Genomic DNA, 57,671 nt, shown 5'->3' with positions numbered 1-57,671 from the left:
TCTCACTTGATTGTTGCTCGTCGGTGAGTGGTTGATACACAATTTGATCACCTGCTCCAATTTCACCCAGGTCATGTATCAATAGCATCTTAACAACGCGGCTAATATCAATACGTTCATTGGCGTAGTCTTTGAGCATAAGTGCGATTAAGGAGACATGCCAGCTATGCTCTGCTGAGTTCTCGTAACGATTTATGCCGACTGGCTTTGTTTGCCTCAGGACAGCTTTAAGCCTCTCAATTTCGATAACAAATTCTATGATTTTTTCAATATCACTCATTCTACTTCGCTTCTCACGTAGGGTCTTCTATTGAAACTGAATTATATAAGTCTTTGTTGGAGTATTTTTAGGCTTTGATATAAAGATATTATATGGTACGCCACAGTTTCCCTCTGGCTGATGCTGATTCAATTGTTTACTGCTTCTTCAGCCCACACAGGTGATCTGAAGTGATTTTTATTTATAGTTTTGTTGTGAAAATTTTTTAGAATCACTCCTTCTACATTCACGTTAAGATCTAGGGATACATAGCCTTCAGGCATGTATTTATGTACTGTAAGATGTGTACCACTTGGGATTATCATGCCTTCATTAGTCTGTAGCGATTTTGTTAAAGTCCAGACTTCAGATGTACCGGAATCTCGAAAGCTAAGGAAGGTGGTAGTGGAACCTACCCCAAGGAAAAATCCTACGATTAAAGTTGTTATTGTTTTCATGTATTTCCCTATTGTTGCTGAGATGTATTGAATTGTTCTGCTAACGAATTTTATTGATTTAAGTATATACAGTATCGATAAATTGTCGCTATTTGTATATTTTTACTACTACAGGTTTGCACATGCTAAATAACCCGTATCTCTGTCAGGTTCGATTATTATTTATATCCTCGAATAAATTTTGTGTTAAGATAAGTGCTTGTTGACGCGCCCTTAAACTACAATCAAAATGCTCCTCCAGCAGTAATTAGCCGCAGTTTAGCTTTATGCGACTCAAGTCTTTATTAATAGTGTCCATGCTGACCCTCAGCGGGTGTTATGAAGTAACCCCTCAATCTTATGATCGCAGTGAGTGGTTGCCACGGTGGTCTGATGTCGATGGTGATTGCCAGAATACTCGCCAGGAGCTATTGATCCGTCTCTCTTTGGCTCCTGTTGCCTTCAGCAATGAGAAGAGCTGTACAGTGGTTACAGGCCTGTGGATGGACCCCTATACGGGACAGTTTTTTGAAATAGCCTCGGATCTGGATGTGGAGCATATAGTACCGCTATCTTGGGCTCATAAGTACGGTGGTGCTAGCTGGAGCCAGGAGCAGCGCAGAGCTTTTGCAGAAGACCCTGCAAATTTGTGGCTGGTTGATGATGGCCACAATCGCAGTAAGGGAGATAAAGGGCCCGATCAGTGGCTGCCGCCCTATAAGCCAGCCCAAGCCATTTATATTCGTCAGTTTGAGGTTGTGGCCCGTAAGTATCGGCTTGGCGACTGAATACGACACTCTACCGTTAGAGCTGACATTGAGCTGATTTTTAAGTAAATCGGCTCCTAATGGAAATTACTGATCTCCAGGTTATTTAGATCCTTCACTCCTTGCTCCCCATCCTATTATCTCCTTCGGGTTAGTTAACAATAGTGATATTTAGCTATCCACCTAACCTACAGGTCCTGGTATGAACGCTAGTCAGAAATGACATTAATGTACACTTCAGTTAAAGCACTGTGATTTTCTTCTGTTGCTGAATATTCATTTCTGGGATTACTTGCCGCTTAGATAGGGTGGGGCGTTACGAATTTGGCTTCCTTGGGTTACATAATTAAAGTGATATTTACAGGCATTGAATTGAGTTCAAAGATGATAGGGGAGAGCTATGGATAGAGTTGCTGGTATCTCGGCGTTTGGCATGGGGTTAATTTATATTAGTGCGTTTGTATTCTTTGGTGCTTTTTGGTCTTTTCCATCGGCTGGGAGCCCCATAGAAAAAATGACGTTCTTGGCGGAAAATCAACTGATTTTTAATATTGCCTATACCCTAATGTACTTGGTCTTTGCGATCTTACTGGGCTGTGTGGTAGTTAGCTTATATGAAAAGCTAAAAAGCAAGAGGAGAGAGATTGCTGCATTGGCATCCTTGTTTGGAGCAGTCTGGGTGGGCCTTGTAATAGCGAGCGGTATGATCGCAAATATAGGGCTCGCCTATGCTTTGGGGCTTATGGAGGTCAGTGTTCAGAAGGCTTTCGATACCTGGGGAATAATATACTTGATGGTTGAGAGTCTTGGTGGTGGCAATGAGTTGGTGGGTGGACTTTGGGTTCTGCTAATTAGCACTGCTGCATTGCAAATTGGACTTTTTTCCCGGCCATTAAACTTTATCGGAGTGCTAGTGGGAGTGGCGGGAATTGCGACTATCTATCCGGACGATATCTTTACAGAAATATTCGGAATTTCCCAAATAGTCTGGTTTATTTGGTTAGGTTTCTCTTTGCTAAGGCTGGGTAGGCACAGTCAAAAATGGGAGGCAGCAAACTCTATTCCGAGCGCTAATAGCTAAAGGTGTATATAGGTAAAGCCTGCTTCTTCACTTGGAATGTGTCAGAACAATAAAGTTTGTATGCAAGTGGGTAAGAAAGTGTTTTTGATTTTTCCCAAAAAATGAAAAATGCGTCTATCCTTTCAATGGGCCAAGCATTCGTTGATTCAGTGTCTTGGCTTGCGTTTCCGCTGTCGTAAGGCTGGTGAATCCGGGGCTGTTCCTTGCCTCGCTGTTTGTCGCAGTCATTTTAGTGACTTGCCGGCCAGTCCTCCCCGGCCCGTGGGTAGCGAGCGGATTGCACATTACCTGCAATTGATTCACGGGGTGATAACCCTGGATATTTTGGAGATCTAATTGTGAAAAGTAAGCAGTTCATTCTTCCTTTGGTAATTGCCAGTCTTGCTGCTTCTGCTGCCTTCGCGGATAACCATCCCAAGAAGCCGGCGAAAGACTGGACCTGTGCGGATTTCCTGGCTATCGACGATGAGTTTAAGCCTAAAGCAGTTTATTGGGCTGCCGCCTACGCCAAGAAAGGCACGGAAGAGGGGGATATGCTGGATATTGAAGGCACAGAAAAAGTGACGCCGATGGTGATTACCGCTTGCACCAAAGCGCCAAAAGAATCTTTCTGGGCTAAGTTCAAAGATGAGTGGCACAAGGTGGGGATGCACCACAAGAAGGACAAAGCTGAAAAGCAGATGATGAAAATGCAGAAAAAAATGCAGGATGGCACTCAGATGAACAATAGTAATGGTGGCAATGGCACAAACGGGACTAACCAGTAGGCGCTGTTCGTCAATACTTGCATTGCTATTGTTCTGGGCCCGGCTTGTGCCGGGCTTTGTCTATCCTGAGATGGAGATTCACCAGCGAAATGGTTTCGGTTAGTATTTATGGTGAATGGACGAAAAGTAGGCAAATGGATTTGTGATATGGGAAAGACTGTAAGAAACGAAGCCAGGCGCGGGAGAACAATTAGCCGTTCTACCAGGCTCTTCTGGGGTGGGGTGCTATTGGCTGGGTTATTCCTGGCGTTGTTTATGCATTCGGCAAAGGCAGTCGTTTGCTAATTTGCCTTGATATGTATGGCGCCCCCGGGTGGACTCGAACCACCAGTCCGGACTTAGGAGGTCCGTGGTTTATCCTGTTAACCGACGGGGGCGGGTGTCAGCACTGCTGAAGAGCGGCGCTATTCTAGCCTGTGGAAAGCCCTGTGTCATGTCATGCTTTTCACCATTAAATCACCTTCCATCAAATCGTACCAATTTGCTGTGTCACTGAGGGTAACATTGGCGCCACTCGGTTACTGCTATTCCCGTCGTTCCCTTTTCTTAAAATTTTCGAAAAACCTTCATAAATCTGTCTTTTTTCTTCGCTACTTTGACTTCGAAATGGCGGTTTTTGCGGATAGCTTTGTTCGGGGATCAGCTGGAAAGTTTTGACGTAAAAGCCGCATTTCCACTTGATAAATTATTGCTTGACCACGATTGATTGAGCTGGATAACCTGCAATTGCACCCTTGGTGCGATAAGGATATTTCTGCTTTCTCTAATCAAGATTATGGAGTTTCGTATGAGCGGCCACGTTAACGAAAGACGCCTAGATTTTGATAATGTGGGTATTCCACAAATTGCAACTGAAGTGCTGAAGGAAGCTACCTCTCAGCCACCACGCGACGCACGTCGAATGGTAGAAGACAAATTGGAGGAAAAGCGTTTAAGGCGTGAATTAATGGACTATGACTTCGACTAACGAAATATGCTGAAACTTTAACGGCTACAGCCAGCTATGCAGGGTGCAGATAATAAATAAAAGTAATCTAAAAATAGGGTTGCTTAAACTGTACTCTGCGTAGTTAATAGATTTTATTGAAAATTTGCCTTTCCTGCCCAAGTCACCTCTATTTTTCCCTAACTCTTCTCTGTGCTTTTAAATCGTTGGGCTCTGTTTCCCCGTATTGTATTTTCCACTAATTAAAGTTGTTAGGTTTATTATTTTTGCAATGGGTGCTATGGAGATAGGGAAGAAGGTGTGTATGTACAGAGCCCGTAAGGGATGCGGGCTCTATCGTAGGTATTGAATTGGCTGTAGCTACATATTTTGTGTGGCTGCAAAGTTGCCTCCAAACCAGCCCAGCAGACGCTTGAGTTTTGAAGCTAATTTGCCGCGCTTGGCCTTTCTGTTTTTGTCAGCATCGCTGACTAACCAGGCTACCTGGATAACCAATCTTTTACCTTCGAAAGGCAAGTGTCCGTGGAACGAGTTATCGGCTCGCTTAAATGCGGCCAGGGTACCGTACGAAGGTTTTACCTCTGGGGCTGCGGTATCTTCAAAGTTATCGCCGCTTTTTAAGAAGCGCAGGCAGCCTGTGCCGTCCAAGGACCACTCCGGGTTCAGGTAGAGCAGGGCGGTAGCAATTTTTGACTGTCCGTCGGTATGGATGCGGCCGTGGCGTTTCTTGAGTGTACGGCTAATGGAAACATAGGTTGGGTATTGAGAAAGATTCTCAATACCCAGGTTGTTGCCAATAGCATCGGCAAATTCTGGAGCCCTAAACTGTTCAATCAGTTCATTTATTGTGGTGCCACAACTGCTTCTATCGTAGGGAAGGTAACCGGCCCCTTTAAGCTTTGGGAAGTCTTTGATAAAGGATGCCATCAGGTTCTCGGCCAGCAAGTTCTTGGCCACGAAGAAAGGAAATGGCTGTTGGTGAATCTGGCTTTCTTGGCCAATTAAAGTAGTAGCGTCGAGCCAGGGATCGATATGGGTGGCGAGATTGTTCATAGACACGCATCCTTACGAGCAGAAGAATTGGCCCTTTTGGGGGTCCAGCTTTATGTCGACTTCTGAGATTACCCACTTCCTTGAGGGTACAGCGAGAAACAGGTACTGAATCTCACGACGGTGTGAAAATACCAAAACTACAATTCAGTGCCAATTTAAATAGCGCTTTTCAGTGTGAATCAGTGGGCATTCTTGCGAAAGATCAAGGGTTGCTAAAATGTTGCTCGCTGAGACAATGCAATTAGCGCTGGTGCCGGTATAATGCCGTTCAGATTTGTCAGAGCGGTTTTATCCTGGAATGTCTGTGACCCCTAAGTCCCAAGTTGTGCTGCAAGTGAGAGATCTCGCCTGTGAAAGGGATGGTCGGCGCTTGTTTGAGGGCCTTCAGTTTTCTCTTCAAGCCGGCGCTGCAATTCAAATCAAAGGCAGTAATGGCGCGGGTAAAACGACCTTGCTGCGCACTTTGATTGGCAGTAGCAGTGATTTCACTGGGGAGATCCTTTGGTGTGATACCGCCTACCCGCAATCGCTCTCGGTGATGCGTGAGTCCTTACTATATATCGGGCACAGGGGCGGAGTGCGCAGTGGCCTGACTCCGCTGGAAAACCTCACCTGGTATGGTGCTGACCATGAGGACGCGCTCAATGCGCTCGATAAAGTCGACCTGACCGGCTTTGAGGACAGCTTGTGCCACTCCCTTTCCGCCGGCCAGAATCGCCGGGTTGCCCTAGCGCGATTATTTCTACCTGATTCCCCTCGATTGTGGATACTCGATGAGCCACTGACCGCCCTCGACGTTGTGGGTGTTGCTGCATTGGAAGAGCAAATGGCGGTCCATCTTTATAGCGGTGGTTCAATTCTGCTGACCTCACACCAACCTCTGTCATTAGCCGGACTCAGTGAGGTTAATTTGTCTGACTATTCAGTCTCTGAGCCTTTTGAGGATTTTGGGGGAGAGCATGTCGACAGTTGATGTCCAAACACCGGTGAGCGAAGTGCGCAGTGGCCCTGGTTTTATGGCGCTGTTCCGGATTGAAATGCTCTTGGCGTTGAGAAAACGAGCAGATATTGCCAACCCCTTATTATTTTTTGTGACGGTTTTAGCACTTTTGCCGTTAGGGGTAGGACCTGAGCCCGAACTTCTGGCAAAGATGGCTCCGGGCATGATCTGGGTAATGGCCCTACTGTCCACCATGCTATCCCAGGAAAGCCTTTTTAAAGGTGATTTCGAAGATGGCACCCTGGAGCAGCTCACCCTGTTACCACAACCGCTTTACTTTGCGGTTCTTGCAAAATCCCTGGTGCACTGGATTGCCACAGGCTTGCCGCTGGCATTGCTGTCGCCGCTGCTCGCCTTAATGCTGAATCTGCCCGTGGATGGTTATGTTTGTTTGCTGGCTTCCCTATTGCTGGGAACTGCAAGTTTGAGTTTGATCGGGGCCATTGGTGCTGCACTCACTGTTGCCTTGCGCCGCCCCGGTTTGCTCTTGGCACTAATTGTTATGCCGCTGTATGTGCCCGTGCTAATCTTCGGCACCGGCGCAGTACAGGCGGCAATTGATGGCTATGCCTACAGCGCCCAACTGGCGATATTGGCAGCACTCCTAGCGGCTGCTGCGGCACTGGCGCCACTCGCTGCTGCGGGTGCAATACGTATTAGCCTGGATAATTGATTTGGAGGTCTTTCTTGGCTTGGCAATGGTTTCACCGCCTGGGTTCGCCCCGCTGGTTCTATCAAAAAACTGAAGCCTGGCTGCCATGGCTGGCGCTGGCTAGTGTTGTATTGCTCGCTGTAGGCAGTGTTTGGGGCCTGGGTTTTGCCCCAGAAGATGCCAAGCAGGGCAATAGTTACCGCATTATCTTTATCCATGTACCCGCCGCCTTCCTGGCCCTGGCCGGTTACTACATTATGGCGATCAGCGGTGCTATCGGCTTGATCTGGAAGATGAAGCTCTCCTTTGCCGTGATGCGCGCTGCCGCGCCGATCGGTGCGGTATTGACCTTTGTTTCGCTATTTACCGGTGCTGTGTGGGGTAAACCTACCTGGAATGCTTACTGGGTATGGGATGCCCGCATTACTTCAATGCTGATACTCCTGTTTCTCTATGTCGGCGTTATGGCACTTACCCACGCAGTGAACCGGGAGCAAGTCGCCGACAAAGCTTCTGCGTTGCTGGCCCTGGTGGGCACCGTGAATATCCCGATTATTTACAAGTCCGTAGACTGGTGGTTTACCTTGCACCAGCCCGCGACCATTCGCCTGACCGAATCCAGCAGTATTGATCCGAGTATGTTCTACCCTCTGCTGACCATGATTATCGGTTTCTACTGTATGTATGCCTGGACCCTGCTGACTCACACCCGCACTCTGCTGCTCAAGCGCGAGATGCGCACCAAGTGGGTACAGGAAGAACTGGCGGGAGGTCGATAAAGTGGAGTTTCAATTTGCCAACCTGGCTGATTTCCTAACGATGGACGGCCACGGTGTATTTGTGTGGGTGTCCTACGCGGTGACTTTCCTGAGTCTCGCGGGGATGGCTCTCTACCCTTACATTGCCCGCCGTGGCCTGAAGGCAGAGCTGGTGCGACAGCAGAAAATTGCCCAGCGCCGCCGCCAGGCAGTGAGTGAGCGCACAGTAACCACAAAGAAAGAAACAGTAGAGGAACCGGCTTAATTTCAATTTGCTGGGTTCCAGCGGATAGGGCGATGGAGAACCTATCGGCGCAACAGAATTAAATAGTTATGGAGTAGGACTTAGACAATGCACCCTGTACGCAAGCAACGCCTGATACTCGTACTTGTCCTGGTGGTATTGTCCAGTGCAGCAGTAGGTTTTGTAGCCTATGCGATGCGCGGCAATATCGATTATTTCTATGCCCCCAAGGCCTTTGCAGCGGGTGAAGTCCCGATGGAAAAGCGGATTCGCGCGGGAGGCTGTGTTGTCCCGGGCAGTGTGCAGCGAGCTACTGATAGCCTGGAAGTCCAGTTTGTGATTACTGATGGCGAGGCTCAGCTCTCCGTAGTCTTCGACAAAATCCTGCCGGACCTATTTGCCGAAGGCGAAGCAGCAGTGATTACCGGCCAGTTGATGCCAAGCGGTGTTCTGCGTGCGGACCAGGTGCTGGCCAAGCACGATGAAACTTATACGCCACCTGAGGTAGCCGACACCATGGTTTCCCATGAAGGTTGTTCCGATGGAGCGAAAATATGATCCCTGAGCTGGGCCATTTTGCGTTAATTGTCGGCTTGCTGCTTTCGGTTGCTCTTGCAACAGTGCCGATGGCCGGTAGCTATTCATCGCGCCCTGTGTGGATGGATGCGGGGCGTCCGCTGGCTCTGGGTATTTTTGCGTTCGTTCTGATCGCTTTTGCCTGCCTGACCACTTCTTTTGTGCAGAGTGATTTCACGGTTAATTACGTAGCACAGAACTCCAACAGTATCCTGCCGGTTTATTACAAAGTTACCGCTGTATGGGGTGGGCATGAGGGCTCCATTCTGTTGTGGCTTTTGATTCAGGCTGGTTGGGCTGCGGCAGTAGCGCTGTTTGGTAAGCAGCTGCCCCCAGAGCTTTCCGCGCGGGTTTTATCCGTACTCGGTTTTGTACTGATCGGGTTTTTCCTGTTTATTCTGTTTACCTCCAACCCATTTGATCGCACCCTGCCATTCCCGCCGATGGAAGGTTCTGACCTGAACCCGCTGTTGCAGGACCCCGGTATGATTTTCCATCCGCCCTTGCTTTATATGGGGTATGTGGGTTTCTCGGTAGCCTTTGCTTTTGCTATTGCGGCATTGCTCGGTGGCCAGCTGGATGCGGTGTGGGCCCGTTGGGCAAGACCCTGGACTGCTGTGGCTTGGGGCTTCCTGACCTTGGGTATTGCCCTGGGTAGCTGGTGGGCTTATTACGAGCTGGGCTGGGGTGGCTGGTGGTTCTGGGACCCGGTTGAGAATGCATCCCTGATGCCTTGGTTGGTAGGGACTGCCTTGATGCACTCTTTGGCGGTAACTGAGAAGCGTGGCCTGTTTAAGAGCTGGACTATCCTGCTGGCGATTTTCGCTTTCAGTCTCAGCCTGCTCGGCACCTTCCTGGTGCGCTCAGGGGTGATTACCTCGGTGCATGCATTTGCTACTGACCCACTGCGAGGCAGCTTTATTCTTGGCTTCCTGGCTGTAATTGTCGGCACTTCGCTGCTGTTGTTTGCCCTGCGCGCACCGACGGTCAGCGCACGCAGTGTTTTCTCTTTCCGCTCTTTGGAAACCTTCCTGCTTGGCAATAACATCCTGTTGATGCTGATTATGGGCATGGTTTTGACCGGTACTCTTTACCCGCTTCTGGCAGACGCCATGAACTGGGGCAAGGTGAGTGTGGGTCCGCCCTTCTTTAATCTTTTCTTCGTGCCACTGATGGTTGTTCTCTGCCTGCTGGTGGGGATGGGCGTGCGCGCCAACTGGAAAGACAGCCGCTGGGACAAACTGCTGAGCGCATGGCGTTTGCCATTTGTCGCTTCGTTGGTAGTTGCGTTGCTATGGACCCTGGCCCTGGGAGACTTCCACTGGGGAGCGGCGCTGGGAATCTTTATTGGTATCTGGGTCTTTGCTTCCAGCATCGCTGATATCGTGGCTAAAACCCGCAACTCCAGCTCATTCTTTGCCGGCCTTAAGCGTCAGAGAGCCAGTTACTACGGTATGCATATCGCACATATCGGCCTGGCAGTTTCGGTGTTGGGGGTAGTACTGACCACCGTTTACAGCATTGAGGAAGATGTGCGTATGGGGGCTGGGGACAGTTTCCAGGTTTCCGGTTACGACTTCAAATTTGACGGTGTTCGTATGGTTCAGGGGCCTAATTACCGAGCCTTTGAAGGTGTATTGCATGTCAGCAAGGACGGGAAGCCGGTTGCAGAGCTGCATCCCCAGAAACGCAATTACCTCTCTGGTGGCAACACCATGACAGAGGCCGCGATCGATACCGGACTCTTCCGCGATATTTATGTGGCCCTCGGTGAGCCGATGGACAGGTCTAACCCAAGCGGTGATTGGGCTGTGCGACTTCAGTACAAAGCCTTTGTGGTATGGATTTGGCTGGGCTCGCTTTTGATGGCGATCGGTGGAGCTATTGCTGTAGCGGATAAGCGCTATCGCAAAGCGAAAGCCGCTAAACCTGTAGATGTAGAAGTTACAGGCAATGTTGCTACGGCGTAATAGTTGGAAAGGATAATGTCTAGACTCAAACTCTTTTTGCCCCTGGTAATATTTGTCGTGTTGGCCCTGTTATTTTGGAGGGGCCTCTACCTGAATCCACAGGAAATGCCATCGGCCCTGCTGAATAAACCTGTGCCGGAATTCTCTTTGCAAAAAGTGGCGGATAACAGCCAAATTGTAGAGAAGAAAGATCTTCCCAATGGCCCGCATTTGATGAATGTGTGGGCCACTTGGTGTGTAGCTTGCCGGGTAGAGCACCCCTATTTGAATGCTCTGGCTGAGCAGGGTGTGCCGATCGTTGGCGTTAACCTCAAAGATGAGGATGAGGCAGCAATCAAGTGGTTGGAGAAATTCCACAATCCCTACTTGTATAGCCTCGCCGATAGAGATGGCCGTTTGGCTCTGGACCTCGGTGTTTTCGGTGCGCCGGAAACTTTCCTGGTGGATTCCGAGGGGACTATTCGCTGCAAGCACGTTGGCGTTGTCGACAATAAAGTCTGGCAGACCAAGCTCCAGCCTTTGTACGAAAAATTAAAAAACCAGCGCTGGGACGATATTGTCGGTGAGTTATCAGATTCCCTCATCTCCCGTTGTCAGTGAGACAGAAGAAAAGAAGAGCCGTTTTATTTGTTGGCTGGGGCCAGTAGAGAATAAAGCGGCTTTTCAGCAACAGCTGGATACTGTCCGCGCTCAATATCCCGATGCAAGCCACCACTGTACCGCGTTGGTGATCGGCAATCCTTCCAACCCGGAAGTAATGCAAGCAGATGACGACGGCGAGCCCGGGGGGAGCGCTGGGCGGCCAATGCTGGAATTGCTGCTGAAGCAGGGTGTCGGTAATGTGGGTGCAATAGTGACCCGCTATTTTGGTGGTACCAAGCTTGGTGTGGGCGGCTTGATGCGTGCCTATCGTGGTGCGGTAGGTGCCGCGCTGCAAGATATTCCGTTGCAGCCTTTTGTTCCCCTAATGCATGTTTTGGTTCGCTGTGATTTTGCCCAGGAAGCCCGCCTGCGCTTTTTAGTGGGGCGTCACCAGGGGAGTTGTGGCCAGGCGGAATATGCCAGTGATGTCACCGTGCCAGTTTCACTCTCCCAGGATCAGTGGTCGCAATTGCAGGCGCAACTATTGGCAGAGGGCTTTCAGCTTCTCGATGATCAATAGTTCTTTCAAATGATGCCGTACTTGGCGAGCTTGGCTATCTCAGCCCCGGAATAGCCAAGCTCAGCCAGGATATCCTTGGTGTCTTCTCCCAGGGTAGGTGCCCGCTTGAAATTAACCATCTCTCCATCACAGCGAATTGACGGCGCCAATATTTTAATATCCTTGCCGTGATCACTGGGCATTGTTTGGATGCGGTCAGTATCGGAAACAAAGGGATTTGTCAGCGCCTGCTCAACATCATATACCGGGGCTGCCGGCACCTGACCAGCTAAGATTTTCAGCCACTCTGCAGTATCTTTTTTTGACAGTATCTCATCCAGTATTTCGGTTAACTCCGATTGATTTTTCCTGCGCTCCCTGAAATTTACAAACTTGGGTGCGTCAGCTAATTCTGGATGTTCAATACATTGACACAGGGCTTCCCAGAATTTTTCCTTATTGCACATCAGGTAAATCCAGTCGTCCTTCGTCTTATAAAGTTGACAAGGGCTTAGGGAAAAATGTGCTGATCGTGGCACCCGCTTTTGGTTGTGCCCTGCATTTAATTGCCACATGGCCACATAACTTAAATTGTATAAAGCGTTATCAAAAAGGCTGACATCGATATCTCGCCCCTTGCCAGTTTCCCTGGCATTGAGTACACCAGAAACAACGGCCAGTGCCAGAGCTACCCCAGTGGATAAATCCACCAGGGACAGGCCGCATCGGGTGGGTGGACTGTCAGGCTCACCAGTTAGCTTGAAATAGCCTGCCTCTGCCTGCACGGGGTAATCATATCCCGGCCACTTGGCCCTATCGCCGCTGCGGCCGTAGGCAGTCAAGTGGGCGCAAACAATTTTTGGGTTCAGCTTTCCCAGTTGTTTGTACGTAATACCCAACTTGTCTGGAACGTCTCCGCGCAGGTTGTCGGTCAGGGCATCTGCACCAAGAATTAGCTTGTGCAAGATTTGCTGGCCTTGGGGAGAGGAAAGATTGAGGGATAAACTGCGTTTGTTGTGGTTGAAAGTCTGGAAAAAAAGGCTGCTATTGTCCCCGGGTTCACCTTCCAGGAAGTAGGGGCCAACCGTACGGCCTACATCTCCTCCACGAGAGATATCTTCGACCTTAATGATTTCCGCTCCCAGATTTGCCAGATATAAGGTGCCAAAAGGGCCTGCACCATATTGTTCCACCGCCACAATCCGCAAGCCTGAGAGAGGTAACATGTCGGAATAATCCACTAAATATAGATACGCCGTATTCCTCAGAATAGAGCAAGAGTCGTAAATTAGATGGGATTGGCTGGTAGATATTGGGAATAGTCGGTCACCCGTATTTTAGTGACTCTCTGACAGGCAGGGCTCACTGAAGGTGAGTGTCGCGATTTAATACAGAGTTGCTAGTCTTTTGGGTGAACTACTGGATTGGCTTTGAATCCGGTTGTAGAGAAGGGCACCGGGAACGGATATCCGGATATCTGTCATTTTGTTGAGAGGGTGCCGCTAGATGGGTAGTGTCATTAACAGAAGCAAGTATTTTCGCAGCGTCCTGTTTGTCCCTGCGACCCGGCCGGATCGCTATGAAAAAGCAATGGCCAGCGGAGCCGATATTGCCTGTGTAGATTTGGAAAATGCCGTTTCCCTGGAAGATAAAGATACTGCAAGGGAGCAGGTGGTCAATTTCTTTACAGGAAAGGATATTGTTCCCACTCAGCGCGCGTTGAGAATCAACCAGCTCGACAGCGATTGCGGCATCAAGGATATGTTGATGCTGCTAGATCTGCCGCAACTGCCAGATGTTGTGATTCTTCCCAAGGTTCAATCAGCAGAAGAAGTGATTGGTTTTTGCCAGGTTATGGCCCCCTCCCATAAAACGATTCGAATAATAGCCCTGATTGAATCCCCAAAAGGTTTGGAGAATGCGTTGAGTATTGCCCAGGTAGAGGAGGTGGTTTGCTTGGCCTTTGGCGCGGCTGATTACAGTGCAACAGTGGGGTCAGATATGAGCTGGGATGCTCTTTTATATGGCAGGGGGCGGCTGGTTCAGGCTGCCGCATTTGCAGGCATTGATGCTGTAGATGGCCCCTATTTGGAGCTGGATGATGAAAGAAGCCTAATTGAGGAAACACAGAGGGTCTCCGCCCTGGGGTTTTCTGGAAAAATAGCCATCCATCCAAAGCAAATTAAACCGATTCACCAAGGGTTGGCACCATCTAGTGAGGCGCTCTCTCATGCTCAGCGAGTACTGAAAGCTTATAAAGAGAATCATGGTGGAGTTCTTGTAGTTGATGGACAGATGGTGGATATGCCCGTGGTTGAGCGGGCACTGAAAACTGTGGCGGCCTCGAAGGGATTGTGACCGTACTGTAGCAGAGCCAAACTCACCGGAGCCTTACGGTAAGGCAAGAGGTTTCTATGCCCCGCTATCATTTTCCTGCGTATATAAAAACCGGTAAAAATCGCTATCGAGAGCGTTACGGTCTCGATTTTGAAGACTTTAAGGTAGGGCAGGTTTTTCACCATAGGCCTGGCGTTACCATTAGCCAGCACGATAATAAGGAAGAGTGCATCAAGACCTTAAATCAAGCCATGCTGCATTTTGATGAGTGTTACACCGCCCAAACTGAATTCGGTAAGCCGTTAATCGATACTACTTTAGCGGTTCAACAGCTAATGGGTTTGATCTGGAAGACCTACAATCGAAGGAAAAAAATTGTTGGTTGGAGAAAAATTTCCATGGTGGCACCCGCTTATGGCGGTGATACCTTGTATTCTGAGAGTAAGGTTCTCGAAGTCCAGGCAGGTAGTGAGTATGACGACGCGGGGCTGGTAGAAATTGTTATATTTGGAAAGAATCAAGACAAGAAGACTATTTGCGAAATACAGTGTGACATGTTGATCTTCAAACGCAATCACCTGCCTTTCTCTGCGAACGGCTACTAAGTTTCCATTTTCCATATTTAGGTGACCTCAATGAAAGAGTCATTTAATTTTTTGCGGGAAGTAGAAGATAACGTTTATATAGAAACGGTCGGAATAGACTTTGAAGATTTTGAAGTGGGGCAAATATTCGAGCATCGTCCAGGTCGAACCTTCACTGAAGCTAGCTGTGTCGACTATGCACTTCGCTCATTCGATCTCAGCCCGTTTATCACTGATAAGGTATATGCGCGTCGAGTTTATGGTGATAGGCAACGAGTATTGGAGACATTTGTTTTAAGCGCAATGGCGCATACAACTAGGACGTTTGGAAAGGTTGTAGCCAACTTGGAGATGAGTGACTGTGAGTTGCAGCCAGTTTATGTGGGAGATACTTTATACTTCGAATCTGAGATACTTTCCAAAAGGGAGTCAAAATCAAGGCCTGAACAGGGGTTGCTTAGCATATATTCCCGCGCTCAAAATCAACATGGTGAATGGGTTTGCGCCTACAAGCGAACGTTACTTGTTTATCGTAAGAACTTTGGTCCCTATAAGGCTGCTGGATACTGATTTCGCAGCCTAGCCAGGCGCTTTTTTCCTACTCTGGATTGTCGAGAGTGGTATAGCGCAAGTAGTAAAATTCAAGAAGCTTTCTAGTATAGCGATGGATCGAAAAGAGTATCCTAGTATATCCCTGCTTACACTATTTTAAATAGTGGCTGTACCGTCCCCGCCTGTTGCTAATACTTCAAGGGAATAGTTACATCAATTGTAAAATCTGTGTAAACGGATTGATTTATGCAGATTTACGTATGTCGTCAAAACGAGGAAAATGTTGGTATATTGTGCGGCTGTAAGATGTCTTTAGGGGTACCTTTGTACAAAGTGACAAATAGCTTCTTTGTATACCCTTAAAGATAAATATCTTAACTCAGTAGGTAGGAACAGACAAAGGGAGTTGTGCAGTGACTCAGAGATGCTGCGAATGTCAGTTGACACATTTGTCATGATTAGTGATGGGTGCTTACCGTCTGTAGATAGTGAAAGCAAGAAAGCCACGTGTAAGATTTTCAAATTGATAAAAGAGCACAGGGTAGTTTACCCTGATATTTATTCAAATGAAGATGAATTAGATAAATATACATATGAAGTACTACAGATCAGAAGTGCCTGTTAAGAAGAATGCATCTGGTAAGTACTAAGGCTATCATGCTTTCTGGGGGCAGCGCTTCGAGCCTCTCCATGAGTGATTGGCATTAAGTGACTATGGTTGATAGATCGACATTATTGAAAGAACTTAGAATTTCCTGTGATCCAGATTTTGGCATGTGTTTAGAGTTTTTCAGTTGGGATCATCTCGATTATATCGAGGATATTTTAGCTGAGCACTTCGATATTGAGTACGAGTTCAAAATACAAGATTCGGAGAACTCTAGGTACGCGCTCTTATTTGGCAATAGTGTTGAAGAGAGTATCCTGGAAAATGCCTTATTGGCTATAAATCGCTGTCATGCGTATTCTCGGCAACTTTACGTCACAATGTAGGGTGTTACTTGATAAGCTGATGCCGTGTTTTTCGATCACATGAGCCTGCATTGGGCAGTCAGGTAGCGCTGGCTTGTCTGAGATGTGGATGTTAATTTTTCTACAAGATGGAGTGAGTTTTGGGTAATCGGGATTTGATATTCATTAGGCAGGCAATGCTGATACCTGTGTTTGCACTGTATAATATTTTCTTGGGGTTGTTTTTGCCAGGCTATAGTATTGTGACTCAGCATATTAGTGAGCTAGCTCTGGAGTCACCTTTCTTTTCATATTCACATAGGCTTACAGATATATTGATTGGTCTTTCTATGTGTATATTTTCACTGGCTTGTTTGTCTCTCGCAAAGGCTAAATTTACTTTTTTAACGATGTTTGCATTTGGTGTGACATGGATTTTTGCGGGGCTCTTTATTATGAATAGTCCATTACATGATGTATATGGGCTAACAAGCATTTTAATGGTTGTTCCTGTTATATTTGCTTTAGAGATGCGCAATTATTATATCTCAAAGAAATTCCAAGATTTATGTGTACTTGTAACCTTGATTCACGTTGTTTTCTTTTGGTTCTTTAGTTATGGATATATGCCTGTTGAATACAAAGGAGTGACACAAAGGATTTGGGTGGCAGTTACTTTGATATGGTATGGCCTGGCAGCTTGTCAGCTTTCATCGTCGGCCAAAAAGAAGGTGCATGAACAAGTTGCGTCATATTCTATGCCTGTTACGTAATGCGTTAAGGTATCAAATCAGATGAATCAAGAATCGTAGGAATTTACTCAAAAAGTAATCTACTTGTGGGAGACAGAAAGAGTGTCAATTTAAAGAAAAAATTTCAATATAACAAAGCTGGGAAAATAGTTTAAAAAATTTAGAGAGAGCAAAATTTGGATATTCAGATACGCAAAGAGAGTAAAAGAGATATTGAGCCAATCCACAGAGTCACTACCTTGGCTTTTCGGGACGCTCCGTATACTGATCACTCTGAGCAGTTTATCGTGAAGGCCCTGCGCCAAGCTGACGCATTATTTATATCAAAGGTGGCTGAAGTGGATGAAGATATTATAGGCCACATTGCCATTTCTCCAGTTGTTATTTCTGATGGCTCAGCCAACTGGTTCGGGCTCGGGCCGATTTCAGTACTACCTGAGTATCAAGGAAGAGGAGTTGGCTCAAAGCTTGTTCGGAGCGTCCTGGTTGACCTCAAAGAACAAGGTGCGGCAGGCTGCGTTGTACTGGGGGAGCCCGCTTATTACAGGCGTTTTGGCTTCAAAGTTATTGAAGGGCTGGTTTTACCTGATGTACCCGTAGAGTACTTCCAGGCACTGTCGTTTGATGACGATTTTCCAAGCGGAGAGGTTGTATATCACAAAGCATTCTCGGCTCGAGCTTAACTGCCAGCTGTACTGCGAAGGACCTTCCACCGTTTTACAGATAGAAATGGGCGGACGAGTAAGATTGTATGTTCTATAGGCATGACAATGAATATACGAGCAAATGCGTATCCAGCTTTTGAGAGACGCTAAATTTATTCAGGTGGGGCGTGGTTGTGGATATGCGTCAGAATAGGAAAGTTATCTCTACCGAAATTAATAAGCAGGTAGAATTTATATTAAGTGATACGAGAGTGGGTCCATGAGTATAGAAATTAGACATAGTAGAAAAGAAGATATTCCTGAAATTAAAGATATATATGCTCAGTCTTCCTGCTATGCGGGAACACTTCAAGTCCCATACCCTTCAATAGATAAATGGGAAAAGTTTCTGGGGAATATCCCCGATAACTTTTATAGCATCGTAGCTGTCCTGGATGGGATGATCGTCGGTCAAATTGGAATGGAGGTATTCTCGAATCCAAGGCGAAAGCATGTCTCAAATATAGGTATGGCAGTAAGTGAAGAGCATCAAAAGAGTGGGGTTGGCTCAAAGCTTTTAGAGGCAATGCTCAACTTATCTATTAACTGGCTTGCCGTTCGCCGTATAGAGTTAGAGGTTTATACTGATAATGAACAGGCTATAGGTCTATATAAGAAGTATGGATTTGAGGTCGAAGGCACTGCAAAAAATTATGCATTTCGAAATGGTGAGTATGCTGATGTCTATCTTATGGCTAAGGTAGTTTAGTTCAATATAACCTAGTGGTTGAAGGCTATATACTACGAAAGATAAGGTTGATATAACTGTTGATACGTATGCCCTCTGGTACCTTTGAGAGGAGGGATACCTTTATTTTGGTTTATGAACATGGAGTTTTGCTCAAGGATGTCTGAAATTAATATTCGCTCTGCGAATGAGAGGGATCTAGCTAGGTGCTTTGAGATTGAATCTATATCTTACGCTGGTAACGAGGCAGCAACAAAAGAAAAGATTTTAAAGCGAATTTTGACTTACCCTGAAGGTTTCCTTGTTATAGAGAATAATAAGGAAGTTATAGGTTTTATTAATTCAGGAGCAACTCATAACGTAGAGTTGCCTAATGAAGAGTTTAAAGAGTTGGTAGGCCATGATTCGAGTGGAGAAAATATTGTTATTATGTCCCTGGTGGTTCACCCCAAATATCAAGGTAAGGGTATGGCAAATAAGCTATTGAACAGCTTTATTAGCTCTATGAGTGAGCTAGGGAAAAAGAGAATTTATTTGATATGTCAGGATGAACTTGTTGGTATGTATTCTAAATATGGATTTATTCATCAAGGTAAATCTGATTCTACTCATGGTGGCTTGAGTTGGCATGAGATGTTTCTTACGCTCTAAAGTAAATAAATTTAACATCACTGTGTTTTCTTATTTTCTTTCTGGGATCGTTGTAAATTCAGACCATATCTATTGGAATGAATTGATTGCAAATAGAATCTGCGCCAAAAACTGAAAAAGTTGGCACTGTTTTGCCAGTGCCGCTATAACTTCAGGGGATCGGCAACTTAAATATGTCCGAAGTACTATTACATAGCACTTTGATTTAATTCAATTCCCATATTGTGGGAGGTGGTAAATAGATGACGGCGTCTGACAACGGCTTCAGAAAGCATCTCTAGCGCCTGATAAGTATCCTTCCAGCCGATACAAGCATCAGTAACCGATTGTCCGTAGGTCATCTTGCCCCAGGGGAGAATTTTTTGGCTTCCTTCTTCGAGGAAGCTCTCAATCATTACAGCTGAAATATTTCTTTGCCCTGTGCTGATTTGATCGCAGAGAGATTCCGCAACAACTATTTGATTACTGTGTATTTTCTGGCTGTTGCCATGACTGCAATCAACCATAATGCCGGCCGGTAGCGATACAGAGTCAAGTTGGGATATCGCTAGTTCGATGTCTTCGGGGTAGTAATTGGGTATTGTTCCTCCGCGAAGAATTAAGTGGCAATTAGAGTTGCCTGTAGACTGAACTGCTTCAAACTTTCCATTGCGAATCGTGGTGCAGAATATCTGTTGTGATTGGGCAGCTTGAATCGCATTCATTGCAATTTTGATATTTCCGTCGGTACTATTTTTAAATCCGATAGGGCAAGGAAGTGCTGAAGCTAATTCCCGGTGTGTTTGTGATTCTGTGGTGCGGGCACCAATGGCTCCCCAGGAAATCAGGTCTGCGATGTATAGTGCGTTCAAAGGACAAAGAAATTCGGTGGCTGCTCCCAAGCCCAGAGCATTGATATTAAGCAATAATTCCCGAGCCATAGTGAGCCCAGTATGCATATCGGCACTGCCATCTAAATTGGGGTCGTAAATAAAGCCTTTCCAGCCGATGGTGGTACGTGGCTTTTCAAAATAGGTCCGTATTACCAGGCAGAGGTTACTTTCAAACTGGGGCTTAATCTCGGACAGCTTTTGCGCATAATCTAGTGCGGCGATGGGGTCATGAATTGAACACGGACCTACCACAACCAAAAGTCGATCATCCTCCCCTCGCAATATTCGGGAAATCTCATTACGGGTTCGTTCAATAGTTAAAGCGGAAGTAGATGGGCACGGCATTTTTCGGATTAGCTCATCATTACCCGGAAGTTGCATATGAGTCCGTGCGCTCAAAATAGCAGGAACGTCAGACATAGAATGGTCCTTTTCTTTTAACTGATATAGCGCTGTTATTGTCGAGATTGACTAATACTCAACGATGCTCAATATGCCGTCTTGATGTGGTTGATATGTACCAGTGTAGGTATTTCCACTGGGAACTCTGGATGAGAGATCTCGCAAAATTTTCAGTTCTAATTTTTGCTGCAGGGGCGACAGTGTTGTAATTTCAGCATCCAGAAAGTCAAAGTATTTTCCAACTAGAGGATATAGTGCCTTGAAAAGGCTTTCTTTAATGGAGAAAGCCATAGTCAACCACTGTTCCTGAGGGAAACCGCTCTCTGAAAGTAGGGATTCTTCTGAATCACTGACTATATTGCGTTTGATTTCTTCAGCAGTTTTAGCGGCAATAGTTGTTTCATAATCAATCCCAAGCCCTTGAGAAGTAGTGCTGGCTGCACAGATTGCTCGGCTGCCTGCATGGGTAATAGAGGCTTGTACTCCCTCCGGCCATACTGGACAGCGGTTTATACCTATAGGGATTTCTCTCACTGGCACACCTAGCTCTCTGAGTGCAAGGTGAGCACAGCTTCGTCCAGCAAGAAATTCAGCTCGTCGTGATGGGACGGCTTTTACTAATGAACTTGGAAAAGGAATATTCAAGTGAGAGAAAAACTGATCGTCATACCTTTCTGGGCAAAAAGTAGTCTCTACCATATGGCCCGTAAAGTACTTGGACTTCATCACCTTGTATCCACCTAAAAAGCTGGGTATCGGGTTGTCAATTTTATAAGAGGATTCCCAATTCATAATGCTGTGGCTTCAGTTTCCATTTTTTCTTTTTTCGGGACGGGGCTTTGAGGAGGGGTTTGCGCTTTATTTTTAATAAATACAGCGTCCTTCAAACTTCTGAATCCCAAGGACATAGCAACAGTAATGCCAATTGCTGTAGCAGCAAAGTAGAGAGTACCGGCCATTGGGGCAAACAGCTTGCCTAAGATGCCGAATCCCATTGCGCCAAAAGTATCGCCGGTTACATTTTGGGCTGCCCAGAGACTGTTAACTCTTCCTTGTAATTGGTTAGGAGTATGACTCTGAACCAAAGTAATCTGAATTAGTGAACTAATAGCCCCTAAATAGCCATAAGCGACTAGTGCAACTAAAGCGATATAGAGATGGTTAGCGAGAGTGAGACCGCTCAAGGCAACAAAAGAGAGGGTGCAAGTGAGTAGTAAAACAGCACCGGGACGTTTTAATTGGGGCGCCCAGCCACTGGTTAGGGCACCCAACATAGCCCCTAAGGGCACAGCAGAATACATCAGGCCGATTTCGAATGCACTTCCACCAAAAATAACGGTAACCATTGCGGGGAATAGAACGCGGATGCCTTTGCCCAGGGAATCCAATGTCCCTACTGCAATCGCACTGCCAACAATTTTATGACGGAATAAAAATGAAAAACCCTCAGCTAGTGCTTTTAGAGGTTGCTTTTTCGGCTGCTTTCCTGGCGCCATGGAGGGCAATCGGGTCAGCGGGATCAGCGTGGCAAAAGTACCTAAGGAGGCCGCAGTATAGTTCCAGCTGATATCAGTGGCGGCAATAATCAATCCGCCAATTGCCGGCGAGATAACGGTACCGATACGTACGGTGAGCATGCCCAAAGCATTGGCAGAGGCAAGATTCTCTTTGCCTACAATTGAGGGAATTGAGGCCATTAATGCAGTGATACCAATTGCACCAAAGAAACCACTCCAAATGGAAAGAGCATACAGGGCTATTAGTGAGGGTGATGTAAAGAAGCAATTTATAGCTAATGCAGCAAAACCCAAGCCGCAACCGGAGCGTCCGATCAAAATCAGTGTGCGGCGGTTATGGCGGTCGGCGAGCACACCTCCCCACAGCAAGCCAATAAACATGGCTATACCTTCCAGAGCCATAATGACTCCTACCTGGATAGTAGAGCCTGTCATTGCATGGACTTGTACCGGCACCGCGACTGTTAACATCCCCAGAGAGATAATCGAAATCATCCTGGCAATAAAGATCATGCGGAAGTTTGCATTGCTCTTGAGCAAGTCAAATCTCATAAATAGTGAACGGTTCATAGGGATGTTACAGCCTCTTGGGGATCTGCTTTTTCTGTCTGTTTAGTTAAGGAGTCTCTGTATAACTCCATAATGTCTCTGCGGGTCTTGAAGGCTGCAGATGTTAGGCGCAGCTCGCCGCTAATGGCCGTAGCCCTTTGCAAGAGTTGCAACGCAGCAACTGTGGCCTTTAAGACCCGCCCTTCGGGGCTTGCAGAGCGATCCACACTCCGCGTTGCGACTTCTTGAAATGTCTAGACATTCCTGCGAAGCCACGCCTTGATTGTGAACCGCTCTGCATGCCAGAGGCATCATGGAGTTATTCATAGGCTCCTTAAAGTTGGAACCTTTGCCAATATACCGTTGAGTAGGGGCCCGAGCACTTCAAGAGATGTCGGCGATAGAATATCGTCATGGGCAAAAGGCAATCGGTGTTGTTGCATGTCATTTAGGAATGGAGACCAGCACTTATCTACGTCCCAACCTTCAGGCAGTGTCTTTTCCGCAACAAATAATTGCACATTACCAGAATAGGGTTGGGTGTCTGCATCCGATAGCAGGCGTACAGTATCATCGTAATTCGCTACGATATCGTTAAACATTTTGGTCTGCTCTGCCAGTGTTGCTTCATCGGCAAATTCGCCTTCAGCTGCGCTGAGGAATTGCCGTTTCTCGCGCTCTACTTCTTCCCTGGCTTCATCTTCTGTGGGTCGTTTCCATTCCTGGCCTTCAGGTGGATAAGTATCGAATAATCCGACAAAAGCTACCTGGTGGCCGAGTGCCGTCAGCTTGGATGCCAGGGCTACGGCAACAGTACCGCCAAACGAGTAACCCATTAAGTGATAGGGGCCTTTGGGCTGTGCACTTAAGAGAGTTTGTAAGTAGCGCTCAACGGCTTCGTCCATCGATTCACTGATAGCTACAGGGCCGTTAGGTCGCGGTGATTGAAGGCCAATAATCGGCCAGTTTCCTTCAAGGTATTTGGGGAATCCGGTGTACTGCCATGAAAAACCTGAACCGGGGTTAATACAGAACAGCGGCGTACCAGTTCCAGCCCTAATCGGAAGAATATTGCCAAAGCCCGCTTTTTCAGGATCTTTGCGCAAATTCTCATCGGTCAATACCGCCGCAAGTCCCTCAACAGTAGGAGATACCATAATTTGTCCTACTGTTACTGGAAGGGACAGGCATTGGCGTAGTTCTGCAGCCAGCCGCATAGCAAGTAGTGAATGACCACCAAGCTCAAAAAAGCTCGCTTCTGCTGTTACGGATTCCAAGTCCAGCATCTTGCAGAAGGCATTGGCAATAATTTGCTCAGCCCCTTCACTGGGTGGACGGCCGGAATCAGTTTTATCGCTTTCTGGGTCTGGCAGTGCTTTTCTATCGAGCTTGCCATTGGCACTGAGTGGGAACGTTTCCACAGCAACCAATGCTGACGGCACCATATGTGCCGGTAAGGATTGGGCCAGCTGGTCCGAAAGTGGGCTAAGAGTCTCTGGGAACTTTTCTGGGTTATCCAGTATTACGTAGCCGACCAATTGACGGTTATCACCTGTCGCTTTGCTTTGGCTCAATACGCGCGCGTGAACGGCAGCCTGCTTCACTCCCTCCAAGGAAGATAGTGCTTTTTCAATCTCACCAATCTCAATTCGCAGTCCACGAATTTTAACCTGATCATCACTGCGCCCCAGATATTCAACGTTACCATCAGGCATCCAGCGAACGACATCACCGGTGCGATACATTCTCTCGCCTACTGCATAGGGGTCGGATACAAACCGCTCGGCAGTCAGGCCGTGCCTGTTGAGATAACCGAGTGCGAGCTGCATACCGCTTAGGTAGAGTTCTCCGGGAACACCGATACCTACCGGGCGTAAAAATTGATCGAGAATCCGCAGTTGGGTATTCCAAACCGGTTTGCCGATAGGTATGCCCGTACCTTCTCCAAGATTTAACCCTAAATCAGCGGGGCAGTATGTAACGTCAACAGCGGCCTCAGTAGGGCCGTATAAATTGTGCAAAGGCGCTTTAAAGTAACTTGCATAGGCAGAGGCAAGTTCTTTCGAAAGTGCTTCGCCACTACAAAATACCCGGCGCAGCGACTTGGTAAGAGGTACTGAAGATGGCTGGCTATCCAGGTAGTCCACCATAGCTGCGAGCATTGAGGGTACAAAGTGCATGGTTGTTACCTGGTATTTGGAGATAATCTGCAGTAGATGCTCCGGATCTTTGTGGGCTTCCGGTGGGGCCATGACCAGCTCTGCCCCCCGGATCAGTGGCCAGAAGAACTCCCATACTGAGACATCAAAGCTTGATGGTGTTTTCTGCAGCACTACATCATTTTCTGTGAGGTTGTATTCCGCTTGCATCCAAAGCAGCCGGTTCACTATGGCTTCATGGGAAACCAGAACACCTTTGGGGCGACCTGTCGACCCTGACGTGTAAATCAGGTAAGCGGGATCTTCCGGCCGAATTTCCACAGCAATTAATTCATTGGGTGACGACTGCTGGAGAAGATTTTCAATAGCTAGTACAGGTGCGGTGCAGGGCACCGCAGAATTTTCACCAAATCGGTGAACCTGATTTTCTCCAGCAATTATCAGTTTGGGGTTAGCATCCTCCAGCATGAGCGCCAAGCGTTCATCCGGGTAGCTAATGTCCAATGGTAAGTAAGCGGCTCCGGCTTCTATTACAGCTTGTAGGGAGAGGCTGAGCTCAACACTACGCTCAACAGCCACGGCGACAATATCGCCGCGACCTACGTGGTGGGCGTTGAGTTGTGCAGCAATACTGCGAACACTTTGACGCATACTTTGATAGTCAAAGGAGCTGCTTTCGTCTGTGAGCGCTCTACCATCTGGGCTAACTTGAGCTTGCCTAATTAATAAATCGCGTAAAGTGACAGGATCAAATGTCTGTTTGGTGTCATTGATACTTTCAAGAAGCTTGCGCTCAGTGTCCGTCTGCAGGGACATGGCAGCCAACGGTTGTTCTGGATTTTCGGCAACCTGTGTAAGCAGGTCGATAAATCGATGAACAAGGTTTACAGCATTGACAACCGCATCCCGATATTCAAAAAGTATTCTAGGTTTTTCTCCAGGCAATACTAATAGTGTCAGTGGATAGTGAGTAAACCCGCGATTTTGAACTGCATTTAAATGAATCCCGGCGTGATTCTGCTGTATCAGAGCTTCATCGGCCGGGTAATTTTCCACAACCAGAAGTGTATCGAATAGGGTATCTGTGCCGGCAATACGTTGGATTTCACCCAGGCCAATCCCGTCATGATCAAACAGTGCGATTTGTTGCTCCTGCAATGATTGCAGCTGCTTGATCAGGGGTTGTTGAGGTTGCAACTGGACACGAACGGGTAGGGTGTTACTGAATAAACCAATCACCTCATCAATCCCATCTACCGCACTGGATCGTCCAGAAACTGGGCTGCCGAATACTACGTCATTGCGCCCGGTTAATGATCCCAACATTGCGCCCCAAACACCTTGGATCACTGTATTGAACGTGAGTCCTTCCTGTAGGCAGAGCTTATTCAGCTGTTTGTGTAAGTGCTCACAAAGGGGGACTTCTATTTCATGAACTGTTTCTTTATCGCGACTCTCTGCGAACGCGATAGTGGGGGTGACACCTTTGAGAAGATCTCCCCAATGCTTGATGGTATTTTGTTTTTCCTTATTAGACAGTTCCATTACAACAGGATTGTAACGGTTAGGTTCTGATGTGACTTTCCCGGTATCCTCCCGATAAGCTTCAAGCAGGTCCTGTAATAGAATTGGAGTCGACCAGCCATCGATAACCAGATGATGTGCAGTGATTAGCAGAGCGTAATTTTCTACTGATGTTTTTACAACATGAGCATGTAGCAGAGGTGTACGGGTTTCGGCATGCATACGAATATCAAAATGCAGCCCGGCCTGCTGCAGCTCCAGATTAAGTAGCATCTCCTGTTGCTGTGGTTCTGGAAGCTGGCTCAAGTCAATTTCTGTCAAAGGCCATTTTCCAGCAGTATCGGCATCGCTACTGATTTGGGGAATAAGCTGCAGCGGAGCATCCCAGGATTCGCAGTCGAATAGGGCTCCTAGTTGAGGGTGCTTAGCTAAAGTGGAGTTTAGGGCTCGACCCAACCGGGAGATATCCAGTTCACCTTCGAGAGTTAATTTTGTCGTAAAGCTATAGGAGTTTTCCTCGCTACCCAATTCGGTCTGGAACAGTAGACCTTCCTGTAGGGGAAGCACAGGGAGTACAGCGGTCAGAGGGCCATATTTGGTCTCTGCTTCAACCAGGGGTAATCCCAATGTCGCCGGTGAAATTTCTTTGGATTGCTTCTCTAAAGGTGTGAGATTGAGGGCGATCTGCTCAGCAGAGCGCAACTTGAAAATTTCTTTTGGGCGCAGATCGTAGCCAGCTTTGCGCATTGCCGTGCAAAGGCGCATCGCTGAAATACTGTCTCCTCCCAATTGGAAGAAATCATCTTCTGCTCCAATATTGTCGATCTCCAAAGTGCTCGCAATAGCGCTACACACAAGTCTCTCAGCGGTTCCTATTGCCGCTCTTGAACTTTTCTGAGGCGTGGCAGAAGGCATTGGCAAGGCCTTTTTATCGAGCTTGCCACTCACAGTTAGAGGAAACTCTTCGAGAATAATTAAGCTAGCAGGCACCATATAATCTGGTAGCTGCTCGTTCAGTTGTTGTATAAGTCGGCTCAGAATCTCCTGCTTATTGCCGTTAGACGGTGTCTTCAGCGTACAGTAAGCAAGCAATTGATTTCCTGTAGCAATTGGTTTGGCAATTACAGCCACTTCTTTGGTTTCGTCGAGAGATGAAAACGCAGCTTCTACATCGCCGAGCTCAACCCTGAATCCACGTACTTTTACCTGGTTGTCACAGCGCCCGATAAACTCCAATTCTCCATGGGTGCCCCAGCGAACCAAGTCCCCAGTTAAGTACATAACTTTACCGGGGCGGTAGGGGTTTGCTACAAAGCGGCTGGCAGTGGTTTCTGGGCGGCGCAGATATCCAATGGTCATATTGTCCCCTGCGAGATAGAGCTCGCCGGGAACACCAATGGGAACTGGACGCAGTCGTTTATCCAATACATAAACTTCGGTGTTGGCTAGCGGACTACCAATAACCGGCTCAGCCAGATCTGTGGATACCTGTGCACTGGTCGCATAGACGGTGAATTCTGTGGGGCCGTAAATATTATGCGCTTGCAGTTTGGAGAATTGTTGTAAATGAGACCATAAGGCTGGAGATACAGCCTCCCCGCAAATATCCATCAAGGTCGGGTGATGGTGGCCTTTATCCATCAGTCCGGCTTCCATTAGTTGAGTAGCCAATGATGGAGCGACGGCAAGAGTATCTATTTTTAATGTGCGGATAGAATCGATTAACCCATAAACATCTCGTTTGGCATCGTCACCAAACAAGTGCAGCTCATGGCCGAGCATCATAAGAAGAATTGGGTCCCAGGATGTATCAAATGAAAATGAGCCAGTCAGTGCTACCTTTAGGCGGGTGTTGACACAGTGTTCAATGGCATTTTCAAAAATTTCCTTTTGTAGGGCCAGCGCCAGGTTAAGGAGCGCCCCGTGAGGTACCATTACACCTTTAGGCTTTCCGGTAGAACCTGAGGTATAAAATATATAGGCCCTCTGCTCCCCAGAATTAATCAATGCTTGGTCGCTATACGTTTTGGGGATGGCAAGCGCCGCTGTATCCAGATGCAGTTGGTCAACAAAGGATGGTAGCCTGTGGGCATGATTGGATAATGTAATAACCTGTGCCGGCTGCGCATCGTCACACATAATGGCAATACGCTCATCCGGGTGCGTAAGGTCGAGCGGTAGGTATGTGGCACCAGAGTAGAACACTGCCAGGATGGCGGCAATAGAGTCAACGGTTCTTGGCAGAGCCACGGCAACAATGTTCTGTGGTGTTATTCCCTTGTTCTGTAAGGAAGCACAAATCTCTAGCGCGCGCAGTGAAAGTTCACTGAATGAAATTTCCTGTCCCTCGAAAACCAGGGCAGTTTCATTGCTGCGAGTGTGTACTTGTTGTAAAAAAATATCCAAGGCACTGATATGATTTTCAGTGTTGGTGATTTCTATGCCTTTAGCCCAGCTGTCGATAAGACCTTTTTCACCGATAGGTATTAGAGAGAATTCACTGGATAAACAGTGGCTATTATGATGAGCCTGAACAAAGAGATCGCTGATTCTATGTCTGTGGAGTTCTAGCTCCTTTTCACTGTATCGATGAGCGTTGGCCGCGAGTTCAATAGTTATTGTTTCTTTGCCGAAGTAAATTGAAAACTCTATATCTTCAATGGGGCCTGTTGCTATTTGATAGGTTTTACCGGGGACCCCATCAAAATTGAGTGTGTAGTCAAAGATTTTGCAATTTATAGTGGGACCATACAGACGCCTGTGTGAGCCGACCAGCCCAAGATCTCTTTGTAGCTGCTCGGATTCGTATCGTTGATGTTTACGGATTTTGCGTAACTCCCGGGATAGAGAGCGGGCAATGTCAAAAATATTTTGCTCGGCACTGATTTCAAGTTGTAATGGCAGTATATTAGCAACGGGGCCTGTAGAGTTAAGCGCGGAGGAGCCCATTCGCCGCATAAATGGGTAGCCTACGGCAACTTTATTGCTATCACATATCCGGGATAAATAAATAAAGATCATTGCTGTGGCAAGGTCGACCACCGACAGTTTCTTTGCCTCCGTCAGCTGGGTTAGATCTTCAATTAAACTTCGAGTCATCGAAATACTTTGTCGATGCACAAGGCTGTTGGCGTTGTCGAGCGAGCTGGTAGTCTTATTCGACAATGTCAGTGGTGCTGCCAAGCTCTTGGCGTATTCTGCCCAAAAGGCTCGATCCTGTTTGAATTTTTCCGATTCGGCATACTCTAGGTACTCATCAACGACCGCGGGAAATCCCGTAAATGGAGAGATGGCTATGGGTGCACCGTTAATAAGTGCATTATAAATTTTCTCGATTCTTTTAGTGAGGGCGGTAAAGCTGAAGCCATCTACCATTAAATGGTGATAGCGCTGGTACCAGAGAAAGTGTTTCCCATTTGAACTATCGGGTAACTGAAAAATAATATGATGGTAGAGGCAGGTTTCGCTATCTGCTCTTAATTCACCTTGAATATCATTGAGCATCAAAGATTTTGCAGCAGCTACCGGATCAAGCGGATCTTCAATTTTTATGAAGTCTACAGCGTTTAAGGATTCAGTTTCTGGCGTTGACTGGAGCTGTTGGACCGGAACGTTATCTTCCTGGTGATATTTTGCATGAATCGTGTCAGCTTCACTTAATCCAATATGAATAGCTTTTGTCAGCAGTTTTACATTAATTGCGCCGTGTATCTCCACATATTGAGCCACGGCGAAGGCATTGCTGCTTTCCGAAAGCTGATCGGCCAGCCAGATCCCCACTTGAGGTCCCACCAAAGGGTAAGTGTTATCGCTAAGTTTACTTGCAGAAATGGTCGCGCTTTCTTCTTGCACAGTAACAATCCTTTTTCAACATATTGAGTTGGCACAATGCCTTGGTGGGAAAAAAGTGGCCAAATAGTCCTTCCTGATCTATTTGGCCACGGCCCACTGGAATCTGAAAATAGTGTGGCACAGACCTTAGCCATATTTTCAAGTGGGTGTTGCTGGTGCTTTCCAGCTGCAGTTAGTCCCTTAACCGCCTGTAAATAGAGTCTTAGATCTCTCAAGTTTCATTGGTTGTATTTACTCTTTACGAGGGATAGTAAAATCGCAGAAACTGACAACTATCAGTGATTGAGGCTTTTCCAATTCTCTTCTATATATTCAACACATTGTCGACGATCCTGAGGTCCAAAGACTGTCTTCCAGCCCTCGGGAACTCCCGCAAATTCTGGCCATAAACTATGTTGGCCAAGATCATTAGTTAACACAAAAAATTGGTGGCTCTCATCATCAAATGGATTTTGATATTCTGATTGCATAACAACTTTAATCCTGATAACTGAAATTTTGTAATAAATACGAAAGACCAGTGATTAGTCCCTCGCGCCAACACAGGGTGTCGTGCCCACCGACAAATTTTTGGTACTTAACGTCAAAGCTCTTATTGTTAAGGGCTTTATTCAGCTGGTCATTTACCCTGGTTAAAGAATATTCCCGAGTGCCCACCTGCTGAAAAATTTTCAGCCTGCCCGGCTGGTAAGTTTCTGACAAAACCTGATCTGTGAGCCAGCCCTTGTCATCGCTGTTGTTACCTTTCCTCATGAGTTTATTGTTTGGCCACCAGAAGGAGCCTGATTGGCTCAATACGCACCCAAATCTTGCAGGCCACTTTAATCCAGCAAACATCGCAGCTAGACCACCATAGCTTTGCCCAGCAACAATCGTATGAGCAGGATTTTCAGTGTGAGGTAGCTCTTCTTTAATCTGGGGGATAAGTTCTTTCTGAATAGCTAGCCAAAAGTCCTCACTACAAGTCAGATCTTGCTCTCGCTGTTTCCCATTGACTGAATCAACCAATAAATAGAGTGCCGCAGGTAAATGTCCGGATTGTGTCTGTTCTCTCAAAACTGAGAAAACAGGCATTTCTTTTGCCCATCGATCACCATCCAACAGAATTACAAGTGGGCGCTGTTCAGGATCAGACGCTTTGCCGCACGCGTAAGTCCAGACTCTGCGTCTAATCCCCAGAATGGAACTTTGCCAGTACACTTCTCCCACATCAGAAAAGCTTTTGTTTTCCAACTCTGAAAATTCAGGTTTCAGATCGAATTCTTGCCATAGACTTTGTTCCATAAGTCCTGGCAAATGAATTGCAGAAAACTTTTTGCTCCACGAACCGGCACTCGGTGCTTGTCGATTCAGCGGGTCTGGTATAGCGTCTTTAATCAGGTTGCGCCACCAATGTCTTTGCATTTTCCGAGCATCATCGTTGGAGTGAAGTGCTTTTTCCCAGTTGGAACCAATCCATTTTTCTGTAGCTGGAATTAAGCGATAGCTACCTCTCCAGGATTTTTCGATCTCTAATTGCCAATACCACACATCTGTTTTTGGCAGCCGTACTAGGGAGGGCGGTGAAAATGTATGGTGGTTCGTTACACAATTTATATCGATATAAACTTGTTTGATCGGTGAGTGAGATTCGCTACCATCTGGGTCTCTCCACAAAAATGTCAGAATTAAACTCTCTTTATTCGAGGGGTTTTCATTAACAAGCGGTAGTCCCTGCCTTTCCATCTCCGACCACCAAAGCGCGCTGCCAATCTCAGAGACACTGGATTGAGTAATACGCAACAAATTTGAGTGCATGACAGCGGTCATGGCATTCCCGTGTTTAATGGTTGGACTTTCCATGAATTTTATAAAGAGCCATGTGCTTAATTCTTCTTTTCAAGAAGTAGTAATAACTTGCCAACAGGCTACCGCAAGAGGATAGTTGGTGTAAATAGAAATTATTATCATTCGCGCTTATGTGGGACAATTCAAAAACTCAGCAAGGAAAATTTTATTTAGTTGCATGGTTTGACGGCAATTAAACGTGACGGCAATTGCAAGTGGTTACTGAAAAACAGAGAAAATCTGCCTGGGAGGTTGCGACTGAAATAAATAAAAATATATTTTTTAGGTCGCTCTTGTTGTTTTGTCTCGCATATTTAAACGTTTACCTAGCTTGTATGGTTGTTCTTGATCAATTCTGATGTTGAAAATCCTTTTCGCTAACGGGTAAATTGAGACCCACCTTCGGCGGCCACCGAAGGCCTTGTTTATCACAGTTCGCTGCCTGGCCGGTTCGTAAAAGACCGATAACAAGTATGAACGCGATAAGCACTCACTAGGCATAACTCGGATAGTCATGTGGGCCTCGAGCCCGAATAGCAAGGCGGAGATAGCTTATCTTATGGAACCTCAAGAGATCAATGTCGGTATCGATACCAGCAGTAAACAACTCGATATTTATGTGAGACCTACTGGCCAATTCTTTAGTGTTGCCAATGATAAAAATGGCATTAAGGATGCCATTAAACAATTACAACCTCTTAAACCTCAAAGAGTATTAATAGAGTCTACAGGAAGACTTGAATTAGAGTTTGTTTGCGCCGCTGATAAAGCAGGATTACCTGTTGTTGTTTGCAATCCTTCACAGATAAGAAGCTTCGCTAAATCCACAGGGCGCCTCGCCAAAACTGACAAGCTAGATGCAATAGATATTGCACATTTTGGTGAGGCCATGAAGCCAAGGCTGTCGGTGCTAAAGCCAGAAAAGCTTAGAGAGATCAGTGACTTACTGGCGGTAAGAAGTCAGTGTTTAGAGATGAGTACAATGCAAAAGAATCGGCTTCAGAGAATGCCGAAATCAGTACACAAACCCATACGGACCATTCTAAACACCATCAAGAAAGAGCTACAAGGTATCGACAAGCAACTAGATAAACTGGTTAACAGTGTGTCTGAGTGGCGGCAAAGGCGCGACTTATTGTTGAGTGCTAAAGGGGTCGGAAATGTATTGGCTTATACGTTGATAAGTGAACTTCCCGAGCTAGGAAAATTGAACCGTAAAGAAATCGCTGCACTTGTCGGTATCGCCCCGATGAACCGTGATAGCGGCAGCTTCCAGGGAAAGAGATATATTCGGGGTGGAAGGCATCGTGTACGAACAGTTTTGTTTGTTTCCATCATGTCGGCCATACAGCATCATCCCAAACTAAAACCGATGTACAAGCGATTAGTCGACGCTGGCAAACCTAAAAAGGTCGCTCTGATTGCCTGCATGAGAAAGCAGATTACGATACTGAATACGATGGTGAAAAATAACACCTACTGGGATGAAAGTATGGCTTAATAACTTGACGAACAACCATAGTCACTTATTAGTTTGTATGACGCCTCCCTCGCTGCTTTTCGCGCAAATACTTCTCAAATATTGAGTACACCAATTGACAAATGCTTTTAGATGTGAATTATAATGATAGTCATTCTCATTTGCATATTCAATGGAGTGCCCGTTTATGCTCTTCCCGACTCAGGACATGGAATCTGGACGATTGCCCATTCCCGATTCCGCTGATTTTTTGTTCACTTCCTCTTATAGAAGCTTGCGTGGCAAGGGGGTTTTTACGGAGATCAACCAGCCGGTGATACCGGAGCCCAGTGGAGGCAGTCAGCTGTTCTATGAGTCAGTGCAGGAGGCTTTTGTCAAAGCGAAAGGGGCCGGAATCCGCAACCCTGTTATAGTTGGTGCAGTTCCTTTTGATCTCAGTCAGCAGTCCCGCTTGTTTGTTCCTGCCAAATGCGAATTTTTTGATCGCAGTGAAATGATTACGACCCTTAAAGGAAGGAGCGCATCTGTTCCCCGAGTAGAAAAGATCCAAAGTATTCCCGGTGAATGGCGCTTTAAGCAGTCGGTAGAGCAGGCGATTGCTAATTTTCAGCATAGTGATTTACGTAAAGCGGTTTTGTCCAGAGTGCTAAACGTAGAGTTATCCGAGAAAATCTCCGTTGACGAAATTCTATCTAGGTTAATTGTACAGAACCCTTCCGGTTATCATTTCCGTATCCCCATTGAGGGAGATCAGGAGTTGATCGGTTCAAGTCCTGAGTTGTTAGTACGAAAAGTAAGAAGCGAACTGATTTCAAACCCCTTGGCCGGTTCAGCTAAGCGACAAAACGATCTGGAGAAAGATAAAGCCGTAAGTGAATCGTTACTTACTTCATCAAAGGACAGCTACGAACATAAATTGGTCATTGATGAAATTCGTCAAGTGCTCACACCGTTTTGTAGCTCACTGGATATCCCGGCTGCCCCTGCACTTATCAGCACCCCAGCTATGTGGCATTTGTCGACCCTCATCCATGGCCAGCTAAAAAAACCTGAAATTTCTGCTTTGGAGCTTGCTTGTCAGCTGCATCCAACACCTGCCGTATGTGGCTTCCCAACAAAAGATGCCCGTAATTTAATCCGCTTGGTGGAGTCTTTCGAAAGGGGCGTCTTCACTGGAATGGTGGGGTGGTGTGACGCTGAAGGTAATGGTGAGTGGGTAGTTACTATTCGTTGCGGCACGGTTAATGGCAATCATATTCAATTATTTGCTGGGGCCGGCATTGTGGAGGACTCTTGTCCTGAATCGGAATGGCAGGAAACCGGCGCGAAGTTGGGCACAATGCTCAATGCTCTGGGAATTAAACAGCAGGAAGCGCTTTAATGAGTATTGAATTTACGCCCTGGCCAGAATCGGAGGCCCGCCGTTATCGGGATCTTGGATATTGGGAGGACAAGCCGCTAACGGATATCTTAAGAGTGTCTTGTGAAAGGGATGCTAAAGCCACAGCAATTATTTGTGGTGGTCGACATTTCTCATATGCCCAATTAGATCAGCTTTCCAATAACCTGGCCCACTCCCTGAAATCAAAAGGGGTTAAACCTTACGATACTGCCTTGGTCCAGCTACCGAATATTGCTGAATTTTATATTGTATTCTTTGGGCTGTTAAAAGCAGGTGTCGTTCCGGTCAATGCGCTGTACAGTCATCAGCGCTTGGAACTGTTGGCTTATGCTGATCAGCTTCACCCTTCTCTTATTATCGCCTCGGCTTCTCATGCGTTATTTTCTGATGTTGCTTTTATAGATGAGCTAAAGCAGCAAACTCCCTCCGTAAATCATATATTGTTGTGGGGAAAGGATAGCTCTGCCGATTCACTTGATGCCAGTATAAATACAACGGAACCTAATGGGGAATTAGAGCCAACTCCTCCTGGAGAAGTTGCTTTTTTTCAGCTTTCGGGCGGCAGTACCGGTACACCGAAGCTTATTCCCCGCACCCATAATGACTATTTATACAGCGTGCGTAGAAGTGCAGAGATATGCGATCTGAGCCCTCAGACCCGGTTTTTATGCGCACTTCCCGCTGGACATAACTTTTCATTAAGCTCACCAGGTGCTCTTGGGGTATTTGATAGCGGCGGCACCGTAATAACAACTTCTGATCCAGAGCCACTAAATTGTTTTGCCCTGATAGCAAAGCACGGAGTTAATATGGTGGCACTGGTACCTCCGGCGGTTTCACTTTGGCTTAAAGCTGCCCCGCAGCACAGTGAAAAGTTGACCACGCTTTCTTTAATACAGGTGGGTGGAGCAAATTTTGCTGAAAGTGTCGCTCGCAGAGTGCCGGAAGAGCTAGGATGCCAACTGCAACAAGTATTTGGTATGGCTGAGGGTTTGGTTAACTATACCCGCTTGGATGATGATGATGCTTTGGCTTTTTGCACCCAGGGATGCCCCATGTGTCCTGATGATGAAGTCCGGGTCATTGACGAGAACGGAGATGCGGTGCCTGCCGGAGAGACCGGTATGCTGGTTACTCGAGGTCCTTACACAATACGCGGTTACTACAACAGCCCGGAGCATAACAAAAATACTTTCGATAGTGAGGGTTTTTATCGTACCGGGGATTTGGTGCAGCGCGATGACTGTGGATATTTAAAAGTAGTGGGTCGGCAAAAGGATCAAATCAATCGCGGTGGAGAAAAGATAGCGGCTGAAGAGATAGAAAGTCTTTTGTTACGTCACGCATCCATTGCTCAGGCGGCCTTGGTAGCAATGCCGGATGATTTACTGGGTGAGAAAAGTTGTGCTTTTTTAGTGTCAAGTGATGATAGCTTGGGCCCTGTAACTCTGAGAAAGTACTTGCGAGAGCTCGGGGTAGCTCAATTCAAGCTGCCAGATAAATTTAAATTTGTGCAGACTTTGCCGCTTACTCCGGTAGGAAAAATAGACAAGAAAATTTTGCGCAAAGAACTGCTTGAAAGTATAGCCGCTCCAAAGATTTAAGGTCTTAATATTTATGTCAATTCCATCACTGGATAACTATAGTCTACCCACGATTGATTCTCTCCCCCAAAATAAGGTGGGCTGGAAGATTGCCCCCTCCAGAAGTGCTTTGCTTATTCATGATATGCAGGAGTATTTCGTCCGCTTTTTTGGTGAAGGAAGCGAGTTGGTCCGCAATATAGAAAACAATATTGTTGCGTTGCGGGTTTGGGCTAAAAAGCATCAGGTACCGGTAATTTATACGGCTCAACCCACTGAGCAAAGCGATAAAGATCGCGCATTGCTAAACGATATGTGGGGGCCAGGACTTACCAAAGCTGACCCCAGCTTACAAAAAGTAGTGCCTGTTTTGGCGCCAGATGAAGATGATATTGTATTGGTTAAGTGGCGATATAGTGCTTTTTACCGAGCTGAGCTTCAGGAAATTCTTGCGGAGAAAGGAAGGGATCAACTCCTGATATGCGGTATATATGCGCATATCGGCTGTTTAACCACAGCATTGGATGCTTTTATGCGAGATGTTCAGCCATTCATGGTGGCTGATGCTGTTGGTGATTTCTCTGAAGAAGAGCATCTTATGGCACTTAAATATGTAGCTAATCGTTGCGGAAGTGTTATTGCAACAGATGATGTCGTATCTCTCGGGGTTTCATCAAAGGATAAGTTAACCTGGTCTTTTCTGAAGGAGCAATTGCTGGAGCTAATTGATGAAGAGCCTGACCAATTTGATGCAGATGAAAATCTTATTGATTATGGGCTGGACTCGGCCCAGTTAATGGGCTTGATTACTGATTGGCAAAAGCTCGGAGTGCAAATGACCTTCGAAGAGCTGGCTGTTGCCCCCTCACTCAATGGGTGGTGGAAGCTGATACAGGGTAAATATCCTGAATTAAAAAAGTAGTGGGCATATGAATTTTTCAGGGAAAAGGGTTTGGGTTACTGGTGCCGGACGAGGAATTGGGGCAACCATAGCGGATTTGTTTTGTGAACATGGTGCTGCTGTATTTGGTTTCGATATTAGATTTCCAGAGGCTGAGTATGGATATGAGACTGTCCCTTTGGATCTTTCAAATTCGGATCAGATTGCTCAGGTTTGTAAGGGGTTACTTACTGACAACCTGGGCCCGGATATTCTAGTTAATGCAGCGGGTATCCTACGGATTGGAGGTATATCCGAACTGACACTTTCCGATTGGCGTGATTGCTTATCAGTAAATGTGACAGGCCCCTTTAGTTTGATAAGAGAGCTGGCGCTCCATTTCAAAAATCAGGGTAAAGGGGCTATTGTAAATGTAGCCTCTAATGCAGCCCATGTTCCAAGACTGGGGATGACGGCATACTGCGCATCAAAATCCGCCCTGGTTGGGCTGAGCCATTGCGTAGCTCTTGAGCTAGCAGAATATGGCGTCCGTTGTAATTTAGTTTCACCAGGATCTACAGATACTGAGATGTTGCGTGAACTGTGGGGAAGTGAAGGCAATGAAGCTGCTATTGTTGCCGGTAATCCAGAAGGGTATAAGCTGGGTATCCCCTTAAAAAAAATCGCGAGCACTTCTGATATAGCAAATACTGTCATGTTTTTGGCCTCGGATATGGCTGCGCATATCACCATGCAAGATATTGTTGTTGATGGTGGGGCAACTTTAGGAGGCTAAATTTGCCTTTTTCTCTCCTGCAAATTTTGATTTGCGTTGATAAGAGGGGTAGTACACAAAAAATCACCCCCTCAATCGCTTTTTGTGTGTACATTAAAGTATCTGTTGTGGGTAGAAAGGTGGGCTTACTTTTAAGTCTCTATTTAATTTTCTTTGGTTGTTTACTTACTTTTTTGATGTGTCTTTTTTTGCTGCATTTTTGCCTTAATTTAATGTTATGATGATGTAGAATTCAGAGGTGTATTTTGCGTAAAAAATAGTGCTTTAAAGTTGGTGCGGTATTAATGTCTGCAACCATTGCCTTGTTTTTTTAATCCCCTTCGACCCTCACTTTATCCTGTTTCTGGTTTTTCTTTTCCCTTAAGCTTGGTAGAGTTGCGCACGATTCAAGTCATACTCTTTGGGGAAGGATGTTGTGAAATTTAAAAGCAGTTCAGTAGTCGTTGCATGTGGTGTGATCTTGAGCGCTTGTGGGGGCGGCTCATCTGGTGGGGGTAGTGGCGGAGGTTCCTTGATCTCAGAAGCGGCGAATCCCTATCTATATTTCAATTCAGCAAAAGTGTTCACTTTTGAATGGTCGGATGTTGAAGGGGCCACCTATTATCAACTTCTTGAGAACAAAGATGGGCAATCTGGCTATGAAGTGGTTAGTGATAAAATTTCTGCAGGTTCTGAAGTCGTAGAAATTAAGGTGCCTCTATTCGAGCGATTAAACGCTCGCTATATACTGCAAAGCTGTGATGATACAACTTGCCTGGATTCAAATGAAATATCGATTGATGAGGAAGTTGTCGATAGTATTGGTTATTTCAAGGCTGGTAATGCCGAAGCCGGTGACCAGTTTGGTTGGTCCGTTGCGATAAGTGATGACGGCTCTACCATAGCTGTTGGTGCGACTGGCGAAGATAGTAATGAGTTAAATGAATTTAATAATGCAGCTAGCGGGTCAGGGGCTGTATATATTTTTGATTATGGTGAAGATGGTTGGGTTTACCGAGCCGTTTTAAAAGCCTTAGAAGTTGAAAGTGGAGCTGCATTTGGATCTGCAGTGAGCCTTAGTGGCGATGGGAATACTTTGGCTGTTGGTGCCTATAAAGAAAATGGTGAGGATGATAACTTTTCGGCTGGCGCAGTTCATATATTCACCCGTGAGGATTTAGAGTGGACTCACAGCGCTAAACTAAGAGCAGATAATCATGGCCACTATGATTTTTTTGGGCGGGCGTTGAGTCTAAGTGGTAATGGAGCAACCTTGGCAGTAGCAGCCCCATCTGAAGATAGTAATGCTACCGGTATCAATAGTGGCCCAGATAATGACGAAGCTCTGGATTCTGGTGCAGTTTATATCTTCCAGTACTCTGGGGTTGAGTGGGGGCAAGAAGCTTACTTGAAGGCAAGTGATAGTAATTCAAATCTGGACTTCGGTTCATCCCTTAGCTTGAGTGATGATGGTTCCATTCTGGCGGTTGGTGCTATTGGTGGACATGGTGGCAGGGGAGCAACTTATATCTTCTCCAATAATGGAGGCTGGGCTCAGCAACAGCTACTTACTGCAGATAGCGCAAGAGTGGGCGATCGTTTTGGTTGGGATGTTAGTTTTAGTAGCGACGGCAACCTGCTCGCTGTGGGCGCCCCACTTCAAGCAGGTGCTTCAGAGGACCCTGATGATCGCGATGGCTTCAATAATGGCGCTGTCTATCTATTTTCATACGAAAAAGATTCTTGGTACCAAAGTGCCTACCTTAAAGCGAGTAACACCGATGAAGATGATGCTTTTGGTACGTCTATTAGCCTGAACAATGATGGCTCACTACTTGCGGTAGGTGCTCAGGAGAGTAGTGCTGGTATAGGTTTCTATGCTGATAGCAATGACAACTCGGCATCTAGGGCGGGTGCGGCCTATATGTATTCGATGGTTGATGGGCAGTGGATTGAGAGCACTTACCTGAAAGCTAATAACACCGATGAGCGTGACTACTTTGGAACTTCAATCGCGTTAAGTGGCGATGGTGATACCCTGGTAGTGGGCGCTCCAGAAGAGCAGGGCTCGGGTACTGGGATTATGGCTGATCCAGATTTAAATGATGCGGATGCTGCGGGAGCTATTTATATCTACTAGTTAGACGATATCTTTCTCAATCTCTAGGAATATTTCTATATCAGTTGGACCCATATTCGTGGGTCCAACCATGCTTTACCAACCTGTCTTCTGTAAGGTGAGACCTCAATTTCTTTCCTTTATTTCTCTCTCTGAATTTTACTGTTGGTACGATCGAGAGATTAGGGCTAAATTTTTTTAGCCCTATACTTTGAATATTCTATTTACTTTGCATATCTAGCAAGCAATGGTAGGTGATTGGATTTTCTTTTTGCTAGTTAATGATTAACTTCTTTCTTGGTTGTCCAAGGTTAGGGTTTTTCGTTTTGGTGTTGGGTATCTTGATTTCAAGTATTATTAAACTAGGGTGAATTTGAAATAGATGATTTTAGCTACCCCCAATTGATTGCGAGCATATCCAATCATTATCGCTCACACGGTTATAAATTAGAGTGCCTGCACGATCACTAGCCCAAAACACACTATGTGCTGTTTGTGAAGCTGGTTTAATGGGAATTTGAACTCAATTCAGAAAACTCTTCCCTGCTACGGTAATGAGAGCTTATTTCTTCAAGCTTTTAAAAAGTCAGAGGGAGGATCCCAGTCTAAATAGCAGCTGCTGATTGTAATCTGAGGTTTTCCAGTCTAGAAATATAGGCACAAAAATGATCTTATTGGAATTTATTAAGTTTGTTTTAATGTCAAAGCTGCGTAGAATCGGTAGATATTTTTAGTGTTTTGATCGTAATTGAGTGAGCCGGTTAAAGAGGCTTTACAGGCTTGAAAGCCCAGAGAGAATCGAGAACTTTCTAAAAGACCCATTCCCTTATAGGAGAACGGTAGCGTGACATAAGAGTAAGTAAAAGGCGCTAACCCAAGGTGCTACCAACACCTGGGGTCAGCTAACCAAGTTGATAATCTGACTATCAAAATGGCTATATGGATAATACGCTAGAAACCCGCTCGTATTCAATAAAGTGGAGTACATTCAGCAGTTTGGGACCAATTCCCAAGCTCTGGAAGTCTAGCGCCCGCCTTTTCCTCTTCTGTGTCTACTGTCCTCGCGCACCACCCCATATTTCCTCCAAACGTTGAATCACAAGTTCCCCATCCCGGAAGTGCCCAAATTTTGATTATTGAAGGAAATGAGTATGTTGATTTTAAAGCGACGGACAGGTGAATATCTAAGAATTGGAGCAAATGTCTCAGTCACAGTGCTGGAGGTAAAAGGTAATCAAGTTAAGATAGGCATAAGCGCACCAAGGTCACTGCCTATCCTTCGTGAAGAAGTCTATGTGAGGATCAAAAAGAAGCAGAAATTGGAGGCTTGAATATGTCGTAAGGGGGACAATTCTGGGGGGGCAGGCGATTAAGAAGCTAGACTCCAAGCATATAGTTTTAGCCTTTGGCTTGCAGGCGATATACGCACTCCTCTTTGCTGCCAAAGGGCTCTTTTGAATATCAAAGCTAGTTAGGTGGCGGAAGGGCTAATTGTTTTTTGCCTGGTGAGTTTTAGAATTCTCCATCTGTTTTATATTACAAGTTGAACTTGCAATCCTTGCTAAAAAGCCAGTTTTTATTTATGCCCCTTTGAAGATACCTTCCATCTTATATCCGTACAGTGATATTTCCGAGCTTCTTTCGAAATTGCACTCAATAGGGCTTGGGTAATCTCTTCTTTTCGGTTTGTATCACAATCCCCGATATATAGCTCACTGATAATAGCCCAGGCTGCTGAGCTTTCATTTTCTGGAATAATATTAAAGCTGATATACCCCTCAAGGTTGTGGTCTTGTTCCACAACCAGCACTTGATGCTCTTTCCTCTGAAACAACCTATTTTGCAATTCAAGTTGGGTAATATGGAAAGAGTCAGTTGAATTATTATGCCTGGCTAAGCAGCGCATCATATTGTAGAGATAAAAACAGTCGGTGGGATGGGCGTGGCGAACAAACATGTCAGTACCATTTAATCAGTGTTTCTTTGAATCGGCGTTTGATAGCTTGGCACATCCTTATGCCAAGCTATGTCATCCTGTAAGAGGCTAACAATAGGAATTAAATCGATTTTGTTGTTTCTTGGGTGAGGGTAAATCCTTCATCTAGCCATCCGGTGATGCCGCCGATCATTTTCTTGACCGGCCTGTTAAGTGTGGCCAGCCTGATAGCTGCTTTTTCTGTCGCATTACAGTGTGGGCCTGCACAATAGACGACAAATAAAGTATCTGAAGGGTATTCGCTCAGCCTGTCTTTATTGATACGGCTGTATGGTAGGGATTCGGCTGTTTGTATATGTCCATTTTTATAAGCCTCTTCACCTCGCACATCTAGAAGTACGAAATCCTTGCGATTTTGGCTGACTGCGTGGTGTACATCCCAGCAGTCTGTTTCAAAAGATAGGAGGTTTTGGAAGTGGTTTAGCGCATCTTGACTGTTGGCAGCGGGTACTCTACTTACGGCTGAACTCATAAATTACTCCCGGTGATTTTTCGGTGGTTCGTCAGGTTTTCAAGTGGTGATAGTGTCCCTTTTTGGTTGCTCCCGGGCGATCTACCTCTGAGCCAGATAGCATTAATTTTGCGCCAATTCTGCGTGCAAACTTGTGGGTCGGTTTTGGCTAGTGGGGTGCGGCTTTACTTATTTGAGGATGATGGTGATTTACCGATTAAATTATGCTTCAAAGGTTGAGGGTTTTATTCCCAGCATTGCTTTCAATAACTGCTCAACTGGGTATGCTGGGTTGGATTTATTCGTTAACCTAATTTAATTAACTGCTGAGGGTTAGGGGTACCTATGTCGACGTTGGCACAAAAGCCTAATAAGAGCCAGAAAGTGGCTGTTCTCGCCCACCGGCAGGTCTCACTCTTCGAACTCGGTTGCGCTACCGAACTCTTTTGCTTACCCCGACCTGAACTTAGCGAGCTCTACACCGGTGAAATTGTGACTTTCGCTGAGGAAAACCCTCTTGCGACCGGCGGTCTGGCTCTGGCTTGTCGGCGGGTAGAGAGTTTGATGGATTATGATTTGCTGGTGATTCCCTGTTGGTCGACCAATGCACAATCACAAGATGCTTACTTGGAGCGGGTACATAGGGCAGTGGCTGAGTTTGCCGCTGCCGGCCGCCAGATTCTTACTTTTTGCTCCGGTGCTTTTCTGCCTGCGGAATTGGGGCTGTTTGATGGTCGGCAGGCAACTACCCACTGGTTGTTTGCGGATCGTTTTCGTGAGCGCTTTCCTGCGGTGGAGTATGTGGGAGATGTTCTCTACGTGTGGGAGGACGCGCTGGCTTGCGCTGCGGGTAGTAGTGCGGCCATCGATCTGGGCATTGAGTTTTTGCGGCGCAACCACGGTTATGAATTGGCCAATTCGGTGGCTCGGCGGTTGGTGATGGCACCCCATAGGCAGGGTGGTCAGGCTCAATATGTGGAGATGCCCGTTGCCAAACGGCCGGATCACTTCTCCGCCGCGCTGGATTGGGCGATAGGCAACTTGGATGGCGCAATTAAAATTGATGATTTGGCGCAGCGCGCCCATTTATCCCGCCGTAGCTTTGACCGAAAGTTTCGCCAGTCGATGGGAATTGCTCCCAAGGAGTGGCTGATCCAGCAGCGCTTGCGGGCGGCGCAGAAGGCGCTGGAGTCCGGTAAGGAGTCTGTAGACAGAGCAGCCCAACTGGCTGGCTTTGAGAGTAGCGCGACCTTGCGTCACCATTTCCGTCGGGCGTTTGGGATTTCGCCCAGTGAATATCAGCGCCAATTCCAGGGTTCCGCCAAAGTGGCGATTGAGGCTTAACGTTGGCCGCGTGTTGGTACAGCTATGGGGAGTCGGTACCTTTGGTTGATACACCCCTGGGCACTAAAGGGGTATGATTCGGTCTCTATTGCCTGATGACAGTACAGACTACGAAGGAATTATGACGAAACAGCGCGTATTAACCGGTATTACAACAACCGGTACTCCACACCTGGGGAACTATGTGGGTGCAATCCGCCCGGCGATTGCCGCGAGTCAGGATGAAAACAACCAATCGTTCTACTTTCTGGCCGATTACCACGCACTGATTAAGTGCCAGGACCCGGCACAGGTCCATCAGTCCACCCTGGAGATTGCTGCAACCTGGCTGGCCTTGGGCCTGAATACCGACAATGTGGTGTTCTACCGTCAGTCCGACGTCCATGAGATTCCTGAACTAACCTGGCTGCTCACCTGCATGACAGGCAAGGGCCTGATGAACCGTGCCCACGCTTATAAAGCAGCGGTAGATGCCAACCGCGCCGATGGCGAAGATTCCGATTTTGGCGTCACCATGGGGCTGTATAGCTACCCGATCCTGATGGCCGCGGACATCCTGATGTTCAACGCCAATAAGGTGCCGGTGGGTAAAGACCAGGTACAGCATATTGAAATGGCGCGGGATATTGCCCAGCGCTTCAACCACCACTACGGTGAGCACTTCGCTTTACCAGAAGCGGTAGTTGATGACCACGTAGCTGTATTGCAGGGCCTAGATGGCCGCAAAATGAGTAAGAGTTACGGCAATACTATTCCGCTGTTCCTTCCTGAGAAGAAGCTGAAAAAGCACATTAATAAGATCAAAACTAACCTGCTGGAGCCGGGTGAGCCAAAAGACCCGGATACTTCCACTGTGTTCCAGGTTTGGCAGGCATTTGCCAGCGAAGAACAGGCAGCAGAAATGCGCAAAGCTTTTGAAGAGGGCATCGCCTGGGGTGAGGCCAAGAAGCAGTTGTTTGAGCTTGTGAACGGCCAGATTGGTGAAGCTCGCGAGCGCTACAATGAGCTGCTGGCCAACCCGGAACAAATTGAAACGGAGCTGGAAAAGGGGGCTATTAAGGCTCGCGCTTACTCTGCGCCCTTTATCGAGAAGTTGCGTCACGCGGTTGGTATTCGCAAGATAGGTTAGAGCTTTTCCTGAAAAAGCAGGAGGCCATGGAGTATCGGCCTCCTTTTTAATAAAAAATAATAAATGTACAGGGTGCAAACATGGAAAACGTTCAGGCAAATCCTGATGCCGGCAATAGTGCCGATAATAAAAATGGCTGGATTAATCGAGCGCTCAATTTTATTGAGGTTGTCGGTAATAAATTACCCGATCCCGCTGTTCTGTTTTTGATCTTGATGGTGGGAATCTGGGTACTCTCCTGGCTTCTCTCCGGTGTTAACTTCGAAGCCTTACACCCCGCTACCGGCGAGGCGATACAGGTAACCAACCTGCTTTCCAGTAGTGAAATGGCCCGCTTCCTATCTGGTATGGTAACTACCTTTACCAGTTTTGCGCCCCTGGGGGTGGTGTTGGTAGCCATGCTGGGGGTCGGTGTGGCTGAGCAGAGTGGCTTTATCAATGCGGTATTGAAAAAGCTGCTGGCGGTAACGCCGCAGATGCTGCTGACACCTATGTTGATTTTGGTGGCCATCGTCAGCCATACAGCCGTAGATGCAGGTTATGTATTGGTAATTCCTCTTGGAGGGGTGATCTTCTATGCGGCAGGGCGCCACCCTTTAGCGGGTATCGCTGCGGCATTTGCCGGAGTTTCAGGCGGCTTCTCTGCCAACTTTGTTCCTTCAGCGATTGATCCCTTACTGCAAGGCTTTACCCAGACAGCGGCACAAATCGCCAACCCGGAAATGCAGGTGAACCCCCTTAATAACTGGTTCTTCACTTCGGCATCTTGCCTGCTGGTGACCCTGTTGGGGTGGTGGTTGACGGATAAGGTCATCGAGCCCCGCCTCAAGAATGTAGAGGTGGATGGCGATGACGCGGATATGCCAGTAATGCAGGAACTGGGCGCCCGCGAGAAAAAAGCCATGTACCTGGCGGTAACTGTGATGGTGGCGGGTATCGTCGGGCTTGTGGCCTGGATGCTGCCAGAGACCTCAGCCTTGCGCGATGCAGAAGGGGAATTAGCCTCCTTCACCGCGCCAATTATGAAGTCGATTGTACCGCTGATCTTCCTGCTGTTTGTGATTCCCGGTGTGGTATTTGGCTATGCGGCCGGGACCTTCCGCCAGAGTAAGGATGTTATTGATGCGATGTCCAAAACCATGGGCTCCATGGCTTATTACATCGTGATGGCTTTTTTCTGTGCGTTGTTTATCTCTGAGTTTGCCCGCTCCGGTTTGGGCACGCTGCTTTCGGTAGAGGGTGGGAGCTTGCTCGCAGCGATGGAGCTGCCGGGCCCGATTACCCTGATGGGCATTATTGTACTGGTAGCCTTTATCAACTTATTTGTGGGATCTGCCTCTGCCAAGTGGGCGTTGCTGTCCCCGATCTTTGTGCCTATGTTGATGCAGATCGGATTCTCCCCTGATCTCACCCAGGCGGCTTACCGGGTAGGTGATTCCTCCACCAATATTATTACCCCGCTGATGCCTTACTTCCCCTTGGTGGTTGTGTACTGCCAGCGCTACGTGAAGGGAACGGGTATTGGGACACTTGTATCTATTATGTTGCCGTATTCCATTGTGTTCCTGATTTGCTGGTCACTGTTCCTGGTGGCTTACTGGACACTGGGAATGCCTTTGGGAGTGCAGGCTAGTTATACCTACCCCTAAGGGTGCAAGGTGCTTTAAGGTCAATTGATCGAATGACACCCTAAATGGATGGGTGGTGGCTTGCGAGCTGCCACCCAACCCCCTCTCTGCCCAAGCCTTTCAGTCCTTCCCGATAGCTTAAATAACTTGGTACGACCGTACGCTTTTGGCGTGGCTAAACCGCCTTTTCATGCTGTTTTTTTGTCATTAACTGCCGCTAGGACATTTTTAATAAAAAAATGTTCCAATAATGTTGTAGATGATAACGATTCCTATTAGGATTCGCGACCAGTTACTTGTATCACAGTCTAAGTGTGATTCACATAAATTCAGTTGGCATTGAGGGACCTTCATGAGTACCGCTCGAACAAAAAGTATGCAAAAAGCTTCTCCTGTAATTTCTGGAATCAGTCGCTCTGTATTGGCGTTGGCTATTGCTGCGGGCGGTTCTTCTGTGGCGTTTGCTGCAGAAGATAAAAATGAAGGAATTGAAGAGGTTAGTGTTATCGGAGATCTGAACCTGGATCGTCAGACCTCCATTGGTAAACTGGATATTCCGGTCGATGAGACCCCCTTTTCTATCTCCTTACGTGATAAAGAATTCTTCGACACAACTGGCTCTAAGTCGATTCAAGATACTCTCCAGTACACCGCAGGTGTAAATGGCGGTACTTACGGAGTTGACTCCCGTGGGGATTGGTCAACCATTCGTGCAGTTGAGCCGGTTATGTTTGTTGACGGCTTGCAATCTATCTTTGGTAGTTACACCAGCTCCCGGGCTAATCTCTATGCATATGAAAGGGTAGAAATCCTTAAAGGTCCGTCTTCAGTTCTTTACGGTCAGGGCTCTACGGGTGGCATCGTTAACTTGGTTTCAAAGCGTCCCAAGAGTGAATTTGGTGGCGAATTGATGGTCCAGGGTGGTGACTATAATCGGAAAGTAATTGCGGGGGACGTTACTGGTGCTTTCGATGCTGATGGAGAATGGCTGTATCGCGTAGTTGGCTATGCGCGTGATGCCGACGCGCAAGTGGATCATGTGGAGGATAATAGCACCCTATTTATGCCTTCAGTTTCTTGGCGTCCAAGTGCCGACACAGAAGTTACCTTTTTGGCAAGTTATCAAAAAGATGAAACCGGCACTACAGCTGCATTCTTGCCCTGGGGCGGTACGCGTATTGATAACGTAAATGGTGATATACCTACTGATACCTTCCTGAGTGAGCCAGGTTGGGATAAGTATGATACTGAGCAAACAGCTTATAGCATTTGGGTCGATCACCGGTTTGACGAGAGCTGGGGTATTAATGCTGGTCTTCGCTATTCTGAGGGCGAAGTTGATTACAATTCAATGTATGCGGATTTCGATCTTACACAACGCTTAAATAAAGATATAAGTGATATTTCTCGTACTGCTTATATGAAGGATGCAACTAGTGACTTGCTAATTTTTGATTTGCGAGTTTCTGGAGAGGTTTCTACTGGTTTACTCGAGCACAATCTCTCGTTTGGCTTAGATAGCCAAGATGCGGAGATCAATGAGGATAAAATTTATGCAGTTGGCGCTGGTGGGAGCATCAATATCTTCGACCCCGTATACGGTTACGTTCCGGAAGGGATTGAGCCTTACGATTATCCAAAAACTAGCACTGAGCAGCTAGGGTTCTATATTCAGGATCAAGTTTCCCTGGGTAACTTCATTGTCAATGCTGGCCTTCGTAAGGACATTACCAAGTCTCGGACAGAAGGAGAAAATGCAGATAGTGAAGACGCTACTACCATGAGGCTCGGTGTGATGTACGCCTTTGATAGTGGCATTTCTCCTTATGTTAGCTATTCGGAGTCCTTTGAACCTGTGGCTGGTACGGATTCGTCAGGTCGTGCATTCCGCCCAGTTGAAGGCGAGCAGATTGAAGCTGGGATTAAATTTCAGCCCGAAGGAACTAACTTGCTAGTTACGGCTTCCGCATATGAAATTAAGCAGAAAAATTTCCTAACTTATGACCTGAGCTCTGCTGGCTCAGGTGAAGCCACTCAGCTCGGTGGAGTTGAAATTGATGGATTAGAGCTTGAAGCTAGTGGAAAGTGGGGTAACTTAACCCTGATTGCAAACTACAGTACTACGAACTCTGAAATAACAGAAAGTACAGCTTACTATGAGGTTGGTACTGAACTTGAGGCTGTGCCAGAAGAGCAGTTTTCTTTCTGGGGGAACTATGACTTTGGTGATTGGGTTCCCGGCTTGAGTGTTGGTTTGGGTGCACGATATGTTGGGGAGAGTTATGCGGGAATGGATAAAACACGGGAGATCGTGTTATCACAGTTCACTGGTGTTCCCGCTTACTACGCGTACTATGATGCGCTGCTGGCAGAGTTCCCGACCGATAATCCTTCATATACTCTGTATGATGCGACTATTGGCTACACGCTGGATAGCTGGAAGTTTCAGGTCAATGTGAAGAACTTGACTGATGAAGTGCACACGACCTCATGCCTGAGTCGCGGTGACTGTTTCTACGGTGAGCGTCGTTACGTCACTGCAGAAGCACGCTACATTTTTTAAGTTAGTGTAGACTGGGAGCCTGTCCGCAGGGGGAGTCTGTGGGCGGGCTCCCTTTTTTACGTTTAAGCAACCAGACGAGAGGCGAGTCTCTCGCTGTTATGGTTATGCCAATGTCTTTTTATATGATTGCAGGAATCTCCAGTGCCTTTGCTCTGGCCGGGATTCTGCTCCTTTATTCCGCCTGGTCCCGCAGAGGGGCAGAGCCCGTGCGCCGTTGGGGTGGTTGGGGAGCCATGGTGTTGTCGGCTTTTGGGTGGAGTTCAATTGTTGGGGTGGAATATGGAATCAGTATTGCCACTTTAATTGTGATGCTCGGAGTCTTTGCTTTATTGGCTCTTAAGGGTGACTGGCCCAGTGGCCCTAGGCCCGTTGAAAAACAGCGCTCGGGAACACCCGAAACGCAAGCCCTGCTTCCATTGTGGTTGCGGGGCTTCTTGCGTTTTATGGCTGCCTTTCTTTTGCCCGCGGCCAGCGGTTTGATCGCCGGTTTGCTTTTCTTTGGTTTTACCGGGTTTTCTGAAACTGTCCGCTTGGTCGGCGGAGCCTTCCTGTCGGTGATAATCTGGACCCTGGCGATGGTTTGGTGCTGTGCCGATAAAAAGCTTCTGCGCCCTTCGGCTGCCATGTTGGCTTTCTCGGTGGTCAGCGGCTTGTTACTGACCTTTGCGCTTCCCGCTTCGGCAGCATAGATCAACGGACTTGAGTAGGAATTTAACGTGAAATTTTCCTTTAAACCGACCCCTGGCTTTGTCCGTGATATGACCGATGGACACTCAGTTCTCGGCCTGGCGGTATCCACTCTTTTATATATTGTTTGCGTCAGCGGAACACTGGCGGTTTTTTACAATGAGTTCGAACGCTGGGAGCAGGCCTCCGAGTTGGAGAACCTCAATGTTGAAGCCTCTGTGTATCGGACTGCTACCGAAAATGCTATTGCGTTAGCTAAGCAGGAAAAAGAGGATCTCGATTCAATTACCTTCACCATACCCAATCAGGATAAGCCCAGATTGATGGTTGAAGTTGGCGATATGGAGCGATATGTCGCTGAAGATGGTTCCCTGTTGGGCAAGGTGGAGCATGAGTGGACCCACTTCCTGGCTTACTTGCACTACGCGCTCAACCTTCCCGTTGGTTATGGGGTCATCCTGGTTGGTTTGATCGGGATGGTGATGTCCGCTCTGATCGTCTCCGGTTTGCTGGCCCACCCCAAAATTATTAAAGACGCTTTCTCTTTCCGTCTTTCTGGCTCTAAGCGTCTTCAACAAGTGGATTTGCACAATCGCCTGGGGGTTTGGGCCTCTCCCTTTCATCTTGCCATAGCCATTACTGGGGCTTTTATCGGATTGTCCCAGGTAGCCGCTTTTGCAATTGCCGGCGTATTCTTTGAGGGTGATACGGAAAAGGTAGAGCACATGCTTTACGCGGATCATCCGGTGATGGAGGAAAACGCCCCTGAAGTTGATTATCCGGATTATGCTGCAATTCTGGCAACAATGGATCGTATTGCACCGGAAGAAGAGCGCACTCGTTTAGAAGTGGCATTTCCTGGACGTGAAGGCCAGGTTGTTGAGGTGTGGACCCGAGTTCCAGAGCGGTTGGTCTGGGGTGAGCGTTACCACTTTAATCCCGATGGCAGCCTGATTGAAAAAGAAGGTTGGTCTGAGGGAGATGCGGCTAAGCAGGTTTACCTTTCTACGTACCGTTTACACTTTGGCCACTTTTCCGGTTTCCCAGTGAAAATTGCTTACTTCCTGCTGGGGGTGGGGATGTGTTTGCTGGTGGTATCCGGCATCAATATCTGGTTTGTTCGCAAGCGTCAGCGCGGCAATCCCGCCGTACGTTTGGAGCGAGTCTGGATGGCTCAGGTATGGGGTGTACCATTTGCGATTGCTCTGAGTGCGGTGACTTATCTGGCGTTTAAGCTAAATGCTGCGCAGGTGTTCTGGCTGGTGACCTTGGCGTTAAGCGTTGCGGCTGCCTTCATGGGGACAGTGGCCAAGTGGTCTATGTCTCTGCGTATTGCCACAATTATCGCCTGCGTCGGGGCAGTTGTAGTGCACGTTGCTCAGTTTGGTGAGGATTCCTTTGTGAGAGCATCACTGGTCGTTAATGTTGTGTGGTTGCTAATTGCTGCTGGAATCGCGGCCTCTTGCCTATATAGCAGGGCGCGTCAGTCGGATAGTGAGACTGTATCTGCCGGTGCCAATCCACTGGGTAGCAACTAGATTTTTTTGGGGGGGCTCGCAGTGCCTCTGCAGGGCCCCAAAACTTCCATCGGACCTATAAGATCCCTTTCAATTACTTGGCAGGGCGTAACATCTCGATATGCGGGATGCCGTCTTCCTGGTACGGCTCAGACACCTGCTCAAAACCAAACTCCCCGTAAAATCTATCCAAATGTTGTTGAGCTGAAATGCGAATACCAGTGTTGGGGTATTCTTCGCATGTGTGCATTACGGCTCGGCGAATCAGCTCCTTGCCCAGGCCTGTTCCGCGACTGGCTTCTGCGGTTAACACTCTTCCTATCGAGGGTTCCCGGTATTTAAGGCCTGGGAAAACAACTCTCAGGTAGGCCATAACCTGCGGGTTATTTTCGTCTCCCTCCCAGCAGATCAGGTGCCAGGAGTGTTGGTCTTTGCCATCGGCATCCTGATAGGGGCAATCTTGTTCTACCGTAAAAACTTCCTGCCTTACTCGCAAAACTTCGTAAAGTTGACTGAGCGTAAGCTCTTTAAAGCTGCACCATTGCCACTGCATAAAGGTAAATTCCAAATTATTGTCACTAATTTTGTAATGTGATTGGAGTTAAAAGGTATAGATTATTTATAAGATCGATTAATTTTAATTGGATGCCTGATTGCCGGCTCTATGAAAGAATCCATGCTTGAGATAATGGATAACTTGAGAGATAACTTTTTTATCTTTCATCATAAACACATGGGTCACTGGCATTTGCAGATGATCATTCATGCCATCCAGTTTTGTGCTGGATACGGAGACTTTACCATCATCGGCTTCTGGGATAAGGCGGGATAGAATCAGGTTGATGCTGCGAGTACCGGCAATAATACCTACATCAAAATCTGCACTACCGAGCTTGTTGGGGACGCTCATCTCACCAGTACCCAGCTGTAGCCCAGCATCGCCAAACATAAATTTGAAGCCGGGGAATGTTCCCAGTTTATCAACTACTTCGCTGCCTTTATTGGGTGGGCCCAACATGACAACGCGATTCAGGTTTTTGATTTCAGCTGAATGTAGATATTGCCTTACCAGAATGCCGCCCATGGAGTGAGTGACAAAATTGATCTCTTGCGCGTTACCGCACTCCTCGACAGCAGGCGCTATGGCCATGCTGGCCAAGGTTTCAATGGAGTGCTTGGTCGAAGGGTAATCAATATTGACCGTTTGGAAATCTTCGGCATCTATGGCCTTTGCCAGTTTCTCCATTGAGCTATCTGATTTGGCTAGTCCATGCAATAAAATCACACAAGCGGAGTGAGCACTTGCTGATAGCAGCGTAAATGCGGCGGCAATTATAAAAGCGAATTTTTTCATCGGCTTGAACTTCCTGTCGACTTCTTGTGCCTATTCGTGTGGCGTTGTTGTCGGAGCAATTAATTTGGATTGGGTTGAAGTTGGCAGTGTTGGCGGAGAATGTCCGCTGCCCGCTCCGGTTTATCGGGGGTGATCACGATAGTTTGTGTAGCCAGACGCAGTACGACAGATTTTTGCTGATCGGTAGCAAATGCACGATAGCGCCCCAATTTTTGGTTTTGAAACAGGCCTATATAGCCAAATAAGCCGGAGTTGCCAAAGATGCGGACTGATCCTTGCATGGCGGTTGAGTCGGGGAATGCTTCAGATAGCCCCTCCAAGGAGATGGTGGTTTTCCAGCCCGGGCGCAATATCAAGAGGTTGCCATTTTTGATGGCGTAACCACGGATGGCAAAGAAAGCGCTGAGAGCCAGTATTGCAGGCGGAAGTGCTATGGCAATGCTATAGAGGGTAGATGGAGCAGCTGGTGCTCTCGATGCCAGAAAGAGCGGCAGTCCCAGTAGGAGTAATGTGCATATGGCACTGATAATTTGGAGCTGGCGGCTCCACGGCGCTTTAAACGCGATTGTTGGCATACTTGGTTTAACTCAACGGATTACCTGAATGCCTCAATCATAGTGCTATTGGAATCTGCTTGGCAAAGGTAGAGATGGTTTGGTTTTAACGGTTGCTCGCTATGGAAGACTGTATTTTGATTAACGAGAATTCCCAGTCAGCCCTTGTGGTCGAAGGGGGTGCTATGCGGGGGATTTTCGCTGCAGGCGTATTGGATGCATTTTTGGAGGCGGGCTATCGGCCATTTGATTTTGCGATCGGTGTATCCGCAGGCTCCACCAACTTGATTGGTTATCTGGCGGGAAATCATGGGCGAAGTCGGCAAATACTAATGGACCATGCCCGGCGGGCAGACTTCATCGACTGGCGCCGCTATCTCCGAGGCGGTCATTTTTGTGATATTGGCTGGTTGTGGCATGCGTCATATCAGGATATTCCGCTCAGTGTTGATAGTTATGTTGAGAATGGAATACCGCTTTATGCCGTGACTACCAGTATCAACACGGGGGAGGCTAGATACCTGAAAGTAACTCCGGAAAACATGCACCAGGTTTTCCCGGCTTCTTGTGCCATTCCGGTTGCTTACCGGGGGTTTCCTGAAGTGGATGGGGAGCCTATGACCGATGGTGGCCTGGCTGATTCGATACCGATTATTCAGGCCTATCAGCAGGGGGCCAGAAATATAACCGTTATTCTTTCGCGCCCTCTGGGGTATCGGAAAATTAAGGGGCCTGCTCCAAAGTTTATCAAACAGTTTTTCCGTGATCATGCCCGGCTATTTGAGGCCGTGCTGGAGAGGGGGGAGAAATATAATCGGGCTCTGGAGTTTATCGAGGTGCCTCCAGAGGGGTGCCAGGTTTCGGTTATTGCGCCTCCAGACAATTTCCCGGTTAAGCGCTTTACTCAAGAAGCAGAGTTGCTCGAGGAAGGTTATGAGAGCGGCAGGGCCCGGGGTTGGGAATTTCTTCGTGAGCTTCCCGGTCAGCGGGACTCTTTGCCGTCAATTGAATAGTAGCGCCAGTATAAAGGGGTTGATTGAGCTTAATCAGAATGTGAATGGTGAGGTAGTCGACTGGTGGAAATACGTTTGCTCGGAGTGACAGATGCGCCCGCCATATCAGCTTTTTATTTATCTAATGAAGAGCACCTGAAGCGCTGGGAGCCCATCCGCGAGCCCGGTTTTCACAGTTCCGGGTCCTGGATTCGACGCATAAGCTCTGGAGGAATTTTAAAGTTTGCTGCATTAGAGTCCGGGTGTGATCAGTTACTGGGCGTTTGCTCCTTGACGAATATCATCCGAGGCCCATTTCAGGCCTGTAATATGGGATATGCAGTTGACCAGTCCCACGAGGGGCGGGGCTTAATGAGGAGCTTGTGTCGTCATGTCGTTGATTATGCTTTTGACACCTTAAATTTGAATAGGGTGATGGCTAACTATATGCCTGGTAACGATAGGTCGGCAGCTCTGCTGGAGGCGTTGGGCTTCGTTGTCGAGGGTAGGGCGGCAAAATACCTGAAGATCAATGGATGTTGGGAGGATCATATCCTCACGGCGAAGCTAAACCCCAGATCCTTGGATATTTAATGATGTTCGTTGAATGAGACGCCAAATGGCATTTACTTCACTGTGTGTCTATAGGAGTCTTGGGTAGGACTGAGATATTGTTGCTAACCTATTGCGATTTCATGGACGACTTCGAATAACAGTTTTGCGGAAGGAGAAAGGGATGAATGGGAAGTGCCTATGCGGTGGGGTTGAGTTCCAGCTGGAAGAGCCAATTCCAAACCTTTACCAATGCCATTGCTCGCTCTGCCGCAAATTGAGTGGTTCCGCCTCGGATACGGCCATGTTTATTAGCCGGGATCAGTTTCGCTGGGTGCGGGGCTTAGACAGAATCTCTTCATTCCGGACTCCTACGGGCTATCGATCTGACTTTTGCAGTGGATGCGGAAGTACAGTTCCGCACTTAATGAGTAACACAACGCACTTCTGGGTGCCTGCTGGACTGCTGGAGGGGGATATCGATGGGAAAGTCGTGGCCCATCTTTGCACTGAATCCAAAGCATCCTGGGATGAAATTTCTGGTGAAGCGGAGTGCTTTAACGAAATGCCGGAGCTGGAGCGATTGATGCATCTATTGCATGGCGGCGAAGAAGCAGTGGATGGGGAATGGGAGGAGAGCCAGGCGGCTTCAGCTGAAGTTTAAAAAACCAAACTCTTTTCTAATTAGCGCATACAAAAAAGCCCCACTCTTGCGAGCAGGGCTTTTTTGTATATGGCGGACCGGACGGGACTCGAACCCGCGACCTCCGGCGTGACAGGCCGGCATTCTAACCAACTGAACTACCGGTCCGCATTCCTGCTTCTCTTGGTTGCTCTTGCCGGGCAAGAGTAAGAGAAGTGGTGGGTGGTACAGGGGTCGAACCTGTGACCTACGGCTTGTAAGGCCGTCGCTCTCCCAACTGAGCTAACCACCCCGTGTCAGGAGCTGCGTATCATAATGATTTTTTTACTTAGGTCAACAACTTAGGGAAGTTTTTCTAAAAAAGTTTGCGTCTGGCTTTAAGTGTGAGAAGCGGGTGTGTATTTGAAGAAATTGCTGCTCGTGTATTGGCAATATTTGGTAATAAAACAGGGTGCTACTTTCATTGCCCCGGTTTTCTATTAATTTTGTTAGTCGGTCTGCACAGTTTGTGGTGGGGAGTGGGGAGGTGGTTGTGTATTGAAAAGTGGTTTTGAATTTTTCATATACAAAAAAGCCCCGCTCTTGCGAGCAGGGCTTTTTTGTATATGGCGGACCGGACGGGACTCGAACCCGCGACCTCCGGCGTGACAGGCCGGCATTCTAACCAACTGAACTACCGGTCCGCATTCCTGCTTCTCTTGGTTGCTCTTGCCGGGCAAGAGTAAGAGAAGTGGTGGGTGGTACAGGGGTCGAACCTGTGACCTACGGCTTGTAAGGCCGTCGCTCTCCCAACTGAGCTAACCACCCCGTGTCAGGAGCTGCGTATCTTAATGATATTTTTTTTGCGGTCAATAATTTTGTTGGGAGATTTTTAAAAATTTTTTTAAGAATAAAAAACATCCAAAAATTGTTTAAAAATTAATTAATTAGAGGATTTTTTGAGGATTTTTTAAGCTGTTTTTATCGATCAAAATCAGCTGCGTAGAAATTCAGAAAATAAAGAATCAGGCTGGAGAAAATTGTTGCAGAAAAATATTGTCGGCACTGCGCTCGCACTATTTTTTTTACGCTGAGATTTGGTTATTTTTTTGTGGCTCTTTCAAATTTCCAGCGCAAGCAACTGAAAATAAAATGTGAGAAAAATGAAAAGATGTGAGGCACAAACAAAAAAGCCCCGCTCTTGCGAGCAGGGCTTTTTTGTATATGGCGGACCGGACGGGACTCGAACCCGCGACCTCCGGCGTGACAGGCCGGCATTCTAACCAACTGAACTACCGGTCCGCATTCCTGCTTCTCTTTGGTTGCTCTTGCCGGGCAAGAGTAAGAGAAGTGGTGGGTGGTACAGGGGTCGAACCTGTGACCTACGGCTTGTAAGGCCGTCGCTCTCCCAACTGAGCTAACCACCCCGTGTCAGGAGCTGCGTATCTTAATGATATTCTTCGTGGCGTCAACGCCTTTTTTGAATTTTTTTTTGTCTTTCAATGAGTTAACGCGCTTTTGTGTGAATTCGTGGGCGTGTCCGCCGGGGGGTGACACTGTTATAATCGCCCTAATTCCCGTTAGTTAGAGCGTGAGAAAAGCTGTGACACAGAAGACCTGGCTGGCCCAACTTGTACTGGCATTCGGTATGTTTTGCCTGTCCATCGCTGCACATGCGGTAGTGGAGACACAAAAATTGTCCTCTCCCGAGCTGGATGCAAGGTATCGCGTGCTTATTGAAGAGATGCGCTGCCCCAAATGTCAAAACCAGAACCTGGCAGACTCCGATGCGTCTATTTCCTCGGACTTGCGCCGTGAAATCCGCCGTTTGCTGGAGGAAGGATTTACGGACCAGGAAATCGTTGACTACATGGTGGCCCGCTATGGGGATTTTGTGCTCTACCGCCCACCTGTTCAGAAAAATACCTTGATCCTGTGGTTGGCTCCGGGAGTTTTTGCCGTTTTCGGGCTTCTGGCCTTGATTGTGATCGTGATGCGCTCAAAAAGTGGTACCGGGGCTCGCCAAGATGACGGCAGTGGGGAACTCACTGATGATGAGCGGCGTCGATTAAAGCAGTTGTTGGGAGAAGGAGCTGTAGATGAAGGTGATAGCGGGAAGGAAGGTAAATGATTGATATCTGGTTTGGTGTAGCCCTACTGCTACTGTTGGTAGCTTTTGTATTTCTGATTCCTGCTTTGAGAGCTGCAGGCAGACGTCGCAGCGGTAGTAGCAAGCGAGAGGCTATGGCAGCGCTCTACCGGGAGCGCAGTAAAGAACTTCGCGCTGCGGTGCAGAGCGGTGCGATGGATGAAAAGCAGTTTGCCCAGCTGGAGGCAGATCTCGCGCGGGAACTGCTGGCGGCTCAGCAGGAAAGTCAATCTGGTGAAGCCAGGCAGGGTGGCGGCCGATTGCTGATCGGGCTGGCGGTTTTGGTGCCTGCAATTGCAGCAGCTGCCTACGGGTTTTCCGA

The 57,671-nt window shown here is 47.2% G+C and carries 53 protein-coding genes and 7 tRNA genes (2 of these 60 cut by a window edge); 38 read left to right on the top strand and 22 right to left on the bottom strand.

Annotated features, from left to right (window positions below; genetic code table 11):
• Together ACJJIQ_RS12555 and ACJJIQ_RS12550 are read right to left on the bottom strand one after the other, a co-directional pair.
• A protein-coding gene (locus tag ACJJIQ_RS12555; RefSeq protein WP_445364779.1) for an HD domain-containing protein crosses the window boundary here: on the bottom strand, positions 1–280 show its 5' end (the start). It extends 302 nt beyond the left edge of the window; only the first 280 of its 582 coding nucleotides appear in the window; its start codon is at positions 278–280; its stop codon lies off the left edge, out of view.
• Between the two features lie 128 nt (positions 281–408).
• The gene (locus ACJJIQ_RS12550) at positions 409–717 is read right to left on the bottom strand and encodes a hypothetical protein (protein WP_445364778.1); all 309 of its coding nucleotides are present in this window, start codon (positions 715–717) and stop codon (positions 409–411) included.
• A 266-nt stretch (positions 718–983) separates the two neighbouring features.
• Here ACJJIQ_RS12550 and ACJJIQ_RS12545 point away from each other — a divergent pair, with 266 nt between their 5' ends.
• From ACJJIQ_RS12545 to hdeA, 4 genes are all read left to right on the top strand, one after another.
• Positions 984–1,484, top strand: coding sequence for an HNH endonuclease family protein (locus ACJJIQ_RS12545; RefSeq protein WP_445364777.1), 501 nt, complete (start codon positions 984–986; stop codon positions 1,482–1,484).
• A gap of 379 nt (positions 1,485–1,863) precedes the next feature.
• Complete coding sequence (locus tag ACJJIQ_RS12540) at positions 1,864–2,544, top strand: hypothetical protein (protein WP_445364776.1); 681 nt, start codon at positions 1,864–1,866, stop codon at positions 2,542–2,544.
• Between the two features lie 108 nt (positions 2,545–2,652).
• Complete coding sequence (locus tag ACJJIQ_RS12535) at positions 2,653–2,880, top strand: hypothetical protein (RefSeq protein ID WP_445364775.1); 228 nt, start codon at positions 2,653–2,655, stop codon at positions 2,878–2,880.
• A gap of 2 nt (positions 2,881–2,882) precedes the next feature.
• A complete protein-coding gene (gene hdeA, locus ACJJIQ_RS12530) occupies positions 2,883–3,311 on the top strand; it encodes an acid-activated periplasmic chaperone HdeA (RefSeq protein ID WP_445358700.1) in 429 nt (142 codons plus the stop codon).
• Positions 3,312–3,612: 301 nt separating this feature from the next.
• On the opposite strand, the gene ACJJIQ_RS12525 is transcribed toward hdeA, so the two are convergent.
• Positions 3,613–3,688: transfer RNA gene (locus tag ACJJIQ_RS12525), tRNA-Arg, on the bottom strand.
• A gap of 410 nt (positions 3,689–4,098) precedes the next feature.
• On the opposite strand from ACJJIQ_RS12525, the gene ACJJIQ_RS12520 reads away from it, so the two are divergent.
• Positions 4,099–4,278 (top strand): PA3496 family putative envelope integrity protein, encoded by a 180-nt coding sequence (locus tag ACJJIQ_RS12520; RefSeq protein WP_108735213.1) that lies wholly within the window; start codon positions 4,099–4,101, stop codon positions 4,276–4,278.
• A 339-nt stretch (positions 4,279–4,617) separates the two neighbouring features.
• On the opposite strand, the gene ACJJIQ_RS12515 is transcribed toward ACJJIQ_RS12520, so the two are convergent.
• Entirely contained in the window at positions 4,618–5,310 is a 693-nt protein-coding gene (locus tag ACJJIQ_RS12515; protein ID WP_445364774.1) for a 2OG-Fe(II) oxygenase, read from the bottom strand.
• A 304-nt stretch (positions 5,311–5,614) separates the two neighbouring features.
• Between ACJJIQ_RS12515 and ccmA the strand changes: the two genes are divergently transcribed.
• The 8 genes from ccmA (at position 5,615) to ACJJIQ_RS12475 (ending at position 11,672) form a co-directional block, all read left to right on the top strand.
• Positions 5,615–6,283: a cytochrome c biogenesis heme-transporting ATPase CcmA gene (gene ccmA / locus ACJJIQ_RS12510; RefSeq protein WP_445364773.1), complete on the top strand. Its 669-nt coding sequence runs from the start codon at positions 5,615–5,617 to the stop codon at positions 6,281–6,283.
• The gene (gene ccmB, locus ACJJIQ_RS12505) at positions 6,270–6,983 is read left to right on the top strand and encodes a heme exporter protein CcmB (protein ID WP_444932714.1); all 714 of its coding nucleotides are present in this window, start codon (positions 6,270–6,272) and stop codon (positions 6,981–6,983) included. Before ccmA ends, ccmB begins: the two co-directional genes overlap by 14 nt.
• Positions 6,984–6,997: 14 nt before the next feature.
• A complete protein-coding gene (gene ccmC / locus ACJJIQ_RS12500) occupies positions 6,998–7,741 on the top strand; it encodes a heme ABC transporter permease CcmC (RefSeq protein WP_445364772.1) in 744 nt (247 codons plus the stop codon).
• Position 7,742: 1 nt separating this feature from the next.
• Complete coding sequence (ccmD, locus tag ACJJIQ_RS12495; RefSeq protein ID WP_413665105.1) at positions 7,743–7,985, top strand: heme exporter protein CcmD; 243 nt, start codon at positions 7,743–7,745, stop codon at positions 7,983–7,985.
• An 87-nt stretch (positions 7,986–8,072) separates the two neighbouring features.
• A complete protein-coding gene (locus ACJJIQ_RS12490; protein ID WP_413665106.1) occupies positions 8,073–8,522 on the top strand; it encodes a cytochrome c maturation protein CcmE in 450 nt (149 codons plus the stop codon).
• The gene (locus ACJJIQ_RS12485; protein ID WP_445364771.1) at positions 8,519–10,510 is read left to right on the top strand and encodes a heme lyase CcmF/NrfE family subunit; all 1,992 of its coding nucleotides are present in this window, start codon (positions 8,519–8,521) and stop codon (positions 10,508–10,510) included. The genes ACJJIQ_RS12490 and ACJJIQ_RS12485 overlap by 4 nt, the downstream gene beginning before the upstream one ends.
• Before the next feature lie 15 nt (positions 10,511–10,525).
• Positions 10,526–11,110, top strand: a complete 585-nt coding sequence (locus ACJJIQ_RS12480) for a DsbE family thiol:disulfide interchange protein (RefSeq protein WP_444896644.1) — start codon at positions 10,526–10,528, stop codon at positions 11,108–11,110.
• Positions 11,073–11,672 (top strand): IMPACT family protein, encoded by a 600-nt coding sequence (locus ACJJIQ_RS12475; RefSeq protein WP_445364770.1) that lies wholly within the window; start codon positions 11,073–11,075, stop codon positions 11,670–11,672. The genes ACJJIQ_RS12480 and ACJJIQ_RS12475 overlap by 38 nt, the downstream gene beginning before the upstream one ends.
• Before the next feature lie 5 nt (positions 11,673–11,677).
• Here ACJJIQ_RS12475 and ACJJIQ_RS12470 read toward each other — a convergent pair whose 3' ends face one another.
• The gene (locus ACJJIQ_RS12470) at positions 11,678–12,877 is read right to left on the bottom strand and encodes a CaiB/BaiF CoA transferase family protein (RefSeq protein WP_445364769.1); all 1,200 of its coding nucleotides are present in this window, start codon (positions 12,875–12,877) and stop codon (positions 11,678–11,680) included.
• A gap of 280 nt (positions 12,878–13,157) precedes the next feature.
• On the opposite strand from ACJJIQ_RS12470, the gene ACJJIQ_RS12465 reads away from it, so the two are divergent.
• The 7 genes from ACJJIQ_RS12465 (at position 13,158) to ACJJIQ_RS12435 (ending at position 18,870) form a co-directional block, all read left to right on the top strand.
• The gene (locus ACJJIQ_RS12465; protein WP_413665111.1) at positions 13,158–14,009 is read left to right on the top strand and encodes an HpcH/HpaI aldolase/citrate lyase family protein; all 852 of its coding nucleotides are present in this window, start codon (positions 13,158–13,160) and stop codon (positions 14,007–14,009) included.
• Between the two features lie 56 nt (positions 14,010–14,065).
• Positions 14,066–14,593 carry a MaoC family dehydratase gene (locus ACJJIQ_RS12460; protein ID WP_413665112.1) on the top strand — a complete coding sequence of 176 codons (528 nt, stop codon included), beginning with the start codon at positions 14,066–14,068 and terminating at the stop codon, positions 14,591–14,593.
• A 30-nt stretch (positions 14,594–14,623) separates the two neighbouring features.
• Positions 14,624–15,142 (top strand): MaoC family dehydratase, encoded by a 519-nt coding sequence (locus tag ACJJIQ_RS12455; RefSeq protein ID WP_413665113.1) that lies wholly within the window; start codon positions 14,624–14,626, stop codon positions 15,140–15,142.
• Between the two features lie 1,094 nt (positions 15,143–16,236).
• On the top strand, positions 16,237–16,848 hold the full coding sequence (locus tag ACJJIQ_RS12450) for a DUF998 domain-containing protein (RefSeq protein ID WP_445364768.1): 612 nt from the start codon (positions 16,237–16,239) through the stop codon (positions 16,846–16,848).
• A 155-nt stretch (positions 16,849–17,003) separates the two neighbouring features.
• Positions 17,004–17,510, top strand: a complete 507-nt coding sequence (locus tag ACJJIQ_RS12445) for a GNAT family N-acetyltransferase (RefSeq protein WP_445364767.1) — start codon at positions 17,004–17,006, stop codon at positions 17,508–17,510.
• A 241-nt stretch (positions 17,511–17,751) separates the two neighbouring features.
• On the top strand, positions 17,752–18,240 hold the full coding sequence (locus ACJJIQ_RS12440; protein WP_413665117.1) for a GNAT family N-acetyltransferase: 489 nt from the start codon (positions 17,752–17,754) through the stop codon (positions 18,238–18,240).
• Positions 18,241–18,378: 138 nt separating this feature from the next.
• Positions 18,379–18,870 carry a GNAT family N-acetyltransferase gene (locus ACJJIQ_RS12435; RefSeq protein WP_444896651.1) on the top strand — a complete coding sequence of 164 codons (492 nt, stop codon included), beginning with the start codon at positions 18,379–18,381 and terminating at the stop codon, positions 18,868–18,870.
• A 188-nt stretch (positions 18,871–19,058) separates the two neighbouring features.
• Here the strand turns inward: ACJJIQ_RS12435 and ACJJIQ_RS12430 are convergent, their stop codons facing one another.
• The 6 genes from ACJJIQ_RS12430 to fes all read right to left on the bottom strand — a co-directional run bounded on the left by ACJJIQ_RS12430 (position 19,059) and on the right by fes (position 31,587).
• On the bottom strand, positions 19,059–20,162 hold the full coding sequence (locus tag ACJJIQ_RS12430; RefSeq protein ID WP_445364766.1) for a 3-deoxy-7-phosphoheptulonate synthase: 1,104 nt from the start codon (positions 20,160–20,162) through the stop codon (positions 19,059–19,061).
• Between the two features lie 51 nt (positions 20,163–20,213).
• Complete coding sequence (locus tag ACJJIQ_RS12425; RefSeq protein ID WP_445358693.1) at positions 20,214–20,843, bottom strand: 4'-phosphopantetheinyl transferase family protein; 630 nt, start codon at positions 20,841–20,843, stop codon at positions 20,214–20,216.
• Positions 20,844–20,932: 89 nt separating this feature from the next.
• Positions 20,933–22,231 (bottom strand): enterobactin transporter EntS, encoded by a 1,299-nt coding sequence (gene entS / locus ACJJIQ_RS12420; protein WP_444896653.1) that lies wholly within the window; start codon positions 22,229–22,231, stop codon positions 20,933–20,935.
• Between the two features lie 302 nt (positions 22,232–22,533).
• Positions 22,534–29,745 carry a non-ribosomal peptide synthetase gene (locus ACJJIQ_RS12415; protein ID WP_445364765.1) on the bottom strand — a complete coding sequence of 2,404 codons (7,212 nt, stop codon included), beginning with the start codon at positions 29,743–29,745 and terminating at the stop codon, positions 22,534–22,536.
• Between the two features lie 275 nt (positions 29,746–30,020).
• Entirely contained in the window at positions 30,021–30,215 is a 195-nt protein-coding gene (locus ACJJIQ_RS12410; RefSeq protein ID WP_445356042.1) for an MbtH family protein, read from the bottom strand.
• Positions 30,216–30,222: 7 nt separating this feature from the next.
• Complete coding sequence (gene fes / locus ACJJIQ_RS12405) at positions 30,223–31,587, bottom strand: enterochelin esterase (RefSeq protein WP_445364764.1); 1,365 nt, start codon at positions 31,585–31,587, stop codon at positions 30,223–30,225.
• Between the two features lie 544 nt (positions 31,588–32,131).
• Between fes and ACJJIQ_RS12400 the strand changes: the two genes are divergently transcribed.
• From ACJJIQ_RS12400 to csrA, 7 genes are all read left to right on the top strand, one after another.
• A complete protein-coding gene (locus tag ACJJIQ_RS12400; protein WP_445364515.1) occupies positions 32,132–33,073 on the top strand; it encodes an IS110 family RNA-guided transposase in 942 nt (313 codons plus the stop codon).
• Between the two features lie 166 nt (positions 33,074–33,239).
• Positions 33,240–34,433: an isochorismate synthase gene (locus ACJJIQ_RS12395; protein ID WP_445364763.1), complete on the top strand. Its 1,194-nt coding sequence runs from the start codon at positions 33,240–33,242 to the stop codon at positions 34,431–34,433.
• On the top strand, positions 34,433–36,058 hold the full coding sequence (locus tag ACJJIQ_RS12390; RefSeq protein ID WP_445364762.1) for a (2,3-dihydroxybenzoyl)adenylate synthase: 1,626 nt from the start codon (positions 34,433–34,435) through the stop codon (positions 36,056–36,058). Before ACJJIQ_RS12395 ends, ACJJIQ_RS12390 begins: the two co-directional genes overlap by 1 nt.
• Before the next feature lie 13 nt (positions 36,059–36,071).
• A complete protein-coding gene (locus tag ACJJIQ_RS12385; RefSeq protein WP_445364761.1) occupies positions 36,072–36,959 on the top strand; it encodes an isochorismatase family protein in 888 nt (295 codons plus the stop codon).
• A gap of 7 nt (positions 36,960–36,966) precedes the next feature.
• A complete protein-coding gene (dhbA, locus tag ACJJIQ_RS12380; protein WP_445364760.1) occupies positions 36,967–37,713 on the top strand; it encodes a 2,3-dihydro-2,3-dihydroxybenzoate dehydrogenase in 747 nt (248 codons plus the stop codon).
• Between the two features lie 415 nt (positions 37,714–38,128).
• A complete protein-coding gene (locus ACJJIQ_RS12375; protein ID WP_445364759.1) occupies positions 38,129–39,832 on the top strand; it encodes an FG-GAP repeat protein in 1,704 nt (567 codons plus the stop codon).
• 1,130 nt (positions 39,833–40,962) lie between these two features.
• Positions 40,963–41,142: a carbon storage regulator CsrA gene (gene csrA, locus ACJJIQ_RS12370; RefSeq protein ID WP_445364758.1), complete on the top strand. Its 180-nt coding sequence runs from the start codon at positions 40,963–40,965 to the stop codon at positions 41,140–41,142.
• Between the two features lie 245 nt (positions 41,143–41,387).
• On the opposite strand, the gene ACJJIQ_RS12365 is transcribed toward csrA, so the two are convergent.
• Positions 41,388–41,768 (bottom strand): hypothetical protein, encoded by a 381-nt coding sequence (locus ACJJIQ_RS12365; RefSeq protein ID WP_445364757.1) that lies wholly within the window; start codon positions 41,766–41,768, stop codon positions 41,388–41,390.
• Positions 41,769–41,868: 100 nt separating this feature from the next.
• A complete protein-coding gene (locus ACJJIQ_RS12360; RefSeq protein ID WP_445364756.1) occupies positions 41,869–42,279 on the bottom strand; it encodes a rhodanese-like domain-containing protein in 411 nt (136 codons plus the stop codon).
• A 324-nt stretch (positions 42,280–42,603) separates the two neighbouring features.
• On the opposite strand from ACJJIQ_RS12360, the gene ACJJIQ_RS12355 reads away from it, so the two are divergent.
• The 6 genes from ACJJIQ_RS12355 (at position 42,604) to ACJJIQ_RS12330 (ending at position 51,147) form a co-directional block, all read left to right on the top strand.
• Entirely contained in the window at positions 42,604–43,602 is a 999-nt protein-coding gene (locus ACJJIQ_RS12355; protein WP_445364755.1) for a helix-turn-helix domain-containing protein, read from the top strand.
• A gap of 121 nt (positions 43,603–43,723) precedes the next feature.
• Positions 43,724–44,731, top strand: coding sequence for a tryptophan--tRNA ligase (locus tag ACJJIQ_RS12350; protein ID WP_445364754.1), 1,008 nt, complete (start codon positions 43,724–43,726; stop codon positions 44,729–44,731).
• Positions 44,732–44,811: 80 nt separating this feature from the next.
• Positions 44,812–46,380: an AbgT family transporter gene (locus ACJJIQ_RS12345; protein ID WP_445364753.1), complete on the top strand. Its 1,569-nt coding sequence runs from the start codon at positions 44,812–44,814 to the stop codon at positions 46,378–46,380.
• Between the two features lie 331 nt (positions 46,381–46,711).
• Positions 46,712–48,922: a TonB-dependent siderophore receptor gene (locus ACJJIQ_RS12340; RefSeq protein ID WP_445364752.1), complete on the top strand. Its 2,211-nt coding sequence runs from the start codon at positions 46,712–46,714 to the stop codon at positions 48,920–48,922.
• A gap of 110 nt (positions 48,923–49,032) precedes the next feature.
• The gene (locus tag ACJJIQ_RS12335; protein WP_445364751.1) at positions 49,033–49,611 is read left to right on the top strand and encodes a hypothetical protein; all 579 of its coding nucleotides are present in this window, start codon (positions 49,033–49,035) and stop codon (positions 49,609–49,611) included.
• Positions 49,612–49,638: 27 nt separating this feature from the next.
• Positions 49,639–51,147: a PepSY-associated TM helix domain-containing protein gene (locus ACJJIQ_RS12330; protein WP_445364750.1), complete on the top strand. Its 1,509-nt coding sequence runs from the start codon at positions 49,639–49,641 to the stop codon at positions 51,145–51,147.
• Positions 51,148–51,220: 73 nt separating this feature from the next.
• Here the strand turns inward: ACJJIQ_RS12330 and ACJJIQ_RS12325 are convergent, their stop codons facing one another.
• The 3 genes from ACJJIQ_RS12325 to ACJJIQ_RS12315 all read right to left on the bottom strand — a co-directional run bounded on the left by ACJJIQ_RS12325 (position 51,221) and on the right by ACJJIQ_RS12315 (position 53,055).
• On the bottom strand, positions 51,221–51,679 hold the full coding sequence (locus ACJJIQ_RS12325; protein WP_413665131.1) for a GNAT family N-acetyltransferase: 459 nt from the start codon (positions 51,677–51,679) through the stop codon (positions 51,221–51,223).
• 84 nt (positions 51,680–51,763) lie between these two features.
• Positions 51,764–52,480 (bottom strand): esterase/lipase family protein, encoded by a 717-nt coding sequence (locus ACJJIQ_RS12320; protein ID WP_282933481.1) that lies wholly within the window; start codon positions 52,478–52,480, stop codon positions 51,764–51,766.
• A 59-nt stretch (positions 52,481–52,539) separates the two neighbouring features.
• Entirely contained in the window at positions 52,540–53,055 is a 516-nt protein-coding gene (locus ACJJIQ_RS12315; protein WP_282933480.1) for a PH domain-containing protein, read from the bottom strand.
• A 101-nt stretch (positions 53,056–53,156) separates the two neighbouring features.
• Between ACJJIQ_RS12315 and ACJJIQ_RS12310 the strand changes: the two genes are divergently transcribed.
• The 3 genes from ACJJIQ_RS12310 (at position 53,157) to ACJJIQ_RS12300 (ending at position 55,242) form a co-directional block, all read left to right on the top strand.
• Complete coding sequence (locus tag ACJJIQ_RS12310; protein WP_445364749.1) at positions 53,157–54,047, top strand: patatin-like phospholipase family protein; 891 nt, start codon at positions 53,157–53,159, stop codon at positions 54,045–54,047.
• Positions 54,048–54,110: 63 nt separating this feature from the next.
• On the top strand, positions 54,111–54,620 hold the full coding sequence (locus ACJJIQ_RS12305) for a GNAT family N-acetyltransferase (protein WP_445364748.1): 510 nt from the start codon (positions 54,111–54,113) through the stop codon (positions 54,618–54,620).
• 142 nt (positions 54,621–54,762) lie between these two features.
• Positions 54,763–55,242, top strand: coding sequence for a GFA family protein (locus ACJJIQ_RS12300; protein ID WP_444896673.1), 480 nt, complete (start codon positions 54,763–54,765; stop codon positions 55,240–55,242).
• Positions 55,243–55,312: 70 nt separating this feature from the next.
• Here the strand turns inward: ACJJIQ_RS12300 and ACJJIQ_RS12295 are convergent.
• The 6 genes from ACJJIQ_RS12295 to ACJJIQ_RS12270 all read right to left on the bottom strand — a co-directional run bounded on the left by ACJJIQ_RS12295 (position 55,313) and on the right by ACJJIQ_RS12270 (position 56,627).
• A tRNA-Asp gene (locus ACJJIQ_RS12295) sits at positions 55,313–55,389 on the bottom strand.
• A 48-nt stretch (positions 55,390–55,437) separates the two neighbouring features.
• Positions 55,438–55,513, bottom strand: a tRNA-Val gene (locus tag ACJJIQ_RS12290).
• 314 nt (positions 55,514–55,827) lie between these two features.
• Positions 55,828–55,904: transfer RNA gene (locus ACJJIQ_RS12285), tRNA-Asp, on the bottom strand.
• A 48-nt stretch (positions 55,905–55,952) separates the two neighbouring features.
• Positions 55,953–56,028, bottom strand: a tRNA-Val gene (locus tag ACJJIQ_RS12280).
• A gap of 397 nt (positions 56,029–56,425) precedes the next feature.
• A tRNA-Asp gene (locus tag ACJJIQ_RS12275) sits at positions 56,426–56,502 on the bottom strand.
• A gap of 49 nt (positions 56,503–56,551) precedes the next feature.
• Positions 56,552–56,627 (bottom strand) — tRNA-Val (locus tag ACJJIQ_RS12270).
• A gap of 176 nt (positions 56,628–56,803) precedes the next feature.
• Here ACJJIQ_RS12270 and ACJJIQ_RS12265 point away from each other — a divergent pair.
• Both ACJJIQ_RS12265 and ccmI read left to right on the top strand, forming a co-directional pair.
• On the top strand, positions 56,804–57,331 hold the full coding sequence (locus tag ACJJIQ_RS12265; protein WP_413665137.1) for a cytochrome c-type biogenesis protein: 528 nt from the start codon (positions 56,804–56,806) through the stop codon (positions 57,329–57,331).
• A protein-coding gene (gene ccmI / locus ACJJIQ_RS12260) for a c-type cytochrome biogenesis protein CcmI (protein ID WP_445364747.1) crosses the window boundary here: on the top strand, positions 57,328–57,671 show its beginning. 886 nt of this gene lie beyond the right edge of the window; the window shows 344 of its 1,230 coding nt (coding positions 1–344); the start codon lies at positions 57,328–57,330; its stop codon lies off the right edge, out of view. Before ACJJIQ_RS12265 ends, ccmI begins: the two co-directional genes overlap by 4 nt.

The sequence above is a fragment of the Microbulbifer maximicatervae (SeqCode) genome (genome assembly GCF_052468295.1).
Note: the sequence above shows the minus strand (reverse complement) of the source record. Positions and strands in the feature narration are given on the sequence as shown.

Bases quoted from the DNA above. Each gene is read 5' to 3' on its own strand.
- ACJJIQ_RS12470 (WP_445364769.1), bottom strand. From the start codon at position 12,877: ATGTTACCTCTCTCAGGCTTGCGGATTGTGGCGGTGGAACAATATGGT.
- ACJJIQ_RS12350 (WP_445364754.1), top strand. From the start codon at position 43,724: ATGACGAAACAGCGCGTATTAACCGGTATTACAACAACCGGTACTCCA.
- ACJJIQ_RS12310 (WP_445364749.1), top strand. From the start codon at position 53,157: ATGGAAGACTGTATTTTGATTAACGAGAATTCCCAGTCAGCCCTTGTG.
- ACJJIQ_RS12440 (WP_413665117.1), top strand. From the start codon at position 17,752: ATGAGTATAGAAATTAGACATAGTAGAAAAGAAGATATTCCTGAAATT.
- ACJJIQ_RS12460 (WP_413665112.1), top strand. From the start codon at position 14,066: ATGCCCCGCTATCATTTTCCTGCGTATATAAAAACCGGTAAAAATCGC.
- ACJJIQ_RS12410 (WP_445356042.1), bottom strand. From the start codon at position 30,215: ATGCAATCAGAATATCAAAATCCATTTGATGATGAGAGCCACCAATTT.
- ACJJIQ_RS12430 (WP_445364766.1), bottom strand. From the start codon at position 20,162: ATGTCTGACGTTCCTGCTATTTTGAGCGCACGGACTCATATGCAACTT.
- ACJJIQ_RS12320 (WP_282933481.1), bottom strand. From the start codon at position 52,480: ATGAAAAAATTCGCTTTTATAATTGCCGCCGCATTTACGCTGCTATCA.
- ACJJIQ_RS12315 (WP_282933480.1), bottom strand. From the start codon at position 53,055: ATGCCAACAATCGCGTTTAAAGCGCCGTGGAGCCGCCAGCTCCAAATT.
- ACJJIQ_RS12340 (WP_445364752.1), top strand. From the start codon at position 46,712: ATGAGTACCGCTCGAACAAAAAGTATGCAAAAAGCTTCTCCTGTAATT.
- ACJJIQ_RS12490 (WP_413665106.1), top strand. From the start codon at position 8,073: ATGCACCCTGTACGCAAGCAACGCCTGATACTCGTACTTGTCCTGGTG.
- ACJJIQ_RS12455 (WP_413665113.1), top strand. From the start codon at position 14,624: ATGAAAGAGTCATTTAATTTTTTGCGGGAAGTAGAAGATAACGTTTAT.
- ACJJIQ_RS12425 (WP_445358693.1), bottom strand. From the start codon at position 20,843: ATGGTAGAGACTACTTTTTGCCCAGAAAGGTATGACGATCAGTTTTTC.
- ACJJIQ_RS12545 (WP_445364777.1), top strand. From the start codon at position 984: ATGCGACTCAAGTCTTTATTAATAGTGTCCATGCTGACCCTCAGCGGG.
- entS (WP_444896653.1), bottom strand. From the start codon at position 22,231: ATGAACCGTTCACTATTTATGAGATTTGACTTGCTCAAGAGCAATGCA.
- ACJJIQ_RS12355 (WP_445364755.1), top strand. From the start codon at position 42,604: ATGTCGACGTTGGCACAAAAGCCTAATAAGAGCCAGAAAGTGGCTGTT.
- ACJJIQ_RS12465 (WP_413665111.1), top strand. From the start codon at position 13,158: ATGGGTAGTGTCATTAACAGAAGCAAGTATTTTCGCAGCGTCCTGTTT.
- ACJJIQ_RS12535 (WP_445364775.1), top strand. From the start codon at position 2,653: ATGCGTCTATCCTTTCAATGGGCCAAGCATTCGTTGATTCAGTGTCTT.
- ACJJIQ_RS12390 (WP_445364762.1), top strand. From the start codon at position 34,433: ATGAGTATTGAATTTACGCCCTGGCCAGAATCGGAGGCCCGCCGTTAT.
- ACJJIQ_RS12385 (WP_445364761.1), top strand. From the start codon at position 36,072: ATGTCAATTCCATCACTGGATAACTATAGTCTACCCACGATTGATTCT.
- ACJJIQ_RS12435 (WP_444896651.1), top strand. From the start codon at position 18,379: ATGTCTGAAATTAATATTCGCTCTGCGAATGAGAGGGATCTAGCTAGG.
- ACJJIQ_RS12335 (WP_445364751.1), top strand. From the start codon at position 49,033: ATGTCTTTTTATATGATTGCAGGAATCTCCAGTGCCTTTGCTCTGGCC.
- ACJJIQ_RS12345 (WP_445364753.1), top strand. From the start codon at position 44,812: ATGGAAAACGTTCAGGCAAATCCTGATGCCGGCAATAGTGCCGATAAT.
- dhbA (WP_445364760.1), top strand. From the start codon at position 36,967: ATGAATTTTTCAGGGAAAAGGGTTTGGGTTACTGGTGCCGGACGAGGA.
- ccmB (WP_444932714.1), top strand. From the start codon at position 6,270: ATGTCGACAGTTGATGTCCAAACACCGGTGAGCGAAGTGCGCAGTGGC.
- ACJJIQ_RS12395 (WP_445364763.1), top strand. From the start codon at position 33,240: ATGCTCTTCCCGACTCAGGACATGGAATCTGGACGATTGCCCATTCCC.
- ACJJIQ_RS12515 (WP_445364774.1), bottom strand. From the start codon at position 5,310: ATGAACAATCTCGCCACCCATATCGATCCCTGGCTCGACGCTACTACT.
- ACJJIQ_RS12325 (WP_413665131.1), bottom strand. From the start codon at position 51,679: ATGCAGTGGCAATGGTGCAGCTTTAAAGAGCTTACGCTCAGTCAACTT.
- ACJJIQ_RS12485 (WP_445364771.1), top strand. From the start codon at position 8,519: ATGATCCCTGAGCTGGGCCATTTTGCGTTAATTGTCGGCTTGCTGCTT.
- ACJJIQ_RS12300 (WP_444896673.1), top strand. From the start codon at position 54,763: ATGAATGGGAAGTGCCTATGCGGTGGGGTTGAGTTCCAGCTGGAAGAG.
- ACJJIQ_RS12400 (WP_445364515.1), top strand. From the start codon at position 32,132: ATGGAACCTCAAGAGATCAATGTCGGTATCGATACCAGCAGTAAACAA.
- csrA (WP_445364758.1), top strand. From the start codon at position 40,963: ATGTTGATTTTAAAGCGACGGACAGGTGAATATCTAAGAATTGGAGCA.
- ACJJIQ_RS12360 (WP_445364756.1), bottom strand. From the start codon at position 42,279: ATGAGTTCAGCCGTAAGTAGAGTACCCGCTGCCAACAGTCAAGATGCG.
- ACJJIQ_RS12540 (WP_445364776.1), top strand. From the start codon at position 1,864: ATGGATAGAGTTGCTGGTATCTCGGCGTTTGGCATGGGGTTAATTTAT.
- fes (WP_445364764.1), bottom strand. From the start codon at position 31,587: ATGGAAAGTCCAACCATTAAACACGGGAATGCCATGACCGCTGTCATG.
- ACJJIQ_RS12550 (WP_445364778.1), bottom strand. From the start codon at position 717: ATGAAAACAATAACAACTTTAATCGTAGGATTTTTCCTTGGGGTAGGT.
- ACJJIQ_RS12365 (WP_445364757.1), bottom strand. From the start codon at position 41,768: ATGTTTGTTCGCCACGCCCATCCCACCGACTGTTTTTATCTCTACAAT.
- ACJJIQ_RS12480 (WP_444896644.1), top strand. From the start codon at position 10,526: ATGTCTAGACTCAAACTCTTTTTGCCCCTGGTAATATTTGTCGTGTTG.
- ACJJIQ_RS12520 (WP_108735213.1), top strand. From the start codon at position 4,099: ATGAGCGGCCACGTTAACGAAAGACGCCTAGATTTTGATAATGTGGGT.